This window comes from Pseudomonas sp. AC532 (genome assembly GCF_979258965.1).
In genome coordinates this window covers 2,809,639-2,865,566 of the sequence record NZ_OZ409888.1, presented here as the reverse complement: position 1 = coordinate 2,865,566, position 55,928 = coordinate 2,809,639, and the positions used below count along the sequence as shown (strand labels likewise).

51 protein-coding genes (2 of these 51 only partly in view) are annotated in these 55,928 nt (G+C 64.8%); 25 read left to right on the top strand and 26 right to left on the bottom strand.

Annotation, left to right across the window (positions count from 1 at the left end; translation table 11 throughout):
* Window positions 1–686, bottom strand: partial view of an AraC family transcriptional regulator gene (locus ACZ0AV_RS13515; protein ID WP_499151500.1) — the 5' portion only. It extends 106 nt beyond the left edge of the window; the window shows 686 of its 792 coding nt (coding positions 1–686); it begins with the start codon at window positions 684–686; its stop codon lies beyond the left edge, outside the window.
* 100 nt (window positions 687–786) lie between these two features.
* Here ACZ0AV_RS13515 and ACZ0AV_RS13510 point away from each other — a divergent pair, with 100 nt between their 5' ends.
* Both ACZ0AV_RS13510 and ACZ0AV_RS13505 read left to right on the top strand, forming a co-directional pair.
* Window positions 787–1,788, top strand: coding sequence for a bile acid:sodium symporter family protein (locus ACZ0AV_RS13510; RefSeq protein ID WP_499151499.1), 1,002 nt, complete (start codon window positions 787–789; stop codon window positions 1,786–1,788).
* Window positions 1,789–1,895: 107 nt separating this feature from the next.
* On the top strand, window positions 1,896–2,192 hold the full coding sequence (locus ACZ0AV_RS13505; protein WP_499151498.1) for a DUF2388 domain-containing protein: 297 nt from the start codon (window positions 1,896–1,898) through the stop codon (window positions 2,190–2,192).
* A gap of 46 nt (window positions 2,193–2,238) precedes the next feature.
* Here ACZ0AV_RS13505 and ACZ0AV_RS13500 read toward each other — a convergent pair whose 3' ends face one another.
* From ACZ0AV_RS13500 to ACZ0AV_RS13490, 3 genes are read right to left on the bottom strand one after another with little or no spacing between them, the layout of a single operon-like run.
* Window positions 2,239–5,322: an efflux RND transporter permease subunit gene (locus ACZ0AV_RS13500; protein ID WP_499151497.1), complete on the bottom strand. Its 3,084-nt coding sequence runs from the start codon at window positions 5,320–5,322 to the stop codon at window positions 2,239–2,241.
* Entirely contained in the window at window positions 5,319–6,383 is a 1,065-nt protein-coding gene (locus ACZ0AV_RS13495) for an efflux RND transporter periplasmic adaptor subunit (RefSeq protein WP_499151496.1), read from the bottom strand. Before ACZ0AV_RS13495 ends, ACZ0AV_RS13500 begins: the two co-directional genes overlap by 4 nt.
* Window positions 6,380–7,489 (bottom strand): efflux RND transporter periplasmic adaptor subunit, encoded by a 1,110-nt coding sequence (locus ACZ0AV_RS13490; protein WP_499151495.1) that lies wholly within the window; start codon window positions 7,487–7,489, stop codon window positions 6,380–6,382. The genes ACZ0AV_RS13495 and ACZ0AV_RS13490 overlap by 4 nt, the downstream gene beginning before the upstream one ends.
* A 151-nt stretch (window positions 7,490–7,640) precedes the next feature.
* Between ACZ0AV_RS13490 and ACZ0AV_RS13485 the strand changes: the two genes are divergently transcribed.
* The 15 genes from ACZ0AV_RS13485 to ACZ0AV_RS13415 all read left to right on the top strand — a co-directional run bounded on the left by ACZ0AV_RS13485 (window position 7,641) and on the right by ACZ0AV_RS13415 (window position 25,712).
* Window positions 7,641–8,702: a PA0069 family radical SAM protein gene (locus ACZ0AV_RS13485; RefSeq protein ID WP_499151494.1), complete on the top strand. Its 1,062-nt coding sequence runs from the start codon at window positions 7,641–7,643 to the stop codon at window positions 8,700–8,702.
* Between the two features lie 283 nt (window positions 8,703–8,985).
* Window positions 8,986–9,711, top strand: a complete 726-nt coding sequence (locus ACZ0AV_RS13480; RefSeq protein WP_499151493.1) for a carbonic anhydrase — start codon at window positions 8,986–8,988, stop codon at window positions 9,709–9,711.
* A gap of 342 nt (window positions 9,712–10,053) precedes the next feature.
* The gene (locus ACZ0AV_RS13475; protein ID WP_499151492.1) at window positions 10,054–10,959 is read left to right on the top strand and encodes a helix-turn-helix domain-containing protein; all 906 of its coding nucleotides are present in this window, start codon (window positions 10,054–10,056) and stop codon (window positions 10,957–10,959) included.
* A 224-nt stretch (window positions 10,960–11,183) separates the two neighbouring features.
* Window positions 11,184–12,494, top strand: coding sequence for an ABC transporter substrate-binding protein (locus ACZ0AV_RS13470; RefSeq protein ID WP_499151491.1), 1,311 nt, complete (start codon window positions 11,184–11,186; stop codon window positions 12,492–12,494).
* A gap of 208 nt (window positions 12,495–12,702) precedes the next feature.
* A complete protein-coding gene (locus tag ACZ0AV_RS13465; protein WP_499151490.1) occupies window positions 12,703–13,635 on the top strand; it encodes a carbohydrate ABC transporter permease in 933 nt (310 codons plus the stop codon).
* Between the two features lie 10 nt (window positions 13,636–13,645).
* Complete coding sequence (locus tag ACZ0AV_RS13460) at window positions 13,646–14,479, top strand: carbohydrate ABC transporter permease (protein WP_499151489.1); 834 nt, start codon at window positions 13,646–13,648, stop codon at window positions 14,477–14,479.
* Window positions 14,480–14,494: 15 nt separating this feature from the next.
* Window positions 14,495–15,601 carry an ABC transporter ATP-binding protein gene (locus ACZ0AV_RS13455; RefSeq protein ID WP_499151488.1) on the top strand — a complete coding sequence of 369 codons (1,107 nt, stop codon included), beginning with the start codon at window positions 14,495–14,497 and terminating at the stop codon, window positions 15,599–15,601.
* A gap of 18 nt (window positions 15,602–15,619) precedes the next feature.
* The gene (locus tag ACZ0AV_RS13450; protein ID WP_499151487.1) at window positions 15,620–17,095 is read left to right on the top strand and encodes a mannitol dehydrogenase family protein; all 1,476 of its coding nucleotides are present in this window, start codon (window positions 15,620–15,622) and stop codon (window positions 17,093–17,095) included.
* A gap of 3 nt (window positions 17,096–17,098) precedes the next feature.
* The gene (xylB, locus tag ACZ0AV_RS13445; RefSeq protein ID WP_499151486.1) at window positions 17,099–18,583 is read left to right on the top strand and encodes a xylulokinase; all 1,485 of its coding nucleotides are present in this window, start codon (window positions 17,099–17,101) and stop codon (window positions 18,581–18,583) included.
* A 71-nt stretch (window positions 18,584–18,654) separates the two neighbouring features.
* Window positions 18,655–19,620 carry a carbohydrate kinase family protein gene (locus ACZ0AV_RS13440; protein ID WP_499151485.1) on the top strand — a complete coding sequence of 322 codons (966 nt, stop codon included), beginning with the start codon at window positions 18,655–18,657 and terminating at the stop codon, window positions 19,618–19,620.
* Window positions 19,621–19,715: 95 nt separating this feature from the next.
* Window positions 19,716–21,380: a glucose-6-phosphate isomerase gene (gene pgi, locus ACZ0AV_RS13435; RefSeq protein WP_499151484.1), complete on the top strand. Its 1,665-nt coding sequence runs from the start codon at window positions 19,716–19,718 to the stop codon at window positions 21,378–21,380.
* Between the two features lie 369 nt (window positions 21,381–21,749).
* Entirely contained in the window at window positions 21,750–22,481 is a 732-nt protein-coding gene (locus tag ACZ0AV_RS13430; protein WP_499151483.1) for a carbonic anhydrase, read from the top strand.
* Between the two features lie 150 nt (window positions 22,482–22,631).
* On the top strand, window positions 22,632–24,161 hold the full coding sequence (locus tag ACZ0AV_RS13425; protein ID WP_499151482.1) for a SulP family inorganic anion transporter: 1,530 nt from the start codon (window positions 22,632–22,634) through the stop codon (window positions 24,159–24,161).
* 210 nt (window positions 24,162–24,371) lie between these two features.
* A complete protein-coding gene (locus tag ACZ0AV_RS13420; RefSeq protein WP_499153362.1) occupies window positions 24,372–25,004 on the top strand; it encodes an SCO family protein in 633 nt (210 codons plus the stop codon).
* A gap of 180 nt (window positions 25,005–25,184) precedes the next feature.
* On the top strand, window positions 25,185–25,712 hold the full coding sequence (locus ACZ0AV_RS13415; protein ID WP_499151481.1) for an REP-associated tyrosine transposase: 528 nt from the start codon (window positions 25,185–25,187) through the stop codon (window positions 25,710–25,712).
* A gap of 84 nt (window positions 25,713–25,796) precedes the next feature.
* Here ACZ0AV_RS13415 and ACZ0AV_RS13410 read toward each other — a convergent pair whose 3' ends face one another.
* Entirely contained in the window at window positions 25,797–26,222 is a 426-nt protein-coding gene (locus tag ACZ0AV_RS13410; RefSeq protein WP_499151480.1) for a VOC family protein, read from the bottom strand.
* A 96-nt stretch (window positions 26,223–26,318) separates the two neighbouring features.
* On the opposite strand from ACZ0AV_RS13410, the gene ACZ0AV_RS13405 reads away from it, so the two are divergent.
* Together ACZ0AV_RS13405 and ACZ0AV_RS13400 are read left to right on the top strand one after the other, a co-directional pair.
* Complete coding sequence (locus ACZ0AV_RS13405; RefSeq protein WP_499151479.1) at window positions 26,319–27,185, top strand: LysR family transcriptional regulator; 867 nt, start codon at window positions 26,319–26,321, stop codon at window positions 27,183–27,185.
* A 43-nt stretch (window positions 27,186–27,228) separates the two neighbouring features.
* Complete coding sequence (locus tag ACZ0AV_RS13400; protein WP_499151478.1) at window positions 27,229–27,660, top strand: GFA family protein; 432 nt, start codon at window positions 27,229–27,231, stop codon at window positions 27,658–27,660.
* An 83-nt stretch (window positions 27,661–27,743) separates the two neighbouring features.
* Here the strand turns inward: ACZ0AV_RS13400 and ACZ0AV_RS13395 are convergent, their stop codons facing one another.
* The 7 genes from ACZ0AV_RS13395 to ACZ0AV_RS13365 all read right to left on the bottom strand — a co-directional run bounded on the left by ACZ0AV_RS13395 (window position 27,744) and on the right by ACZ0AV_RS13365 (window position 33,389).
* A complete protein-coding gene (locus ACZ0AV_RS13395) occupies window positions 27,744–28,520 on the bottom strand; it encodes a MetQ/NlpA family ABC transporter substrate-binding protein (RefSeq protein ID WP_499151477.1) in 777 nt (258 codons plus the stop codon).
* A gap of 61 nt (window positions 28,521–28,581) precedes the next feature.
* On the bottom strand, window positions 28,582–29,247 hold the full coding sequence (locus ACZ0AV_RS13390; RefSeq protein WP_499151476.1) for a methionine ABC transporter permease: 666 nt from the start codon (window positions 29,245–29,247) through the stop codon (window positions 28,582–28,584).
* A complete protein-coding gene (locus ACZ0AV_RS13385) occupies window positions 29,247–30,251 on the bottom strand; it encodes a methionine ABC transporter ATP-binding protein (RefSeq protein WP_499151475.1) in 1,005 nt (334 codons plus the stop codon). Before ACZ0AV_RS13385 ends, ACZ0AV_RS13390 begins: the two co-directional genes overlap by 1 nt.
* A gap of 155 nt (window positions 30,252–30,406) precedes the next feature.
* A complete protein-coding gene (locus ACZ0AV_RS13380) occupies window positions 30,407–31,234 on the bottom strand; it encodes a PA5502 family lipoprotein (protein ID WP_499151474.1) in 828 nt (275 codons plus the stop codon).
* Window positions 31,235–31,307: 73 nt separating this feature from the next.
* Window positions 31,308–32,096: a zinc ABC transporter permease subunit ZnuB gene (gene znuB / locus ACZ0AV_RS13375; RefSeq protein ID WP_499151473.1), complete on the bottom strand. Its 789-nt coding sequence runs from the start codon at window positions 32,094–32,096 to the stop codon at window positions 31,308–31,310.
* Entirely contained in the window at window positions 32,089–32,892 is an 804-nt protein-coding gene (gene znuC / locus ACZ0AV_RS13370) for a zinc ABC transporter ATP-binding protein ZnuC (protein WP_499151472.1), read from the bottom strand. Before znuC ends, znuB begins: the two co-directional genes overlap by 8 nt.
* Window positions 32,889–33,389 (bottom strand): Fur family transcriptional regulator, encoded by a 501-nt coding sequence (locus ACZ0AV_RS13365; protein ID WP_499151471.1) that lies wholly within the window; start codon window positions 33,387–33,389, stop codon window positions 32,889–32,891. The genes znuC and ACZ0AV_RS13365 overlap by 4 nt, the downstream gene beginning before the upstream one ends.
* A gap of 177 nt (window positions 33,390–33,566) precedes the next feature.
* Here ACZ0AV_RS13365 and znuA point away from each other — a divergent pair, with 177 nt between their 5' ends.
* Window positions 33,567–34,547 (top strand): zinc ABC transporter substrate-binding protein ZnuA, encoded by a 981-nt coding sequence (gene znuA / locus ACZ0AV_RS13360; protein ID WP_499151470.1) that lies wholly within the window; start codon window positions 33,567–33,569, stop codon window positions 34,545–34,547.
* A gap of 18 nt (window positions 34,548–34,565) precedes the next feature.
* On the opposite strand, the gene ACZ0AV_RS13355 is transcribed toward znuA, so the two are convergent.
* The 3 genes from ACZ0AV_RS13355 to ACZ0AV_RS13345 all read right to left on the bottom strand — a co-directional run bounded on the left by ACZ0AV_RS13355 (window position 34,566) and on the right by ACZ0AV_RS13345 (window position 36,685).
* The gene (locus ACZ0AV_RS13355; RefSeq protein ID WP_499151469.1) at window positions 34,566–35,237 is read right to left on the bottom strand and encodes a TVP38/TMEM64 family protein; all 672 of its coding nucleotides are present in this window, start codon (window positions 35,235–35,237) and stop codon (window positions 34,566–34,568) included.
* A gap of 200 nt (window positions 35,238–35,437) precedes the next feature.
* Window positions 35,438–36,388 (bottom strand): homoserine kinase, encoded by a 951-nt coding sequence (locus ACZ0AV_RS13350; RefSeq protein ID WP_499151468.1) that lies wholly within the window; start codon window positions 36,386–36,388, stop codon window positions 35,438–35,440.
* A 12-nt stretch (window positions 36,389–36,400) separates the two neighbouring features.
* Window positions 36,401–36,685 carry a DUF2782 domain-containing protein gene (locus ACZ0AV_RS13345; protein ID WP_499151467.1) on the bottom strand — a complete coding sequence of 95 codons (285 nt, stop codon included), beginning with the start codon at window positions 36,683–36,685 and terminating at the stop codon, window positions 36,401–36,403.
* 75 nt (window positions 36,686–36,760) lie between these two features.
* On the opposite strand from ACZ0AV_RS13345, the gene polA reads away from it, so the two are divergent.
* Window positions 36,761–39,622 (top strand): DNA polymerase I, encoded by a 2,862-nt coding sequence (gene polA, locus ACZ0AV_RS13340; RefSeq protein WP_499151466.1) that lies wholly within the window; start codon window positions 36,761–36,763, stop codon window positions 39,620–39,622.
* Between the two features lie 391 nt (window positions 39,623–40,013).
* Here polA and yihA read toward each other — a convergent pair whose 3' ends face one another.
* From yihA to ACZ0AV_RS13320, 4 genes are all read right to left on the bottom strand, one after another.
* The gene (gene yihA, locus ACZ0AV_RS13335; RefSeq protein ID WP_499151465.1) at window positions 40,014–40,658 is read right to left on the bottom strand and encodes a ribosome biogenesis GTP-binding protein YihA/YsxC; all 645 of its coding nucleotides are present in this window, start codon (window positions 40,656–40,658) and stop codon (window positions 40,014–40,016) included.
* A gap of 95 nt (window positions 40,659–40,753) precedes the next feature.
* Window positions 40,754–41,650, bottom strand: coding sequence for a D-hexose-6-phosphate mutarotase (locus ACZ0AV_RS13330; RefSeq protein WP_499151464.1), 897 nt, complete (start codon window positions 41,648–41,650; stop codon window positions 40,754–40,756).
* A gap of 153 nt (window positions 41,651–41,803) precedes the next feature.
* Window positions 41,804–43,180, bottom strand: a complete 1,377-nt coding sequence (locus tag ACZ0AV_RS13325; protein ID WP_499151463.1) for a TRAP transporter large permease — start codon at window positions 43,178–43,180, stop codon at window positions 41,804–41,806.
* Window positions 43,173–43,718 (bottom strand): TRAP transporter small permease subunit, encoded by a 546-nt coding sequence (locus ACZ0AV_RS13320; protein WP_499151462.1) that lies wholly within the window; start codon window positions 43,716–43,718, stop codon window positions 43,173–43,175. The genes ACZ0AV_RS13325 and ACZ0AV_RS13320 overlap by 8 nt, the downstream gene beginning before the upstream one ends.
* Before the next feature lie 244 nt (window positions 43,719–43,962).
* Between ACZ0AV_RS13320 and ACZ0AV_RS13315 the strand changes: the two genes are divergently transcribed.
* Window positions 43,963–45,060: a TRAP transporter substrate-binding protein gene (locus ACZ0AV_RS13315; RefSeq protein WP_499151461.1), complete on the top strand. Its 1,098-nt coding sequence runs from the start codon at window positions 43,963–43,965 to the stop codon at window positions 45,058–45,060.
* Between the two features lie 228 nt (window positions 45,061–45,288).
* On the opposite strand, the gene argB is transcribed toward ACZ0AV_RS13315, so the two are convergent.
* The 4 genes from argB to coaBC all read right to left on the bottom strand — a co-directional run bounded on the left by argB (window position 45,289) and on the right by coaBC (window position 50,512).
* The gene (gene argB, locus ACZ0AV_RS13310) at window positions 45,289–46,194 is read right to left on the bottom strand and encodes an acetylglutamate kinase (protein WP_499151460.1); all 906 of its coding nucleotides are present in this window, start codon (window positions 46,192–46,194) and stop codon (window positions 45,289–45,291) included.
* A 24-nt stretch (window positions 46,195–46,218) separates the two neighbouring features.
* Entirely contained in the window at window positions 46,219–47,610 is a 1,392-nt protein-coding gene (gene algC / locus ACZ0AV_RS13305; protein ID WP_499153361.1) for a phosphomannomutase/phosphoglucomutase, read from the bottom strand.
* A 1,209-nt stretch (window positions 47,611–48,819) separates the two neighbouring features.
* Window positions 48,820–49,275 (bottom strand): dUTP diphosphatase, encoded by a 456-nt coding sequence (gene dut / locus ACZ0AV_RS13300; protein ID WP_499151459.1) that lies wholly within the window; start codon window positions 49,273–49,275, stop codon window positions 48,820–48,822.
* A gap of 28 nt (window positions 49,276–49,303) precedes the next feature.
* On the bottom strand, window positions 49,304–50,512 hold the full coding sequence (gene coaBC / locus ACZ0AV_RS13295) for a bifunctional phosphopantothenoylcysteine decarboxylase/phosphopantothenate--cysteine ligase CoaBC (RefSeq protein WP_499151458.1): 1,209 nt from the start codon (window positions 50,510–50,512) through the stop codon (window positions 49,304–49,306).
* Between the two features lie 175 nt (window positions 50,513–50,687).
* On the opposite strand from coaBC, the gene radC reads away from it, so the two are divergent.
* Complete coding sequence (gene radC / locus ACZ0AV_RS13290; protein ID WP_499151457.1) at window positions 50,688–51,362, top strand: RadC family protein; 675 nt, start codon at window positions 50,688–50,690, stop codon at window positions 51,360–51,362.
* Between the two features lie 39 nt (window positions 51,363–51,401).
* Here radC and ACZ0AV_RS13285 read toward each other — a convergent pair whose 3' ends face one another.
* Window positions 51,402–52,766: an esterase-like activity of phytase family protein gene (locus tag ACZ0AV_RS13285; RefSeq protein ID WP_499151456.1), complete on the bottom strand. Its 1,365-nt coding sequence runs from the start codon at window positions 52,764–52,766 to the stop codon at window positions 51,402–51,404.
* Between the two features lie 110 nt (window positions 52,767–52,876).
* Window positions 52,877–54,454 carry an ABC transporter substrate-binding protein gene (locus ACZ0AV_RS13280; RefSeq protein WP_499151455.1) on the bottom strand — a complete coding sequence of 526 codons (1,578 nt, stop codon included), beginning with the start codon at window positions 54,452–54,454 and terminating at the stop codon, window positions 52,877–52,879.
* Between the two features lie 380 nt (window positions 54,455–54,834).
* On the opposite strand from ACZ0AV_RS13280, the gene rpmB reads away from it, so the two are divergent.
* Window positions 54,835–55,071, top strand: coding sequence for a 50S ribosomal protein L28 (gene rpmB, locus ACZ0AV_RS13275; RefSeq protein ID WP_042553582.1), 237 nt, complete (start codon window positions 54,835–54,837; stop codon window positions 55,069–55,071).
* Window positions 55,072–55,081: 10 nt separating this feature from the next.
* A complete protein-coding gene (rpmG, locus tag ACZ0AV_RS13270) occupies window positions 55,082–55,237 on the top strand; it encodes a 50S ribosomal protein L33 (protein WP_013793373.1) in 156 nt (51 codons plus the stop codon).
* 72 nt (window positions 55,238–55,309) lie between these two features.
* On the opposite strand, the gene ACZ0AV_RS13265 is transcribed toward rpmG, so the two are convergent.
* Window positions 55,310–55,928 carry the 3' end of a penicillin acylase family protein gene (locus ACZ0AV_RS13265; protein WP_499151454.1) on the bottom strand. 1,760 nt of this gene lie beyond the right edge of the window, so 619 of the gene's 2,379 nt are visible here — the last part of the coding sequence; its start codon lies beyond the right edge, outside the window — the gene reads right to left on this strand; it ends in the stop codon at window positions 55,310–55,312.

Genomic DNA, 55,928 nt, shown 5'->3' with positions numbered 1-55,928 from the left:
CGCTGGCCGCGTTCCAGCGGCGTCAATGCACCGAGCAGGCGCAGGCGTTGCCGCCAGGCGCGAAAGGTCAGCCCGGTGTCACGCAGGAACAGGCGGCTGAGGGTTCTTTCCGACACCCCCAGGCTTGCCGCCCAGGCCGCCAGTGGGCGGTCATCGTCGGGCGTTTGCTGCAGGCGGTTGCACACCATCTGTAAGCGCGGGTCGCCTGGCAGCGGTAATGACAGGTGCACTTCTGGTGCCGTACGCAGGCGGTCCAGGAGGACCTGGGCCAGGCGCCCGTCCGGCCCCGTCTCGTCGTATTCCACCGGCAGTTCGCAAAAGCTGCGGATCAGCTCGCGAGTCAGCGCATCCACGCCCAACACGCGGCAACTGCCGCTTGGCGAGTCGGCGCAGCTGGCGTCCAGGTAAAGGCTGCGCATCTCGGTATTCGGCGAACTGAGCACCTCATGTTCGAGCCCGCCCGGAATCCAGATGGCCCGCTGCGGCGGTGCGACGAAGCTGCCGGCAGCGGTGCGCACCTGGAGTACGCCCTCAATCGCATAAGTCAGCTGCACCCAGGGATGGCTATGGCGCGGCGTGCCGGTCTGGCGGGGCAACGATTCGTTGCGTGCATACAGGGGCCGGGGCAGGCGCTCCAGCTGGGGGACGCTGCGTTCGGCAATGTTGGCGTGTCCGTTAGGCGACATGTTCTGGCTTTATGGCGTTAGTCGGCAATTGAGCTTCAGGGTAGAGTGGGCGCCTTTCTCTGGCAACCGCCTGCCTCCGTCTGCCCCGGAACCTCTGCTCATGGCCCGCTCCCGTCTGCTGCCCGACAACTTCACCCTGACGCTGATCAGCGTCGTGCTCATCGCCACCTTCCTGCCGGTCAGCGGCGAGGCGGCGGTAGCCTTCGGCTGGATCACCAACCTGGCCATCGCGCTGCTGTTCTTCCTGCACGGCGCCAAGCTGTCGCGTGAGGCCATCGTCGCGGGTGCCGGCCACTGGCGCCTGCACCTGCTGGTGTTCAGTTGCACCTTCATCCTCTTCCCGCTGCTCGGCCTGGCGCTCAAGCCGTTGCTGTCGCCGATGATCGGCACCGAGCTGTACCTGGGCATGCTCTACCTGTGCGCCCTGCCGGCCACCGTGCAATCGGCCATCGCCTTCACCTCCCTGGCGCGCGGCAACATCCCGGCGGCGATCTGCAGCGCGGCGGCCTCCAGCCTGTTCGGGATCTTCCTGACGCCGCTGCTGGTGGCGCTGCTGATGGACGTGCACGGCACCGGCGGTTCGCTGCTCGATGCCATCGGCAAGATCACCTTGCAGTTGCTGGTGCCCTTTATCCTCGGCCAGATCGCCCGCCGGTGGATCGGCGCCTGGGTCGGTCGCAACAAGGGCTGGCTGAAGTACGTGGACCAGAGTTCGATCCTGCTGGTGGTCTACACCGCCTTCAGCGCGGCGGTGGTGCAGGGCCTGTGGAACCAGGTGTCCTGGCCGACCCTGGCGGCCCTGGTGTTCGCCTGCTGCCTGCTGCTGGCGCTGGCGCTGTGCATCACCGCTTTGCTTGGCAAGTGGTGCGGCTTCAGCATGGAAGACCGCATCACCATCCTGTTCTGCGGCTCGAAAAAGAGCCTGGCCACCGGCGTACCGATGGCCCAGGTGCTGTTCGCCGGCAGCAGCATCGGCCTGATGATCCTGCCGATGATGATTTTCCACCAGATCCAGCTGATGGTTTGCGCGGTCATCGCCCAGCGCTATGCGCAGCGGGCCGAGCCCGCAGTACCGGGCGACAACAAGGTTGCCGTGAATTGACTCGCTGCAGGCTCCTCGACGCATGCCTGCTGGCAATCGCTTTGCTCGCGAGCCTGCCGGCTCACGCCTGGGTTCGGGTCACGCCGGAGCTCGATGAGGATCCGCTGATGGGCACCACATACTACGGCGTGCTGACTACCCTGGTACCGATCCTCACCACCACCAAGCCCGGTGAAGGCACCGAATTGGCCGAGGAAATGTCGAAAGAGAGCAGCAGTATCGACCAGAAGCTGAAGCTGGCTCGAGACGATGCTGCGGCCTTTGTCGGTAGTCACGGGCATATTCGTGGCGTGATGCTGGAGGCGGCGCTCGAGGTGCTGAAACAGCGCCCCGCATATGCCCATTACAGCGATCTGCAACTGGCGGAAGCGCTGCTGGTCTACCAATCGAACGGCAGCTTCTGAGTGTTTTTTCGATCTGCGCCTATCCTGCTGGGCAGGCGCATCGCCGCTATTCTTTGACCGTTTGGTTCTGCGGGTCGTCCTCGCGAATGCGGTACCACGCCACGTACAGGGCCGGCAGGAACAGCAGGGTCAGCAGGGTGGCGCTGAAGATGCCGCCGATCATGGCGTAGGCCATTGGCCCCCAGAACACCTCGCGGGCGATGGGGATCATGCCCAGGCTGGCGGCTGCGGCGGTCAGCAGGATCGGCCGGCGACGGTGCCGGGTGGCGTCGATGACCGCCTGCCAGGGCGAGTCGCCGGCGCGTTCGAACTCGTCGATCTGGGTCACCAGGATCACCGAGTTGCGGATGATGATGCCGATCAGCGCGAGGATGCCGAGAATCGCCACGAAACCCATGGGCGTGCCGGTGGGCACCAAGGCCAGCACCACGCCGATCAGCCCCAGCGGCGCTACGCTGAATACCAGGAAGGTCTTGGCCACGCTGTGCAGCTGGATCATCAGGAAGGTGGCCATCAGGAACAGCATCAGCGGCAGCACGCTGGCGATCGGCCCCTGGGCCTTGCCGCTTTCCTCGACGGTGCCGCCGGTGGCGACGCTGTAGCCGTTGGGCAGCTCGCTGGAGAACTGCTGGATATCCGCTGCCAGGTCGGCAACCAGATCGGTCGGCTGGATATCGCTGACCACCGCGGCCTTGAGCGTAATGGTCGGCTTGCGGTCGCGGCGCCACACCAGCGGCTGTTCCAGCTCGTAGCCCACGGTGGCGAAGGCGCGCAGCGGGATCGCCACGCCGCTCGGGGTGACGATCTGCAGGTTTTCCAGGGTCTGCGGCGAGCTGCGTTCGCTGTCTTCGGCACGGCCGATCACGTCGATGAGGTAGATGTCATCTTTCACCTGGGTGACCGTGGTGCCGCTGACGATGCTGTTGAGCAGGTTGGCGACGTCTTCGGAAGAAAGCCCGAACTGGCGCGCCTTGTCCTGGGCGATGTCGATGCGCAGCACTTTTCCTGGCTCGTTCCAGTCGTAGACCATCTCGCCGATGTCCGGGTTCTTGTCCAGCAGGGTGGCCAGCTCCAGGGCATGCTTGCGCACCTGGTCGACGTTCGGGCCGCTGATCCGGTACTGGATTGGCCGGCCCACCGGCGGGCCCATCTCCAGGGGCTGGACGAAGCTGCCGATGCCGACGAAATCCTCGCGCAGGCGTTTCTTCAATTTGCCGACCAGACGATCACGGGCCTCGATGTCCTGGCTGACGATCACCAACTGGGCGTAGAACGGGTTTTGCAGTTGCTGGTCCAGCGGCAGGTAGAAGCGCAGCGCGCCCTGGCCGATATAAGTGCTCCAGCGGGCGATGTCCGGGTCGTCCTTGAGGCTGGCCTCGAGGCGGTCGACCTGGGCGCGGGTTTCGTTGATCGAGGCGTTCTGCGGCAGGTTGAGGTCGACGAGAAGTTCCGGGCGATCCGACGCCGGGAAGAACTGGCTCTGCACCATTGTCATGCCGGCGATCGACGCCGCGAACATCGCCACGGTGATGCCAATCGTCCACCAGCGGTTCCGCATTGACAGCAGCAGACCCTTGTCGAAGGCACGGGCGATGCGGCCCGGACCGCTTTCCTTGGCCTTCATGCGTTTGGGCAGGATGTGCACGGCGATCACCGGCGCGAACACCACGGCCACCAGCCAGGACAGCGACAAAGCCACGGCAATCACCGCGAACAGGGTGAAGGTGTACTCGCCGGCCGAACTGGCATTGAGGCCGATGGGCACGAAGCCTGCCACCGTCACCAGCGTGCCGGTGAGCATCGGGAACGCCGTCGAGGTGTAGGCGAAGGTGCCCGCGTCGTGCAACGAGTCGCCCTTTTCCAGCCGTGTGACCATCACCTCGACAGTGATCATCGCGTCGTCGACCATCAATCCCAGCGCGATGATCAGTGCGCCGAGGGAGATGCGCTGCATGGTGATGCCGCTGTACTCCATGAACATGAACACCATGGCCAGCACCAGCGGAATCGAGCAGGCGACCACCAGCCCGGCGCGAATGCCGAGGCTGACGAAGCTCACCAACATGACGATCAGCACGGCCTCGAACAGCGCGCGGGTGAAGCCGCTGACGGCTTCCTCGACCACCTCGGCCTGGTCGGACACCACGTGCACGCCAACGCCCACCGGCAGCTCGGCGGTCAGCTCGTCCATGCGCGCGTGCAGGGCTTTACCGAAGGTCTGGATATTGCCGCCGTCGCGCATGGCGATGGCCAGGCCGATGGCCGGCGTGCCGTTGTAACGGAATAGCGATTGCGGCGGGTCGACGTAACCGCGGCTGATCTCGGCGATATCGGTCAGCCGATAGAAGCGGTCGTCCAGGCGCAGGTTGACGTTGCGCAGGTCGGCTTCCGAGGCGAACTGGCCGCTGGTGCGCACGGAAATACGCTCCGGCCCGGCCTCGATGACGCCCGAGGGGGTCACTGCGTTCTGCGCCTGCAGGCTCTGGATCACCTGGCTCTGGTCGATGCCCAGGGCGGCCAGTCGGCGCGTCGAGAAGTTGAGGTAGAACACCTCGTTCTGCTGGCCAACCATCTGCACCTTGCCCATGTCGGGCACGCTGCGGATCTCGGCGCGCACCTGCTCCACGTAGTCGCGCAGCTGGCGCATGTTCAGGCCGTCGCCGGTGAAGGCGTAGATGGAGCCGAACACGTCGCCGAATTCGTCGTTGAACGAGGGGCCCTGCAGGCCCTGGGGAAACTCGCCGCGAATGTCGTCGATCTTCTTGCGCACCTGGTACCAGATGCCCTCGATGTCATCGGCCTTGGTGGTGTCGCGCAGGAACACCATGACGGTCGATTCGCCGGGCCGCGTGTAGCTCTTCACGTAGTCCAGCGAGTCCAGTTCTTCGAGCTTCTTCTCGATGCGGTCGGTGACCTGGCTGAGGGTTTCGTCCACCGTGGCGCCCGGCCAGCGGGTCTGGATGACCATGGTCTTGATGGTAAAGGCAGGGTCTTCCTCGCGGCCCAGGTTCATGTACGAGATCACGCCCATGAGCAGCGACACGAACATCAGGTACCAGACGAACGACTGATGGCGCAGCGCCCAGTCGGAGAGGTTGAAGCCGTTCTTGCGCGGCGCCTGTTGATTCATGGTGCCACGCCCTCATCGATACGCACTGCCTGGCCATCCTTGAGCTCGCTCAAGCCGGCGCTGACTACTTTATCGCCCGGCGCGAGGCCTTCGACGCTGATCTGTTGCCCGTCACGGGCTACCACCTGCACGGCACGCGGATGCACGGTCTTCGTGGCGGTGTCGATGACCCACACGCGGGCCTGGCCGTCGACTTCCTGCAGTGCACCGACTGGCAGCAGGCTGCGCGGCGTCTGCGTGCGAGTGAGGCTGACGGCCACGGCGGTGCCGAGGCGCAGGCCCGGCGGCGTGTCGGCCAGGGTCAGACGGGCGCGGCGGGTGCGCGTTGCAGCGTCGGCACGCGGCGCCAGTTCGCGCAGCGTGCCACGGGTAGCGATGCTCGGGTCGAGCTGAGAAACCACGTTGAACTGCACGGCGTCATCAAGCGCATCGGCGACATCCACGGGCAGGTCGAAGACTGCTTCCTTGACGTCCGGGCGGGCGAGGGTAACCACTTCCTGGCCGGCGCCGACCACCTGGCCTGCCTCCACGTGCCAGGCGGTGACCACGGCATCGAATTCACTGCGCAGGGTGCCGTAGGCGACGCGGTCGCGGGCCTGCCGCGTGGCGGCTTCGGCCTGTTCGCGGCTGCTGCGGGCGTTGCTCAATTCGGTTTGCGCCTGTTCGAGCATGGCCTTGGCGCCGACGCCGCGGTCGAACAGCTCCTGCTGGCGGCGGGCGTTGGCCTGGGCGTTGATCCACTGCGCCTCGCTGCGCGCCTGATCACCTTCGCTGGCGCGCAGGGCATTCTGCTGGTCTGTCGGGTCGAGGGTGGCCAGAGTGGTGCCGGCCTGCACCTCGGCACCGGCATCCACCAGGCGCTGGGCCACGCGGCCGCCAACCCGAAAGCCCAGGGTGCTCTGCACGCGCGCCTCGATGGTGCCGGCGAAGCGGCCGAGCACCTGCTGGTCCTGCTGCTGCACCTGGGTGTACAGCACCGGGCGGATCGGTTCGGGCTTCTCCTCCTCGGCGCAGCCTGCCAGCAGGGCGACGAGCAGCACGAATGGGATAGCCCGGTTCATGGCTTCTGCTCCTGCGTGTGCTTCTGCTCACGGGCCTCGGCGATCTCCACTTTCTGGCCCGGATGCAGCAGTTGCCCGCCGGCCACCACCACGCGGTCGCCATCTTCCAGGCCGGCGCGGATGATCACCTTGTCGGTCAGGTAACGGCCCACCTGCACGGGGTGCAACTGGGCGACATCGCCGTCGCCAAGGCGCCACACCGCAGGCTCGTGTTCGGCCTTGGTCAGCGCCGACCACGGCAGCTCGACGCTGGGCACGGCCGGGTTGCTGACCGCGGCGCTGACGGTCGCGCCCAGGGTCATGGCGGCCGGCACCTGCGCGAGGCCGACCTTGATCTGCACCGTGCCGCTTTGCGCCGATACTTGCGGGTTGACCTCGCGCACCGTGCCCGCCGCGCTCACCTCGGGGTTGTCCAGCAGGCTGACGCGCAGTTGCTGGCCCGGCTCGACCAGCAGCGCTTCGAACACGTTGAACACCGCATCGCGTTCTCCCTCGCGGGCCAGGCCGAAGATCGGCGTGGCCGCCTGCACCACCTGGCCCACTTCGGCCTGGCGGGCGGTGATCACGCCATCGCTGTCGGCGCGCAATTGGGTGTAGCCGCTCTGCTCGCGGGCGTCGGCCAGTTGCGCCTCGGCTGCAGCCAGGCTGTTGCGCGCACTGCGCTCGCTGGCCAGCGCGCTGTCGTATTCGCTGCGGCTGGTGTAGCCCTTGGGCAGCAGTTGCTGCTGGCGCCACAGGTTGGCCGCGCTCAGCTTGAGCTGCGCACGTGCAGCTTCGGCGGCGGCCTCGGCGGAGCGCACGGCGTTGCGCTGGTCCTGCGGGTCGAGGCGTGCCAGCACCTGGTCGGCCTTTACGGTGTCGCCGACATCGACCAGGCGCTCGATGATCTTGCCGCCGATGCGAAACGACAGGTCGGTCTGCACCCGCGCCTGGATGTCGCCGGTCAGCGTGGCATCCGCGGCATAGTCGATCTGGCTCACCGTGGCCACCTTGACCCGCGGATGTTGCGGCTCCGGCGGCGCGTCGTCGGCGCAGCCCGCCAGCAGCGCGAATGCCAGCAAGGCCCCGGCACAACGAGGCGAAGCGATGAGGAATACGGGCGGCATGCGGGCTCCGGCATGGCAGGAAGCAGGTGTGTGTGCAGATGCGACCGCGGTGGGCGACGAACGGTTCAGGCAACCTCTTCTGACGAAGGTGGCTTGTGCAGGAACCGATTAAGCGAATACTGTGTTTATATACAGCTATCGAGTCCGTCTCATGAATCCGACCACCGCCCCGCGCGGCCGCGGCACCGCCAGCCAGCCGCATAATCGTTTCGCACCGACCACCACCGAAGCCGAGGATGACGGCTGGTTCCAGGAGCAGACGCCGCAGACCTTCGTCACCGAAGTGCGCCACGAGCGGGCGAAGACGGTGATCAGCCGCAACAGCTCGCCGGATGTCGGCTTCGACCGCTCGGTGAACCCTTATCGGGGCTGCGAGCACGGCTGCATCTACTGTTTCGCCCGGCCCAGCCATGCTTACTGGGACCTGTCGCCAGGCATCGATTTCGAAACCAAGCTGATCGCCAAGACCAACCTCGCCGAGCGCCTCGAGGAGCAGTTGAGCAAGCCGGGTTACGTACCGGCGCCTATCGCTCTGGGTATCAACACCGACGGTTACCAGCCCATCGAGCGTGAGCATCAACTGACCCGCCAGGCCCTGGAAATCCTTCTGCGCTATCGCCATCCGGTAAGCATCATCACCAAGAGTGCGCTGATCCTGCGCGATCTCGACCTGCTCGAAGAACTGGCCAGCCGCAACCTGGTCAGCGTGTCGTTCAGCGTCACCACCCTGGACGACGAGCTCAAGCGCATCATGGAGCCGCGCACCGCTGCGCCCAGGGCGCGTTTGCGGGCGATGAAAACCCTGCACGAGCACGGTGTGCCGGTCGGCCTGATGGCCGCACCGATGATTCCCATGATCAATGACATGGAGCTCGAACGGCTGCTCGAGGCGGGCCGCGATGCCGGGGCGAGCTCGGCGGGCTACGTGCTGTTGCGCCTGCCACTGGAGATCGCCGGGCTGTTCGAGGAGTGGTTGCAAAGCCATTTCCCCGAGCGTGCCGAGCATGTGATGAGCCTGATCCGTCAGTCGCGCGGCGGGCAGAACTACGACAGCCGCTTTGGCGCACGCATGAAAGGTGAGGGCCATTTCGCCGAGTTGCTGGCCCAGCGTTTTCGCCTGGCGCGGCGGCGCTACGGCTACGACGGCAGCAAACGGGCCATCCTCGACTGCTCGCAGTTCGCGCCACCCGGCCAGCAGATGGGGCTGTTCTGACGGCTGCGTCGTTGTTGGAATTCCCGGGTGTCGCTGCGCTCGACCCAGGCTACGGGTATGGCGGAGAGCGGCGCTGGGTAGCCTGGCGTTGAGCGAAGCGATACCCAGGGCGCGATGCCCCGCACTCCATCGTTACACCCCGTGACCGGATATTTGTTGCCCAGACGTGCCTTGAATCGTGCTGGCACAGTCCAAGCCTTCGACCACTTGTCGGTAACCCTGCCGACTGGGAAGCTTCTGCACTGTCTTAGGCTTCGCTCCCATCCGTAAACGAGGTAACACTATGCCTGGTAATCATCGCCCTACTGATGGCAAGTCCGATAAGAATGCCGCTTCTGCCGCCGAAGCGCTGGATCACCTGGTCGATGGCTTCCTGCGCTTTCGTCAGGATGTGTTCCCGCAGCAACAAGCGCTGTTCAAGAAGCTGGCCCATGCCCAGTCGCCGCGTGCGATGTTCATCACCTGCGCCGACTCGCGCATCGTCCCCGAGCTGATCACCCAGAGCGAGCCAGGCGACCTGTTCGTGACCCGCAACGTCGGTAACGTGGTGCCACCTTATGGGCAAATGAACGGTGGCGTCTCCACTGCCATCGAGTACGCCGTGGCGGCCTTGGGTGTGCAGCACATCATCGTTTGCGGCCACTCCGACTGCGGTGCGATGAAGGCGGTGCTCGACCCCGCCACCCTGGAGCGTATGCCGACGGTCAAGGCCTGGCTGCGCCATGCCGAAGTCGCCAAGACCGTGGTCGCCGACAACTGCGGTTGCGCCGACCACACCACCCTGGGTGTGCTCACCGAGGAAAACGTGGTGGCCCAGCTCGATCACCTGCGCACGCACCCGTCTGTCGCATCACGCCTGGCTGCCGGGCAGCTGTTCATCCATGGCTGGGTGTACGACATCGAAAGCTGCCAGATCAAGGCCTACGATGCGGAAAATGGCGGCTTCCGCCAGATCGGCGACGGCCCGCTGCCGATGGCCACGCCTCGCGCGCGTTATCCACAAGGCTGATCCGCCACCGGGGTCACCGTTGGTAGGATGGGTCGGGCCGCGTAGGTGCAACCTATCACCACATTGATGGGTTGCATCCATCCTGGGTTTGAACCGGGTAGTGGGAGCGGGCGGGGACGCCTAGTCCATGCCCGCGATTCGCGCGCATGGCGCGCTCCCGCAAAAGCAGATTTGTAGGATGGGGCGTGCCACGTAGGTGAAACCCCTCCTGCAAATCTACGGACTGCGCTCAACCAGCGAACCCGCTGGACTGTGCTAGGGTCTTTAGTCGGTCGGTTGGCCCGCGTTTGAAGCGCGGCCAACCGGCAATCACCGACAAGAACAAGACGATGCCGCGCAGCCATGTCCCGAACGCAAAGAACGCTCGACCCTTCCTATGAGCTGATGGATGACCACGAAGGTCATTCGCTGATCTATCGCCAGCACGGCTTTCCCAGCCCGCTGGTGCGCTGGCATTTCCACAAGGAATACGAGCTGCACCTGATCGTCGCCAGCTCCGGCAAGGTGTTCATCGGCGACTACATCGGCAACTTCTCACCCGACACCCTGTTTCTTACCGGCCCCAACCTGCCGCATAACTGGATCAGCCAGATGGCGGCGGGCGAGGCAGTGGCCGAGCGCGACATGCTGGTCAACTTCACCGACGACGTGCTGGAAAGCGGCACCGCAGCATTCGCCGAGCTCAAGGACCTGCAGCCGCTGCTCAGCCGCGCCCATTACGGCATCGAGTTTCGCTGCGCACGCACCATCGCCGAGGCGCGCCAACTGCTGCAGCGCATCGCCGACTCCCAGGGCATGACCCGCCTGGGCAATTTCTTCATCCTCATGGAGCTGCTCGCTGCCTGCGACGACTACCAGTTGTTGTCGGACAGAACTGCCGCGCAGTTGGCGGACGAGCATCATGTCGAGCGCATCAACCGCGCCGTCGATTACATCTTCCAGCACTACGCCCAGGAGCTGACCCAGGAAGAAGTCGCCGAGTACCTGGGCATGACGCCGACCTATTTCTCGCGCTTCTTCAAGCAGGCCACCGGGCGCGGTTTCGTCGAGTTCGTCAATCGCATGCGGGTGAGCAAGTCCTGCGAGCTGCTGACCCAGAGTGACAAGCCGGTGACCGAGGTGTGCTTCGAGTCCGGCTTCAACAATATCTCCAATTTCAACCGGCGCTTCCAGCAGCTCAAGGGCATGACGCCCAGCGGCTATCGCCGGTTGGTCACGCAGCGGGTCACCGCGCAAAACCTGTACTGAATCGGTCGCCTCTCATTCGATGCAAAGGCTGCCAAAGGCCCGTTTTTGAGACTCCTGGTAGATTTCATTGCCGCTGAGCTCTGCATTTTCAGTGCAAAAAAGTATCGGTTGCAGTGCAGTCGAGGCGTTGTTCGCCTTTGGCCGTAGGGGTGTAATCCGGGTCGGCCCACAAAAACAATAATGTCTCCTGCGACTGATCCGGTCAGGGAGAGGAGTTCAAGACCATGAACCATTCGATCAAAGTACTTGTTGCCGCTTCCTGCCTGGCGCTCACCGTTGGTGCGCAGGCTGCCGAGACCGTGACCATCGCCACGGTCAACAACAGCGACATGATCCGCATGCAGCGCCTGGCGAAAACCTTCGAAGAACAGCACCCGGACATCAAGCTCAAGTGGGTGGTGCTCGAAGAGAACGTGCTGCGCCAGCGCCTGACCACCGACATCGCCACCCAGGGCGGCCAGTTCGACGTGCTGACCATCGGCATGTACGAAGCGGCGCTGTGGGGCGACAAGGGCTGGCTGGAGCCGATGAAGGACCTGCCCGCCGATTACGCCCTCGATGACGTGTTCCCCTCCGTGCGCGAAGGCCTGTCGGCCAACGGCCAGCTTTACGCCCTGCCGTTCTACGCCGAAGCGTCGATCACCTATTACCGCACCGACCTGTTCGAGCAGGCCGGGTTGAAGATGCCCGAGCAGCCGACCTGGGAGCAGATGGCCGAATTCGCCGGCAAGCTGCACCAGCCGGACAAGGGGCAGTACGGCATCTGCCTGCGCGGCAAGGCCGGCTGGGGCGAGAACATGGCGCTGATCACCACCATCGCCAACGCCCATGGCGCGCGCTGGTTCGATGAGCAGTGGAAACCGGAGTTCACCGGTAGCGAGTGGAAGAACGCGCTGAACTTCTACGTCGACACCATGAACAAGTACGGCCCGCCGGGCGCCTCGAGCAACGGTTTCAACGAAAACCTGGCGCTGTTCAACAGCGGCAAGTGCGCGATGTGGGTCGATGCCAGCGTGGCTGGCTCGTTCGTCACCGACAAATCCCAGAGCAAGGTCGCCGACTCGGTGGGCTTCACCTTCGCGCCGACCCAGGTCACCGACAAGGGTGCCTCCTGGCTGTATTCCTGGTCGCTGGCGATCCCTACCAGTTCCAAGTCCAAGGACGCCGCCAAGACCTTCAGTGCCTGGGCCACGTCCAAGGCCTATGCCGAGCTGGTCGCCGAGAAGGATGGGGTGGCCAACGTGCCGCCAGGCACCCGCGCCTCGACCTACAGCGAGGCCTACATGAAGGCCGCGCCTTTCGCCAAGGTCACCCTCGACTCGCTGAAGAAGGCCGACCCGGCCAACCCCAGCGCCAAGCCGGTGCCGTACGTGGGCATCCAGCTGGTGACCATTCCCGAGTTCCAGGCCGTTGGCACGGCAGTCGGCAAGCTGTTCGCCGCCGCCCTGACCGGGCAGATGAAGCCGGAGCAGGCGCTGCAGGCTGCCCAGCAGAGCACCGAACGGGAAATGAAGCGCGCCGGCTACCCGAAGTAACGGCACCACGAGCGTTCCCACGCTCTGCGTGGGAACGCCTCTTCGCCCCCGAGTCAGCAGACGCGGAGCGTCCTGATATGCATTCCCACGCAGTATGTAGGGTGGACAACGCGAAGCTTGTCCACCGCTCTATGCCGCCAATGGTGGACAAAAAGAGCGTTGTCCACCCTACGTCAGGCGAAGCGCAGCAACGATCAGAGGATTCACCATGGCTATCTCCACCGTAGAAAATCGCACGCAGCCTGCCGTTAATCCGGCCGGCCGCAAGCGTCGTGCGATCAAGCCCGGCTGGTTCCTGGTCAGCCCTTCGGTCATTCTGCTGCTGGTCTGGATGATCGTGCCGCTGGGCATGACCATCTATTTTTCGCTGATCCGCTACAACCTGCTGTACCCCGGCGAGAACGATTTCGTCGGCCTGGAAAACTTCGAATATTTCGTCACCGACGCCGCCTTCCTGTCCGGCGCCGGCAATACCCTGCTGCTGGTCGGCAGCGTGCTGTTGATCAGCGTGGTGTTCGGCGTACTGATCTCCGCACTGCTGGAGGCCAGCGAGTTCTTTGGCCGGGGCATCGTGCGGGTGCTGCTGATCTCGCCGTTCTTCATCATGCCCACGGTCAGCGCGCTGCTGTGGAAGAACCTGATCTTCCATCCGGTGTCGGGGATCCTCGCCGCGGTGTGGCAGTTCTTCGGCGCCCAGCCGGTGGACTGGCTGGCGCACCACCCGCTGTTCTCGATCATCCTCATCGTGTCGTGGCAGTGGCTGCCGTTCGCCATCCTGATTCTGATGACCGCCATGCAGTCGCTCGACCAGGAGCAGAAGGAAGCCGCGCGCCTCGACGGCGCCGGTCCGCTGGCGATCTTCTGGCACCTGACCCTGCCGCACCTGGCGCGGCCGATCGCCGTGGTGGTGATGATCGAAACCATCTTCCTGCTCTCGGTATTCGCCGAGATCTACACCACCACCAGCGGCGGTCCCGGTTATGAATCCACCAACCTGGCCTACCTGATCTACACCCAGGCGCTGCTGCAGTTCGACGTGGGCATGGCCTCCGCCGGCGGGCTGATTGCCGTGGTCATCGCCAACATCGCCGCCATCGTGCTGATCCGCATGATCGGCAAGAACCTGACCGACAAACAGTGAGGGCGCCGAGATGCTGACACTCAAACAGTCCCGTCGCCTGCAAAGTGTGCTGGTCGGCACGCTGGCCTGGGCCGTGGCCGCGCTGATCTTCTTCCCGATCTTCTGGATGGTGCTGACCAGCCTGAAGACCGAGCTGGATGCCTTCGCCACGCCGCCGCAATTCATCTTCACGCCGACCTTCGAGAACTACCTGCACATCAACGATCGCAGCGACTACTTCTCGTATGCCTGGAACTCGGTGCTGATCTCCTTTTCGGCCACCCTGCTGTGCATGCTGATCGCGGTGCCGGCGGCTTACTCGATGGCGTTCTTCGAGACCAAGCGCACCAAGGGCACGTTGCTGTGGATGCTGTCCACCAAGATGCTGCCGCCGGTTGGCGTGCTGGTGCCCATCTACCTGTTGGCCAAGCAGTTCGGCATGCTCGACTCGCGTATCGCGTTGATCGTCATCTATACCCTGATCAACCTGCCGATCGTGGTGTGGATGGTGTACACCTATTTCAAGGACATCCCTGGCGAGATCCTCGAAGCGGCGCGCCTGGACGGCGCCACCACCTGGCAGGAAATCGTTCGCGTGCTGCTGCCCATCGCCCGTGGCGGCCTGGCCTCGACCATGCTGCTGTCGCTGATCCTGTGCTGGAACGAGGCGTTCTGGTCGCTCAACCTGACCAGCTCCGCCGCTGCGCCGCTGACCGCCCTGGTGGCGTCCTATTCAAGTCCCGAAGGCCTGTTCTGGGCCAAGCTTTCCGCCGTTTCGACCCTCGCCTGCGCGCCCATCCTGATCTTTGGCTGGATCAGCCAGAAGCAGCTGGTGCGTGGCCTGTCGTTCGGCGCCGTCAAATAATAAGGGGTTGATTCCATGGCTGATTTGAAAATCCGCAACCTGAAGAAAGGCTTCGACGGCACGGCGATCATCAAGGGCATCGACCTGGATATCGAGAACCGTGAGTTCGTGGTGTTCGTCGGCCCGTCCGGCTGTGGCAAGTCCACGCTGCTGCGCCTGATCGCCGGGCTGGAGGAAGTCTCCAGCGGCACCATCACCCTCGATGGCACCGACATCACCGACACCGCCCCGGCCAGGCGTGACCTGGCGATGGTGTTCCAGACCTACGCCCTGTACCCGCACATGACGGTACGCAAGAACCTCTCCTTCGCCCTCGATCTCGCTCGGGTCGGCAAGCAGGAGGTGCAGGAAAAGGTCGCCAACGCGGCGCGCATACTCGAGCTGGACGCCCTGCTCGAGCGCAAGCCCAAGCAGCTCTCCGGCGGCCAGCGCCAGCGCGTGGCCATCGGGCGCGCCATCGTGCGCAACCCGAAGATCTTCCTGTTCGACGAGCCACTGTCCAACCTCGATGCTGCCCTGCGCGTGCAGACCCGCCTGGAACTGGCACGCCTGCACAAGGAGCTCAAGGCGACGATGATCTACGTGACCCACGACCAGGTCGAAGCCATGACCCTGGCCGACAAGGTGGTGGTGCTCAATGGCGGCCGCGTGGAGCAGGTCGGCTCGCCGCTGGAACTCTACAACCACCCGGTGAACCTGTTCGTCGCCGGCTTTCTCGGCACGCCGAAGATGGGTTTCCTGCGTGGCCAGGTGGAGGGCGTCGACAGTGCTCGCTGTCAGCTGCGCCTGAGCTGCGGCGCCGCGCTGGATCTGCCCCTGGCCGGCACCGGCCTGCGCAACGGCGACCAGATCACCCTGGGCATTCGCCCCGAGCACCTCAACGTGGTGCCGGCCGGGCAGGGCCGCTTGCAGGCCACCGCCGACGTCAGCGAGCGCCTGGGCAGCGACACCTTCTGCCATGTGCGCGTTGGCGAGGAAGAGCTCACCGTGCGGGTGCGCGGCGACTTCTCGCCGGCCTACGGCGAAGCCCTGGCGCTGGATTTCGACCCGGCCCACTGCCACGTTTTCAACGCCGATGGCCTGGCCCTCGACAAACGCATCCAGGCCGGCCAGGCCGCCTGACGCGCAGGAATGGTCATCATGAAACTGAACCGCAAGAATCTCGCTTCACTGGCCGCCGAGGTCGACGTACCGGCTTACGACCCGACGGTCGTGCGCCAGGGCATCGCCCATATCGGCGTGGGTGGCTTCCACCGCGCACACCAGGCGATCTACACCGAAGCCCTGCTCAACCGCGGCGAAGCGCTGGACTGGGGCATCTGTGGCGTTGGCCTGCGCCCCGATGACCGTGCCATGCAGCAGGCCCTGGCCGCGCAGGATCACCTCTACACCATGCTGGTGCTGGGCGACGAGCCGGGCCTGGAAGTGCGTGTGGTGGGCGCCATCAACGGCATGCTGCTGGCCGAGGATTCGCCCGCCGCGCTGATCGACAAGCTGGCCGACCCGGCGATCCGCATCGTCTCGCTGACCATCACCGAAGGCGGCTACTGCATCGACGACAGCACGGGCGAGTTCATGGCCCACCTGCCGGACATCCAGCACGACCTGGCGCACCCGGAATCGCCGCGCAGCGTCTTCGGTTTTCTCTGCGTGGCCCTGGCCAGGCGCCGCGCCGCCGGCACCCCGGCGTTCACGCTGATGTCCTGCGATAACCTGCCGCACAACGGTGCGGTGACCCGCAAGGCGCTGCTGGCCTTTGCCCACCTGGCCGACCACGAACTGGCGACCTGGATCGACAGCCACGTGAGCTTTCCCAATGCCATGGTTGATCGCATCACGCCGATGACCAGTGACGCTCACCGTCAGCAACTGACCGAGCGCCATGGCATCGAAGACGCCTGGCCGGTGGTCTGCGAGCCGTTCCTGCAATGGGTGCTGGAAGACAAGTTCGTCAATGGCCGCCCGGCCTGGGAGAAGGTCGGCGTGCAGTTCACCGATGACGTGACGCCCTACGAGGAGATGAAGATCAAGCTGCTCAACGGCAGCCACCTGGCGTTGACCTACCTGGGCTTCCTCAAGGGCTATCGCTTCGTTCATGAAGCCATGAATGATCCGCTGTTGCAGCGCTATATCCGCACCTTCATGGACCTCGACGTGACCCCGCAACTGGCGGCGGTGCCGGGTATCGATCTGGAGGCCTACAAGGACACCCTGATCGAGCGCTTCTCCAATCAGGCCATCGCCGACCAGCTCGAGCGTGTCTGCTCGGACGGCTCGTCGAAGTTTCCCAAGTTCATCGTGCCGACCCTCAACCGCTTGATCGAAGACGGCCGGCCGCTGGAGCGCGTCGCGCTGGTGGTCGCCGCATGGGCGTTGTACCTCAAGGGCATCGACGAAAACGGCACGCGCTACCGGATTCCCGATCCGCGCGCCGAGTTCTGCCAGGCGCTGGTGGCCGATGACGACAGGGTGCGCGAGCGGTTGCTGGGCGTCGAGGTGATCTTCGGCACCGCCATCGCGCAATCGGCGGCGTTCGTCACCGCGTTCGAGCTGTGCTACGACAGCCTGCGCAAGCTGGGCGTGACGCGCACCCTGCAGACCCTGCTGAGTGACTGAGCCATGTACCTCGGCATCGATTGCGGCACCCAGGGCACCAAGGCGCTGGTACTGGATATCCACAGCGGCAGGGTGCTCGGTGAGGGCAGCGCCGCGCACCGGTTGATCAGCGCTGCCAACGGCCGCCGTGAGCAGGAGCCCGCCGACTGGCTGCAGGCGTTCGAGCGGGCCACCGCGCAGGCCCTGCATCAGGCTGGCGTATCAGGGCGCGAGATTCTCGGCATCGGCGTTTCCGGCCAGCAGCATGGCCTGGTGCTGCTCGATGCCAAGGGCGAAGTGCTGCGCCCTGCCAAGCTGTGGTGCGACACCGAATCCGCCGCCGAGAATGCCCATCTGCTGGATTTTCTCGGCGGCGACAGCGGTTCGCTGGAGCGCCTGGGCGTGGCCATCGCCCCGGGTTACACGGTGTCGAAACTGCTGTGGACGCGCGATCATCACCCCGACGTGTTCGCGCGCATTGCCCATGTCCTGCTGCCCCACGACTATCTCAACTACTGGCTGACCGGGCGTTTTTGCGCCGAGTACGGTGACGCCTCGGGCACCGGCTATTTCAATGTGCGTACGCGCACCTGGGACAGCGAACTGCTGGCGCTGATCGACCCGCAGGGCGCACTGGTGGGGGCGCTGCCCGAGTTGATCGAGTCGCATCGTTGCGTCGGCCCGATCCGCCAGCAGGTCGCCGAACGCCTGGGCCTCAACCCCAGGGCGTTGGTTGCCAGCGGCGGTGGCGACAACATGCTGGGCGCCATCGGCACCGGCAATATCGCGCCGGGCGCGATCACCATGAGCCTGGGCACCTCGGGCACCGTGTATGCCTACAGCGATCAGCCGCAGGTCAGCGCGCATCCGCAGGTGGCGACTTTCTGTTCGTCATCCGGCGGCTGGCTGCCGCTGATCTGCACCATGAACCTGACCAACGCCAGTGGCGCGGTTCGCGAGCTGCTCGGGTTGGATATCGACACCTTTGGCGCACTGGTCGGCGAAGCGCCCGTGGCGGCCGGCGGTGTGCTGATGCTGCCGTTCCTCAATGGCGAGCGGGTACCGGCGCTGCCGCATGCCACGGCCAGCCTGCACGGCCTGACCAGCGACAACCTGACCCGCGCCAACCTGTGCCGCGCCGTGGTGGAGGGCACCACCTTCGGCTTGCGCTATGGCCTCGACCTGCTGCGCGACAGCGGCATCCGCAGCGATGCCATCCGCCTGATTGGTGGCGGCGCGAAGAGCGCGGCGTGGCGGCAGATCGTCGCCGATATCATGGGCGCTCCGGTGGCTTGCCCGCAGCACACCGAAGCGGCTGCGCTGGGGGCGGCGATCCAGGCGGCCTGGTGCGCGAGCCATGAACACGACGAGGCGCTGAGCCTGGATGACCTGTGCGAACGCTGCGTGACCCTGGATGATACCCGCGGCGCGCAACCCGATGCGCTGCGCAGTCGGGCTTACGAGGGCGTCTATCAACGCTACCGTGAGCAGGTGCAACAACTGCAATGAATTCATTCCGGCGGCCTTTTTGCCGTCGGCTCTTCCCTGCGCGAGCGCGCCTTCCGTGATGCGGAGACTCCATGTACCTGGTATGCGGTGAAGCCCTGTTCGATTTCTTCTGCAACCCCGGCGAGCGCAGCAGCGAGCTGAATTTCAAGGCGTTGGCCGGCGGCTCGCCGTTCAACGTGGCGGTCGGCCTGCGCCGTCTCGGCGTGCAGTCGGCGCTGTTCGCCGGGATTTCCAGTGACTACCTCGGCCAGCGCCTGCGCCAGGTACTGGCCGAGGAAGGCGTCAGCGATCGCTACCTGATCGCCAGCGAGGCGCCGACCACCATGGCGATGGTCGCCCTCGATGCCCAGGGCTCGCCGCAGTACATGTTCCGGGGTGCAGGCTGCGCCGACCGGCAGCTGTTGCCCGAGCACCTGCCGATGCTCGACGAGCAGGTCAGCGGCCTGCATGTGGGCTCCTATTCGCTGGTCGTGCCGCCGGTTGGCGACACCCTGCTGGCGCTGGTGGCGCGCGAAAGCGAGCGGCGGCTGATCAGCCTGGACCCCAACGTGCGGCTCAACCCTGCACCGGATATCGAGCACTGGCGCCAGCGAATTGAATCTTTTGCCGCCCATGCGCATCTGATCAAGGTCAGCGAGGAAGACCTGGAGTCGCTCTACCCGGGTGTCGAGCCGCTGGCGAGCATCGAACGCTGGCTGGCCCAGCGCTGCCAGGTGGTGTTTTTGACCCGTGGCAGCGAGGGGGCGAGCGTGTTCAGCCGGCAGCACGGGCACTGGTCCGTGCCGGCGTGCCAGGTGGTCACGCAGGACACGGTGGGGGCGGGGGATACCTTCCAGGCGGCTATCCTCGCCTACCTGGTGCAGCATGGGCTGGACAGCCCCGCCGCACTCGCCACGTTGTCTCGCGAGGCGCTCGGTGCGATGCTCGATTTCGCCGTGCAGGCCGCGGCGCTGACCTGTTCGCGGGTTGGCCCGCAGCTGCCGTATCGGCATGAACTTGAGCAGTACCAGGCCGTTGAAGGGCGCGGGGCGCATTAGGCAATTTTCAGCGCAGTATTTGCCACCGCCCGGCGTTCAACGGCATGCAATCGAATTCGCGAGGCCAGGAGGCTGGCCCGAACCAAGGAGTCTTCATGCCGTACCTTTCTTCATCCATGGATGTTACCCAACTGCCGAGCTGGCAGGCCCTGGTTGCCCATCGTGAGCGCCTGGCCGGCTTCAGCATGCGCCAGGCCTTCGCCGCCGATGCGCAGCGTTTCGAAACCTTCAGCCTCAGCGGCTGCGGGCTGTTCCTGGATTATTCGAAGAACCTGATCAACACCGAGACCCGCGAGTTGCTGGTCAACCTGGCGCGCGAAGTCGGCCTGGAACGTGGCATTCGCGCGCTGTTCGACGGCGAGCTGCTCAACAACACCGAACAGCGCCCGGCGCTGCACACCGCGCTGCGCCGCCCACTGAGCGACAAGGTGCAGGTCGACGGCGTGGACATCATTCCCGAGGTGCAGCGCGTACTGCAGCAGATGACCGAACTGGTCGGGCGCATCCACGATGGCCTGTGGCGCGGTTACACCGAGAAGCCGATCACCGACGTGGTGAACATCGGCATCGGCGGTTCCTTCCTTGGCCCGCAGCTGGTTTCCGAAGCGCTGCTGCCGTTCGCCCAGCGCGGCGTGCGTTGCCATTACCTGGCCAATATCGATGGCAGTGAATTCCACGAGCTGTCGGCCAAGTTGCGCGCCGAGACCACGCTGTTCATCGTCTCGTCGAAGTCCTTCGGTACCCTGGAAACCCTCAAGAACGCCCAGGCCGCACGTGGCTGGTACCTCGCCCAGGGCGGCTCCGAAGCCGAGCTGTACCGGCACTTCATCGCGGTTTCGAGCAACCGTGAAGCCGCCGTCGGCTTCGGTATTCGTGAAGAGAACATCTTCCCGATGTGGGACTGGGTGGGGGGGCGTTACTCGCTGTGGTCGGCCATCGGCCTGCCGATCGCACTGTCCATCGGCATGTCCAACTTCAAGGAGCTGCTGTCCGGCGCCTACCGCATGGACGAGCACTTCCAGACCGCGCCATTCGAAGAGAACATGCCGGTGCTGCTGGCCCTGCTCGGCGTGTGGTACGGCAACTTCTGGAATGCCCAGAGCCACGCCATCCTGCCGTACGACCACTACCTGCGCAACATCACCAAGCACCTCCAGCAACTGGATATGGAGTCCAATGGCAAGAGCGTGCGTGGCGATGGCCAGCCGGTCAGCACGGCAACCGGGCCGGTGATCTGGGGCGGCGTTGGCTGTAACGGCCAGCATGCCTATCACCAGTTACTGCACCAGGGCACCCAGCTGATTCCGGCCGACTTCATCGTGCCGGTGAGCAGCTACAACCCGGTGGCCGATCACCACCAGTGGCTGTACGCCAACTGCCTGTCGCAGAGCCAGGCGCTGATGCTCGGCAAATCCCGCGAGGAAGCCGAGGATGAGCTGCGCGCCAAGGGCCTGAGTGAAGACGACGTGCAGCGCCTGGCGCCGCACAAGGTGATTCCCGGCAACCGCCCGAGCAACACCCTGGTGATGGAGCGGGTGAGCCCGCGCCGGCTCGGCGCGCTGATCGCCATGTACGAGCACAAGGTATTCGTGCAGAGCGTCATCTGGGGCAACAACGCCTTCGATCAGTGGGGCGTGGAGCTCGGCAAGGATCTGGGCAAGGGCGTTTACTCGCGCATGGTCGGCAGCGACGAAGCGCCTGCCGAAGACGGCTCGACCCAAGGCCTGATCAACTTCTTCCGCGGTCGTCATCGCGGTTGATCAGCTGCCGCGCAGCCGTCGCCCGACGGCTGCGGGGATCCAGGCGAGCACCGTTCTCGCCTGCGCCGGGTCCGTAGCGGCCCGGTGGTCGATCCGGAAACATCTGTAACGCCAGCGTCATCTGCAGGGTTTTAGGATGGTGTGCGGCGCGCGGTAAGGCAGCGCGCTGTTGACCATCCTACCCGCCAGACCCTGCAGCTTGGTGGCATTCGCCATCGCCAACATCGCAATTCCATCCCCTGCAAAGCTGCGATTAAGTTTCAGTTAAGTCTTAAAGGGTAGCTTGGTTTCAAAGGTGACCAAATAGTCACGTTGCAAACTGCCATCAGATGGCAAGTCAATATCACTACTGAAACCAGGAGGCACACCATGAACGATCGCGTTCGTTCCATCCGATCCGCCACACCCCCCGTAGCCGGCAAGCAGACCGCAGAAGATGCCCTGCAGACCCTGCTTGATGGCTTCCAGCGTTTTCGTACCGAGGTATTCCCCGAGCAGCGCGAGCTGTTCAGCAAGCTGGCGCGTCAGCAGAGCCCACGCGCCATGTTCATCACCTGCGCGGATTCGCGCATCGTTCCCGAGCTGATCACCCAGAGCGACCCCGGCTCGCTGTTCGTGACCCGCAACGTCGGCAACGTGGTGCCGCCCTACGGGCAGATGAACGGCGGCGTATCGACTGCCATCGAATACGCGGTGATGGGCCTGGGCGTGCAGCACATCATCATCTGCGGGCACTCCGACTGCGGCGCCATGAAGGCCGTGCTGGCCCCTGAGACCATCGAGCGCATGCCCACCGTCAAGGCCTGGCTGCGCCATGCCGAAGTCGCCAAGACCGTGGTGGCCGACAACTGCGGCTGCGCCGACCACACCACCCTGGGTGTGCTCACCGAAGAAAACGTGGTGGCCCAGCTCGATCACCTGCGTACCCACCCCTCTGTCGCGGCCCGCCTGGCCAGCGGCCAGCTGTTCATCCACGGCTGGGTCTACGACATCGAGAACTGCACCATCCAGGCCTACGACGCCGAGCGCGGCGAGTTCCTGCCCCTCGACGGCGAGACCGCGCCAAACGCCAGCCCGCGTGCGCGCTACCTGGCTTCCTAGCCAACCTGACAGGACGTCACCTTGTGGCTATGAATCGATTTCAACACTCGACAGCCTGTTTCAGGGTTTTGACTGCCTTTAGCCTGCCAGACGACAAGCCCGTCTTGTCGTCATGACTTTTTGTGCGCCGTACCTGCAGGAGACCGCACCATGACCCTCGCTTCATTCAAATCCGCGCTACCACGCGATGCCCTGGCATCCATCGTGGTTTTTCTCGTCGCCCTGCCACTGTGCATGGGTATCGCCATCGCCTCCGGTATGCCCCCGGCCAAGGGCCTGATCACCGGCATCATCGGCGGCCTGGTGGTCGGCTGGCTGGCCGGCTCGCCGCTGCAGGTCAGCGGCCCTGCCGCCGGCCTGGCCGTGCTGGTGTTCGAACTGGTACGCACCCATGGCCTGGCTATGCTCGGGCCGATTCTGCTGCTCGCCGGCCTGCTGCAACTGGTGGCCGGGCGCCTGCGCCTGGGCTGCTGGTTTCGCGTTACCGCGCCGGCCGTGGTGTACGGCATGCTGGCCGGTATCGGCGTGCTGATCGTGCTCTCGCAATTTCACGTGATGTTCGACATGAAGCCCCAGGCGTCCGGCCTGGATAACCTGCTGGCCTTTCCCGATACCCTGCGCCAGGCGATCCCCGGGCTCGGCGGTGGCAGCGCCATAGATGCCGCCAGCCTGGGCTTCGGGACCATCGCCTGCATGTTCCTGTGGGACAAGCTGCGCCCCAACAGCCTGCGCTTCCTGCCAGGCGCCCTGCTGGGCGTGGCGTCCATGACCCTGATCAGCCTGTGGATGAACCTTGGCGTGGCGCGGGTCGAAGTGCCGGCCACGCTGAGCGACGCCATCGACTGGGTACAGCCGGGCGACCTGCTCAACCTGACCAACCCGCACATCCTGCTGGCGGCGGTCGTGGTGGCCTTCATCGCCAGTGCGGAAACCCTGCTGTCGGCCGCGGCGGTGGATCGCATGCACAATGGCGCGCGCTCCAACCTCGACCGCGAGCTGTCCGCCCAGGGCATCGGCAACATGCTCTGCGGTGCGCTTGGCGCGCTGCCGATGACCGGGGTCATCGTGCGCAGCTCGGCCAACGTACAGGCCGGTGCCCGTACCCGTATGTCGGCGATCCTCCATGGTGCCTGGCTGCTGGCCTTCGTGATGCTGCTGCCGGGTGTGCTGCAGAGCATTCCCGTGGCCTGCCTGGGCGGCGTCCTGGTGTACACCGGCTTCAAGCTGGTCGACATCAAGGCCATCCGCAACCTCGGCCGCTACGGGCGTGCGCCGGTGTTCATCTACGCGGCCACGGCCATCGGTATCGTCGCCGTCGACCTGCTGACCGGCGTGCTGGTCGGTTTCGCCCTGACCCTGATCAAGCTGGCCGGCAAAGCGTCGCGCCTCAAGGTCACGCTCAACCACACCGGCCCCGACGAAGCGGAACTGCGGCTGATCGGCTCGGCCACCTTCCTCAAGGTGCCACGCCTGGCCAGCGTGCTGGAAAGCATCGCGCCGACCACCCGGCTGCACGTGCCGCTCGACAAACTCGGTTACGTCGACCATGCCTGCATGGAACTGCTGGACGACTGGGGCCGCGCCGCCGAGCAGCAGGGCGGGGCACTGCTGATCGAGCGCCACGGCCTCAATCGGCGCCTCGAGGGGCGCGCCTGGAGCACGCGTCGCGCGCTTGCGTGAGTACTCGCAGCACCTGCGGCCAGCCGTCAGCGTGACAGCTGGCCGCAGGTGCAAGTGGCTACCCTGGCGGTCAGGGTCTGGTATCGTTTCCCGATGCGCATCGCCGACCGGCCGATTCGGCAGCCTGCCTCCGGCGCGACGTGTTCGCGTCCGGGGCAGGCTCGTCAGGTCACCTGGGCGATCATCTTCACTCAGACCATCGTGGCCGCCATGACCCGCAAGCAAATCACCGTATTCGTCCTCATTGCCGTCGCCGCCCTGGTGCTCGGCCTGGTCGGCAATCAGGTACTCAACGGCAACGCGCAGCGCAACCCCGCCGCGCTGCTGGATGCAGGCATCGTCATGCTGCCTCAGCAACGCCAGGTGCCGGCACTGGATTTCGTCGATCAGGACGGCCAGCCGTTCTCCACCAGCCAGCTCAAGGGGCAGTGGAGCCTGCTGTTCTTCGGCTATACCTTCTGCCCGGACATCTGCCCGGCGACCCTCGCTCAACTGCGCCAACTGCGCACGCAGATCCCCGAGGAGGCCTGGAACAATCTGCGCATCGTCCTGGTGACCGTCGACCCGCATCGCGATACGCCTGAGCAGATGAAGAAGTACCTGGGCTATTTCAATGCCGGCTACATGGGGCTGATCGGTGAGCCGGACACCATCCAGCAACTGGCCAACGCGGTGAGCATCCCGTACATACCCGCCGATACCAGCAAGGAAAACTACCTGGTCGACCACAGCGGCAACCTCGCGGTGATCGGCCCGGATGGCACCCAGCGCGGCTTCATCCGAGCGCCAATCAATGTCGACAAGCTGGCGGGGCAGTTGCCGGGCCTGATCGGCAAGGAATAAAAAAACGGGACCCATCGCAGGCCGCATGACCGAGCGCAGTAGTTTTCACACAGCCTGATCGGGGTCCCGTGTTTTCATGTGCTCTGCGCAGCATGGGGCAGCGCGCGTAGGTGTAACCTAAGTCGCGTAGGATGGGTGAAACCCATCACCTCTAAAAAACGCCCAAGGAAAGGAGCGTTGATGACCGACTACCGTCGTCAATACCGCACAGGCGGCACCTATTTCTTCACTCTGGTTCTCGCGGATCGTCGCCAGCACTGGCTCGTTTCCCATATCGCCGCCCTGCGCCAGAGCATTCGCGAGGAACAGCGCCGCGCGCCCTTTGCCTTGCAGGCCTGGGTTGTGCTGCCAGAGCACTGTCATCTGCTGATGCGGCTACCCGAGGAAGACAGTGACTTCTCCAATCGGCTGCGGCGTATCAAGGGTGAATTCTCCCGGCAGATGCCGCTTCCAACGAGCCGCAGCCAAAGCCACGTAGTCAAGGGCGAACGTGGCGTCTGGCAGCGTCGCTTCTGGGAGCACGCCATTCGTGACGAAGATGATTGGCGGCGGCATATGGATTACATCCATTACAATCCGGTCAAGCATGGGCTTGTGGATCGTGTCTGCGACTGGCCGCATTCTTCGTATCACGCTTATGTGCAGCGTGGCGTGTATCCACCGGATTGGACGTGGGCAGCAGAGGTGGATATGCAGGTTGGTGAGTAGGCGGTGGATGTGATGGGTTGCACCCATCCTACGGGCTGTAGGATGGGTCGGGCCGCGTAGGTGTAACCCATCAAGCCCCACAGCCTACTTGGCGAACAGCTGGCCCATGTCCTTGAACGCCTTGAACTCGAGGGCATTGCCACACGGGTCGAGGAGGAACATGGTCGCCTGCTCGCCGACCTGCCCCTTGAAGCGCACATACGGTTCGATCACGAACGCCGTTGCGCGCGCCTGCAGGCGCTCGGCCAGGGCTTCCCACACCGGCCACTCGAGGATCACCCCGAAGTGCGGTACCGGTACATCATGGCCGTCAACCGGGTTGCTGACGGCAGACTCCTGGTAGGCCATCTTTGGCGCTTCATGGATGACCAACTGGTGGCCGAAGAAATCGAAGTCCACCCAGTGGTCGCTGCTACGGCCCTCGGCGCAGCCGAAAACCTCGCCATAGAAATGCCGGGCGGCGGCCAGGTCGTAGACGGGGATGGCCAGGTGAAACGGGGACAATGCCATGGTCAGGCTCCTCAGGTCGGTACCGGTCGATTCTAGATGCAGGAATATTGATTAAAAGCGAATATTCTTGCCGTCCAGCTCAAAAGAAATCGATCAATGATCCGTGAATTGAAGACCTTCGTGGCCGTGGCCAGGCACGGTACCTTCGCCGCAGCCGGCCTGCGCGTGGGCCTCACCCAGTCTGCCGTCAGCGCGCAGATGCGGGTGCTGGAACAGAACCTCGGTGTGCGCCTGTTCGACCGCAGTGGGCGCAGCGCGGTGCTCAGTGCCGGTGGCCGGCATGCCTTGCCGCTGGCCGAGCAGGTGCTGGGGCTGTATGCGCAGATGGCTCTGCCGACCGCCCTGGCGGAGTGGCAGGGCGAATTGCGCATCGGCGCCATCGCCAGCGTGCAGACCGGGCTGTTGCCTGAAGCCCTGGTGCGTTTTCGTACCCAGGCCGCGCGGGTCGAGTTGAAGCTGGTGCCGGGGGTTTCCCTCGACCTGCTCGGCCAGGTGGATGCCGGCGAGCTGGACCTGGCCGTGCTGATCCGCCCGCCATTCGAGCTGCCCAAGGAGTTGCTGCAGATCGAACTGGCGCGCGAGCCCTTTGTACTGATCGCGCCTCCCGGTCTGCCTGGCGACGATCCGCTGCAGCTGCTGTGTGAGCAGCCCTTCGTGCGCTACGACCGGCGCTCGTTTGGCGGTCGCCAGGTCGAGCGCTTTCTCCGTGAGCAGCGCCTGAGCCCGCAGGAGGCGCTGGAACTGGACGAGCTGGAAGCCATCGTGCGGATGGTCGAGTGCGGCCTGGGTGTGTCGCTGATCCCGCGCGCCGGCCTGTGGTGCCAGCGGCCACAGACGCTACGCGTGCTGGAGCTGGGCGAGCTGACCTTCCACCGCGAGCTGGTGGCGATTCTGCGCAGAGCCCAGCGCCAACCCGCGCTGGACTGGCTGCTGCAGTGCCTGAGCGCGCGCGCCGTCGGCTGATGCGGCCTATGATTTCAGTCCTGGCCTGGAGGAGGCATGAGAGATGAACAGCGACATCGAGGCGATCAACGGCGCCTGCCACTGTGGCGGGGTGCGTTTCCACGTGCGGTTAAGCAACGGCCTGCATACGGCGCGGCGTTGCAACTGCTCCTACTGCCGCATGCGCGGTGCGGTGGCCGTGTCGGCTGAACTGGCGGATTTTCATCTGCTGGAGGGTGAGCAGCTGCTGACGGTGTATCGCTTCAACACCGGCACCGCCCAGCACTTCTTCTGCTCCCGCTGCGGCATCTACACCCACCATCAGCGCCGCTCCAATCCGCATCAGTACGGCGTCAATGCCGCCTGCCTGGAAGGCGTCAGCCCGTTCGATTTCGCCGAGGTGCCGGTCAGCGACGGTATCGCCCATCCCAAGGACAATCCCGGCGGCTCGGGCTCCAGGCTGGTCGGCGTGCTGCGCTTCGTTGCGACCGAATGACGACACCTGGTCGCGGACATGAAAATGCCGCGTAGCTTTGGGGCTACGCGGCATCGGGTACTGCAGGGGTGGTATTACGGCGATCAGAACGCCGGAACCACAGCGCCTTTGTATTTTTCCAGGATGAAGGCTTTCACCTCGTCGCTGTGCAGGGCCTTGACCAGCTTCTGTACGGCCGGGCTGTCCTTGTTGTCTTCGCGGGTCACCAGAATGTTGACGTACGGCGAGTCGCTGCCTTCGATGGCCAGGGCATCCTGGGTCGGGTTCAGCTTGGCTTCCAGCGCGTAGTTGGTGTTGATCAGCGCCAGGTCGACCTGGGTCAGCACCCGCGGCAGGGTCGCAGCTTCCAGCTCACGCACCTTGATGGCCTTGGGGTTCTCGGCGATGTCTCTCGGCGTGGCGAGGATGTTGCTGGCGTCCTTGAGGGTGATCACGCCGGCTTTCTGCAGCAGCAGCAGGGCGCGCCCGCCGTTGGTGGCGTCGTTGGGGATCACCACGTTGGCGCCTCGCGGCAGGTCTTTCAGGTCCTTGATCTTGCTGGAGTAGGCACCGAAGGGTTCGACGTGCACGCCACCGACGCTGACCAGCGAGGTGCCGCGGCTTTTGTTGAACTCGTCCAGGTACGGCTGGTGCTGGAAGAAGTTGGCGTCCAGGCGCTTCTCGGCGACCTGTACGTTGGGCTGCACGTAGTCGGTGAAGACTTTCACGTCCAGCTCCACGCCCTCTTTGGCCAGGGCCGGTTTGACGAACTCGAGGATCTCGGCGTGCGGTACGGCGGACGCGGCGATACGCAGGGTTTCAGCCTGGGCCGCGCTGGAGAAGGCTGCGACGACAGCCAGGGCAGTGAGCAGTTTTTTCATGGTGTGACTCCTTGAAATGAGGCGGCATGGCGGCAGGCTGCCGCCGGCCCTTCCAGCTGTTTTATTTACGGGAAAAGTGCACCACCAGCCGGTCGCCGATGGTTTGCAGAATCTGTACGAGCACCACCAGCAGCGCCACGGTCACGAACATCACGTCCGGCTGGTAGCGCTGGTAGCCATAGCGCACCGCCAGGTCGCCGAGGCCGCCGCCGCCGATCAGGCCGCTCATCGCAGTGTACGAGACCAGGGTAATGGCGGTGACCGTGACAGCCGCCAGGATACCGGGCAGGGCTTCGGGCAACAGGGCGTTGAAAATGATCTGCCGGGTGCTGGCGCCCATTGCCTGGGTCGCCTCGATGATGCCGCGATCCACCTCACGCAGGGCGGTTTCCACCAGCCGCGCGAAGAACGGTGTAGCACCCACCACCAGTGGCGGAATGGCACCGGCGACGCCCAGCGAGGTGCCGGTGATCAGCACCGTGACCGGGATCAGCAGGATCAGCAGGATCACGAAGGGCACCGAGCGCACGACGTTCACCAGCAACGAGACCACCGCATAAAGGCCCTTCTGTTCGAACATCTGCCGTGGGCCGGTGAGAAACAGCAGCACACCCAGGGGCAGGCCGAACAGTACGGTGAACAACATGGAGCCGCCGAGCATGTTCAGGGTATCGAGGCTGGCCTGCCAGATTTCCAGCCAGTCGACGTTGGGCAATAGGGTTTCCATCAGCGCAGGACCTCCAGGTGCACGTCGGCTGCTTCGAAGCGGGCCAGGGCGGCGTCGATGTCGCCGCCGGTCAGCGCCAGGGTCAACTGGCCGTAGGGTGTGTCCTTGATGCGGTCGATGCGCCCGGCGAGGATGCTGTAGTCGATGCCGGTTTCCCGGGCGACCTGACCCAGAACGGGTGAATAGGTGGACTCGCCGATGAAGGTCAGGCGCAGGATGCGGCCCTGCACATGGGCGAAGTCATCGCGCTGGTCGTTCTCGTCGACATGCTCGGCTTCCTGCACGAAACGCCTGGTGGTGGCGTGCTGCGGATGCAGGAACACCTCGGCGACCGGCCCCAGCTCGACGATCACCCCGGCGTCCATGACCGCCACGCGGTCGCAGACCCGGCGAATCACGTCCATCTCGTGGGTGATCAGCACGATGGTCAGGCCCAGCTCGCGGTTGATCTCGGCCAGCAGTTGCAGCACCGAGGCGGTGGTCTGCGGGTCGAGGGCGCTGGTGGCTTCGTCGCAAAGCAGGATCTTCGGCCGGGTGGCCAGGGCACGGGCAATGCCGACACGCTGCTTCTGGCCGCCGGAGAGCTGCGCCGGGTACTTGTTGGCGTGCTCCTGGAGGCCGACGCGCTCGAGCAGGGCGGTGACGCGCTGGTCGATTTCCCGGGCCGCTACGCCTGCCAGCTTGAGCGGCATGCCGACGTTGGCGGCGACGGTCTTGGAGGACAGCAGGTTGAAGTGCTGGAAGATCATGCCCACTTGCTGGCGGAACTTGCGCAAGCCGTCGGCGCCCAGGGCGGTAACGTCCACGCCGTCAATGTCGATGCGCCCGCCGCTGGGTTCCTCCAGGCGATTGATCAGGCGCAGCAGGGTACTTTTACCGGCGCCGGAATGGCCGATGATGCCGAATACTTCGCCACGCTCGATGTGCAGGTCACTGGGTTGCAGGGCGGGAATGTCGCGTCCACTGACGCGATACGCCTTGTGGACCTGATGAAAGTCGATCACGCATTAAACCTTTTGGGTTTCGTCGTTGTGCCGGGTAGGCCTGTGCTGGCGGAAGTTTACCCGGCGCGGGTTAGACCTCAAAAATCTTTGTAGGCCTATGGTTATATCTAAAAGTTGGAAGCTTCACCTGTATTCAGACGGCGCACCTGCGTCGCTCAGTGCCCGCGTACGCGCAGGATCAGGCGCGGTACCTGTACCGGCTTCACCGCGTGGCTGAGTGTCAGCTTGAACGTCGGATCACGTTTCATGACCCGGGCCTCCAACAGGCTGGTCACACGGCGCAGATCTTCGGCGCTGCGCACCTGGATATGCACGCTGCGGTCGAAGGTGACCACGTCCGCCGCCACGGCATCGAGGCGCTCGAACAACGCGGCTTCGTCGCGGCTGTCGAGCATCGGCAGGCTGACCTCGCTACGCTTGGAGGCTGGGTCGATCAGCTCGGCCGGCGTTGCCGGCGGTGTCGCCTCGGTGACACGGGTGGCCGCGGCCTGGGTTTCGGCAGCCTGGCGCAGCAGGCGCAGTTGCTCCTGCCGGGCGGCCTGGGCCTGCTCGCCGGCCTGGCGGGCCTGCTCTACGGCGCTCAATTCGGCTTCGCGCGCCTTGCCGATGGCACCGTCCAGGCCGGTGGTCAGGGCCGGGGCCTTGGGCATCAGGTTGCGCGCATGGCCGAGTGACTTGGCGGCCTTGTCGAGGTCGCCGCTTTCCAGGGCCTTCTGGCCTTCCTGTAAATAGGCTTCGGACAGCCGACGTTGCGCCTGCAGCACCATGGCGGTGTCACCGCTCTGCTGCAACGCATCGAACTGCGCCTCGGCGTCGGCCAGCCGACCCTCGGCAAGGCTCGCCTCGAACTGCTCGTGGACGCTGGGCGTGGCCACCACGGCAGCCGGGACCGGCGCCGGTTCGGCGTGCTGGCGGCTCTGGCAACCGACCATCAGCACCGCCAGTGCGGCCAGGGCGGCACTGCGTAGAGGAAACGATTTCATGGCTGCGAGTCTCGATTTGCGCAAAAAACACGCAATTCTACACGGCGCCGCGCGGCCTACCAAATGCCGGCGATCAGGCTGTGCGGCGCGGCAGAACAAAGCTCAGCAGGAACAGGCTGGCAGCCGCGACGACGATCGACGGGCCGGCGGGCGTGTCCTTGAACCAGGACAGGCTAAGGCCGCAGCACACCGCGACGACGCCCAGCAGGCTGGCGCCAAATGCCATCTGTTCCGGCGTGCGCGCATGCCGTTGCGCGGCAGCGGCGGGGATGATCAGCAGCGAGGTGATCAGCAGCACGCCGACGATCTTCATCGCCACGGCAATGACGATGGCGATCAGCAGCATCAAGCCGAGGCGGATCGCTGCAACCGGCAGGCCTTCGACCCTGGCCAGCTCCTCATGCACGGTGATCGCCAGTAGCGGGCGCCACATCAGCATCAGCAGCACCAGAACCAAGGCGCTGCCGGCGAGGATCCAGACCAGGTCGGTGGTACTGACCGCGAGCAGGTCGCCGAACAGGTAGCCCATCAGGTCGATGCGCATGTCGCGCATGAAACTCAGCACCACCAGGCCCAGCGACAGCGTGCTGTGCGCGAGGATACCGAGCAGGGTATCGCTGGCCAGCGGCTGGCGGGTCTGCAGGGTGACCAGCAGCACTGCCAGCAGCACGCAGCCGACGGTTACCGCGAAGGTCGGGCTGACATCGAGCATTAGCCCCAGGGCCACGCCCAGCAGCGCGGCATGCGACAGGGTGTCACCAAAGTAGGCCATGCGCCGCCAGACCACGAAGGAGCCAAGCGGGCCGGCGACCAGCGCCAGGGCGAGGCCGGCGAGCAGGGCGTTGAGCAGAAAATCAGCCATGCTTGCAGCCATCTCCGTGTACGTGCGGGCGCAGCGGGCCGTTGATGGTCAGGCCCGGGGCGTCGTTGACCACGCCGCCATGCAGGTCGTGTTCATGGTCGTGGTGGTGGTGATAGATGGCCAGGCTCTGGGCATCGCGGCCAAACAGTTCGACAAAGGCCGGGTCGAAGCTGACCTGTTCCGGGTGGCCGGAACAGCACACGTGGCGGTTGAGGCAAACCACCTGATCGGTGGTGCTCATCACCAGGTGCAGGTCATGGGACACCATCAGCACACCGCAGCCGTGGCGATCACGCAGGCGGGTGATCAGCCGGTACAGCTCGGCCTGGCCGGCGACGTCGACGCCCTGAACGGGTTCGTCGAGCACCAGCAACTGCGGTTCACGCAGCAGCGCGCGGGCCAGCAGTACGCGCTGCAACTCGCCACCGGAGATGCCCTGCAGGGGGCTGTCGAGCACCTGGCTGGCGCCAACCTCGGCCAGCGCCGCCTGGGCGCGCGCACGATCGACACCAGGTACCAGTCGCAAAAAACGCAGCACGCTGAGCGGCAGGGTCGGGTCGACATGCAGCTTTTGCGGCATGTAGCCAATGCGCAGTTTCGGTTTGCGCCACACGCTGCCGCTGTCCGGCTTGAGCAGGCCCAGCACGGCGCGCACCAGCGTGGTCTTGCCGGCGCCATTGGGGCCGATCAGGGTGACGATTTCGCCGGCATTGATGGTCAGTTCGACATGGTCGAGTACGGTCTGCCCGGCGAAGCCGACGCTCACGCCGCCGAGGCGAATCAGTGCGTCGCTCATTTGCTGCCTTGGCAGCCTGCGCACAGGCCGACGACTTCGACGGTCTGGCTTTCCACCGTGAAGCCGACCCCCTTGGCGCCCCGTACGATGGCATCGCTGATGGCGGTCTGCTCCAGCTCCACGGCGGCGGCGCAGCTGCGGCAGATCAGGAACTGGCTCTGGTGCGCGTGGGCCGGATGGCTGCAGCCGACAAAGGCGTTGAGCGAGGCGATGCGGTGTACCAGGCCGTTTTCCAGCAGGAAATCCAGGGCACGGTAAACGGTTGGCGGCGCGGCGCGGCGGCCGTCTTCTTCACTGAGCACGGCGAGGATGTCGTAGGCTCCCAACGGCTTGTGACTCGCCCAGACCAGTTCCAGGACGCGCTTGCGCAATGCGGTCAGGCGCAGGCCCTGGCGGGCGCAGATCGCCTCGGCTTCGGCCAGCGCGTGGCTGACGCAATGGGAGTGGTCATGGGGGCGCGATGCCAGGGGTGGCACGACGCTGGCGGGTTTGTACATGGCGAGGGCCTCGAAGCGTAGGACGTTATTCTATTACGCATTGGTCTTTCGATGCCACGCATGCGCGGATCAGCGGCCAGCCTTGGACGCGCGAAGCGGCTGTTCGGCGCACGGCGGCCCATGGAGGTCAGGGAGATGTTATTGTATTACTCCGTTTTGCTTACGAATGATTTTGCCATGTCATTGTGCTCCCGATTTCTCTCGTCCCTTACGCTGCCACTGTTGCTGATGCTCTGCACAGCGGGTGCGCAGGCCGAGGTGCGCGTGCTCACCAGCATCAAGCCCCTGCAACTGATTGCCGCCGCCGTCCAGGATGGCGTTGGCGAGCCTGAAGTGCTGTTGCCGCCGGGCGCATCGCCTCATCACTACGCATTGCGGCCTTCCGACATGCGCCGGGTGCAGGAGGTCGACCTGCTGTACTGGATCGGCCCGGACATGGAAAGCTTCATGCCTCGGGTGCTGGGCACCCGTGAAAAGCCCAGCGTGGCGGTGCAGAGCCTGCCGGGCATGACCCTGCGCCATTTTGGTGACGAGCATGGCCACGATCACGATCACGATCACGATCACGATCACGATCACGATCACGGCAGCGAGCAGGCCGACGAGGCTGGCGCGCATGACCACGACCATCGTCCGGGCAGCCTCGACGCCCACCTGTGGCTGTTGCCTGCCAATGCCCGGGTAATAGCCGCACGCATGGCCGCCGACCTCGGCAAGGCCGACCCGGCCAACGCCGACCGCTATGCCGCCAACCTGCGCGCCTTTGGCGAGCGCCTCGATGCCCTGGAGCCGCGGCTGCAGGCGCAGCTCACGCCATTGGCGGCCAAGCCGTTCTTCGTCTTCCACGAGGCGTTCGACTACTTCGAGGCCGCGTATGGCCTCAAACACGTGGGCGTGTTCAGCGTGGCCAGTGAAGTGCAGCCGGGAGCGCGGCATGTGGCGGCGATGCGCGAGCAGTTGCAGCGCGTCGGGCCGAGCTGCGTGTTCAGCGAGCCGCCATTGCGCCCGCGCCTTGCGGAAACACTGACGGCCGGTCTGCCGGCGACCCTCGCCGAGCTCGATGCTATGGGCGCGGCTGCGCCGCTGGATGCGAAAGGTTACGAGGTATTGCTGCAGGGCCTGGCTGACGGCTTTAGTCGCTGCCTGGGCCCGCTCTGAACGACACACCCGGGGTGCTCAGCCGGCGTCCTGCTGGCGGGTGGCGCGGCGGCGCCACAGGTAGATAGCCAGCGCGATCAGCGCCAGCACGGCGATTGCCGCCGCACTGGCGCCCACGTCGTGATCGAGCAGTGACTCGCCCAGTACCACGAAGGCGCCGCCATACAGGCCGGTGATCACCGCCGACACCGCGAAGTAGATGGCGAACGGCACGCCTGCCATGCCCAGCAGATAGTGCTTGATGAACACCGGTACCCCGGGCGCCAACTTGACCAGCAGCGTGAAACGCAGCGCGCCGTCGCCTTTTTCGAAGTCGGGGATGCGGTAGCGAGTGCGCGCCAACAGGCGAGCAAGCCAGGGGCGCAGGCCGCTGCGGGCTATCCAGTAGCACAGCAGCAGGTTGGTGGAGAGCGCCGCGGCGCTGCCCGCCAGGCCGATATGCACGCCAAATGTGGCCCCGGCAACAATGAAGAAGGGTGTGATCGGCACGCCCAGGGCGGGCAACAGCGCCATGGCGAGAAAGAACGGCAGTACGTCTGCCTCCTCGCGCCAGGCGATGAACGCCTGATAATCCCAGGCATTCCAGAGCAGTACGGCGAGTACCAGCACGGTGCCGGCGGCGAGTGCCCGCAGCGCCCAGGCAAGGGGCGACGTCGCGGAGCGTCGAGGGTCGGGCGTCGGTGAGCGCATGGGCGGCCTTTGCGAGGTGTACGGCTGTCTCGCGTTCAGCGAGCCGGTGCCTGTCCGGCTGGACGACAGCGCTGTAGCGCCTGCGCCGCTAGCGGTTGAGAGCCGCAGCATAGGGGCAAGCGCCAGAGCAGCACAAGCACCAGGCCCGCACTGGGCCGGGCGTGCGCAGGCTGCACGCCGCGTTGGTTGGCTGACCGTGTCTACAGCGCGAACGGCAATGCCACCTCGACCCGCTGGCGGGCTGCCAGGCGGCGCTGGAATTCGGCCGGGTCGTGAATCAGCACATCCTGGCCGGCAAACGCCTCGGCAGCGATCAGCCGCGACAGCCAGAAGCGTACGCAGCCAATGCGCAGCAGCGCTGGCCACAGCTGCGCCTCGGCCGCGGTGAAGGGGCGCAGCGCGGCGTAGGCACCGAGCAGCGCGCGCGCGCGGCCCTCATCCAGATGACCGTCATCGTCCGAGCACCAGTCGTTCACTGTAATCGCCAGGTCGTAGAGCATCGGGCCGGAGCAGGCGTTGTAGAAATCGATCACGCCGCTGAGGTGAGTGCCTTCGAACAGGCAATTGTCACGAAATAGGTCAGCATGCAGGTTGGCGCCCGGCAACTTGCGCACGCGCTCCAGCAGCGTGTCGATCTCTTCCAGCGCGGCATTCAGCAGGCTGGCCTGGTCGGCCGGCAGGCGTTGGGCCAGCGCCGCGCCCTCCTGCAGCATCCACTCCATGCCGCGATCGCTCTTGCGCGGCAGGGGCTGTTCGCGGGTAGCCAGGTGGAGGCGTGCCAGCAGCCCGCCGATCTCCTGACAGTGGTGAGCGTTGACCGCGCTGATGTGCTTGCCGCTCAGGCGCGGTTGCAGCAGCGCAGGCTTGCCCGCCAGGCTGCGCAGGGCTTCGCCGTCTTCGGTGCGCAGCGCGTAGGGCACCGGCAGACCCGCCGCGTGGAGCACATCCAGCAGTTCGATGAAGAACGGCAGGTCGGCACTCGGTCCGCGCTCGATCAGGGTCAGTACGAACTCACCCTGTTCCAGGCTGACGAAGAAATTGCTGTTTTCGCTCCCGGCCTCGATGCCCTGGAAATCGAGCAGGCGACCGAGCCCGTAGGGCGCGAGAAACGTGTCCAGTTGCGGACGTTGCAGCGGAGTGAACACCGACATGAGTTGACTGCCTTACCAGCTGAAGATTTCCCAGGCCGGGATGAGCATGTCCGGCGAATCGGAGCGCACGAAGCTACCGTCACTGCCGTCAGCGCGAACCAGGAAATAGGGTTTGCCACCTTTGGGGGTGACCTTGATGGCGTAGAGGAAGCCGTTGACGCGGTACTCCTCCACGGTACGGTCGCCGTCCTGGCGAATGGTGACATCGGGCTCCGCGGAGGGCGCGTCACCGGCCTGCGCAGCCATCGGCACTGCAGCCAGCACGGCAAGCAGGATCAGGCGATTGAATGGTCCCATGGTAACCTTGTCCCTTTGACATCAACGGTGCTGCGTATTCTAGCGCCACGCCCGCCGAAAAGGTTGATCACCCTCATGAGCCAAGCCCCTCTCGTTCTGGTCGACGGTTCCTCGTACCTGTACCGCGCCTTCCACGCCCTGCCGCCACTGACCAACTCCAAGGGCCTGCCTACCGGTGCGGTCAAGGGCGTACTGAACATGCTGCGCAGCCTGCGCCGGCAGTACCCGGACAGCCCTTTCGCGGTGGTGTTCGACGCCAAGGGCGGCACCTTCCGCGATGAGCTGTTCGCCGACTACAAGGCCAACCGCCCGCCGATGCCCGACGAATTGCGCCTGCAGGTCGAGCCGTTGCACGCCAGCGTTCGTGGTCTGGGGCTGCCCCTGTTGTGCGTGGAGGGTGTTGAAGCCGACGACGTGATCGGCACCCTGGCCAGGCAGAGCGCCGCGGAGGGCCGCGACGTGGTGATTTCCACCGGCGACAAGGACATGGCGCAACTGGTGTGCAAGCACGTCACGCTGGTCAACACGATGACCGGCAGCGTGTATGACATTGAAGGCGTGAGGCAGAAGTTCGGTGTCGGCCCCGAATTGATCATCGACTATCTGGCGCTGATGGGCGACAAGATCGACAACATTCCCGGGGTGCCCGGCGTGGGCGAGAAGACCGCCCTGGGCCTGCTGGTCGGTGTCGGCGGCGGCCTCGACGTGATCTATGCCAACCTCGACAAAGTGCCCGGCCTGCCGATTCGCGGCGCCAAGACCCTGCCGGCCAAGCTCGAAGAGCACCGCGAGATGGCGTACCTGTCCTACCAGTTGGCGACCATCAAGCTGGATGTGCCGCTGGACCTGAACTGCTCGCAACTGATGCCGGGCGAGCCCGATATCGAGGTGCTGCGCCCGCTTTACGAAGACCTTGAGTTCAAGGGCTGGCTCGACGAGTTGCAGCGCCAGAACAAGAGTGCTGCACCCAGGGCCAAGGTGGCGGCCAGACCCGAACTCGCACCGCCTGCCGGTGACCTGTTCGCCGTGATGCCCGGCGAGGCGCAGGGAGAGGTGCCGGCGATCGAGGCTGCCGCCGATGTGGCGCAGGCAACTGCCGATGACCAGCCGCCAGTGGTTGCCGGCGAGTACCGCACGATTCTCGAGCAGGGTGATTTCGAGACCTTGCTGGAAGACCTTAAGCAGGCCGAGCTGATCGCCTTCGATACCGAGACCACCGGTCTGGATGCCCAGCAGGCGCAACTGGTCGGCCTGTCCTTTGCGGTCAAGGCCGGCGAAGCCGTCTACGTGCCCGTCGCGCACAGCTACATGGGCGTGCCCGCGCAGCTGGATCGCGATGCCGTGCTGCGCGCGCTCAAGCCGATACTCGAAGACCCCGGCAAGGCCAAGGTCGGCCAGCACGCCAAGTACGATATCAACATCCTGGCCAACGCCTCCACACCGATCGAGGTGCAGGGCGTCGCCTTCGACACCATGCTCGAGTCCTATGTGCTGGACTCCACCGCGACCCGCCATGACATGGACAGCCTGTCGCTCAAGTACCTGGGCCACAGCACCATCCGCTTCGAGGACATCGCCGGCAAGGGTGCCAAGCAGCTGACCTTCGACCAGATCGCCCTGGAGCAGGCGGGCCCCTATGCCGCCGAAGACGCCGACGTGACCCTGCGCCTGCACCAGAACCTGTGGGCGCGCCTGGAGCAGCAACCGAGCGTGGCCAGCGTGCTGCGTGATATCGAGATTCCCCTGGTGCCCGTGCTGGCGCGCATCGAGCGCAACGGTGCACTGGTCGACGCCAAGCTGCTTGGCGAGCACAGCCAGGAGCTGGGTGAAAAACTGGTGGCGCTGGAGCGTCAGGCCTTCGCCGTGGCCGGTGAGGAATTCAACCTCGGTTCGCCGAAGCAGCTCGGCACCATTCTTTATGAAAAGCTCGGCCTGCCAATCATCAGCAAGACCGCCAAAGGGCAGGCCTCGACCGCCGAAGCGGTGCTCGCCGAACTGGCCGAACAGGACTACGAGCTGCCCAAGGTGCTGATGCAGTACCGCAGCCTGAGCAAGCTCAAGAGCACCTATACGGACCGCCTGCCGGAGCAGATCAATCCGCGCACCGGGCGCATCCATACCAGTTACCAACAGGCGGTGGCGTCGACCGGCCGGCTGTCGTCCAGCGATCCGAACCTGCAGAACATCCCCATCCGTAGTGCCGAAGGCCGGCGGATTCGCCAGGCTTTCGTGGCGCCAAAGGGGTACAAGCTGCTGGCCGCCGACTACTCGCAGATCGAGCTGCGCATCATGGCGCACCTGTCCCGTGACGAAGGGCTGATGAACGCCTTTCGCGACAACCTCGACGTGCACACCGCCACCGCGGCAGAAGTCTTCCGGGTCGAGCTCGATCAGGTCAGCAATGACCAGCGGCGCAGCGCCAAGGCGATCAACTTCGGGCTGATCTACGGCATGGGTGCGCAGAAACTCGCCAAGGACATCGGCGTCGACGGCAAGACCGCCAAGGCTTATATCGAAACCTATTTCGCCCGTTACCCGGGCGTGCGCGAGTACATGGATCGCACCCGTCGCCAGGCGGCGGAGCAGGGGTTCGTGGAAACCCTGTTCGGGCGTCGCCTGTACCTGCCGCAGATCAAGTCCAGCCGCCCCCAGGAGCGTGCTGGTGCCGAGCGGACGGCCATCAACGCGCCGATGCAGGGCACCGCGGCCGACATCATCAAGAAAGCCATGGTCGCCGTGGACAGCTGGCTGAGCGAGTCGGGCGTGGACGCCCGGGTGATTCTGCAGGTGCACGATGAGCTGGTACTGGAAGTGCGCGAGGATCTGGTCGAGCAGGTCGGCGAGCGAATTCGTCAGCTGATGGGGCAGGCTACCCAGCTGGACGTGCCGCTGCTGGTGGAGGTCGGCGTGGGCAATAACTGGGACGAAGCCCATTGAGGGGATGCGTCACGTTATCACTTAGAGCTGAGGGGTCTTAGCGGTTATATCGATCAAACAAAGGATTCTAAGCATCGCTGAACTTTACTTCTGTCCGCCCGGTCAGAGTTTGGGAATGGCCCATAAAGCCCTTCGATGCTCCTTTGTTGTGTTAAGTGTTGGCAGACATCTGAGCCCCGCCCTAGCGGTTCAGACCCTTAAACCCCGATCTTCTCCCTCCCCATATGAAGTTCGGGGTTTTTTTTGCCTGCAGGAAAGTACCGGTCCTGTTTCTTCTCGCCCTGGTTGCAGCCTAGACCCTTATCGCCCAAGCGCAACGTCAATGCAAAACGCCCCGCGCGAGGCGGGGCGTTTCAGTTCCAGTCTGGCGTGGCGCATTGGCCGTACAGCGTTACGCTTCCGACGGCTCGTCTTCTTCGCCGATCAGCCCCAGCCAGTGGCCGAGCACGGTCTGCGCGTCTTCCACGCCGATGCGCTTGGGCGCCGAGAACAGCTGGATACTGACGTGGTCGCCCCAACCCTTGCGGATTTCTTGCTGGACCTTGAGCAGGGTGGTTTTCGCGGCACCGAAGGCCAGCTTGTCGGCCTTGGTCAGCAGGATGTGCATGGGCATGCCGCTGGCACCGGACCAGTCGAGCATCATGCGGTCGAACTCGGTCAGCGGGTGGCGGATGTCCATCATCAGCATCAAACCGCGCAGGCTTTCGCGGCTGCCCAGGTAGGCTTCCAGATGCTTCTGCCAGTGCAGCTTGAGCGGGATCGGCACCTTGGCATAGCCGTAACCCGGCAGGTCGACCAGGCGGCGTTCTTCATCCAGGCGGAAGAAGTTGAGCAGCTGGGTGCGCCCCGGGGTCTTCGAGGTGCGTGCCAGGCTGGCGTGGGTCAGGGTGTTCAGGGCGCTGGACTTGCCGGCGTTGGAGCGCCCGGCAAAGGCGACTTCATAGCCCTGATCGTCCGGGCACTGGTCGACCTTGGCTGCGCTGATCAGAAAGGTGGCTTGCTGACACAAGCCGATTGCAGGGTTCTTTGCGTGCATCGGGGTATCCGGTGGAGGGGCGTGCATCGCGGCAGTCTATCAGGCTGGCGACCCGCTGACCCGTACGGGCTGACTGCTGCGACGCACAACAGGTGTCAGAGCGGCTGCGACCACAGCGTCACGTCCAGCTGGTATTCGGCGCCCGGCGCGAGAATCAGCGCGTCGTCCAGCACGTTGGCGTGCTCGATGCAGAGCATGCCCTGCCAGGCGTCGTCGGCGAATTGCGACAGGCGCCGGGCCTTGTCGATCCAGGGGTTCCACACCACTGCCGAGCCCGAGCCCTGGCTGCGCATCATGATGCGGCGTTTCCACAACGGGTCGACGATGCTCAACTGCGCTGGCGTGTCGAGGTAGATGCGGTCGGTCTCGCCGTTGAAGGTCACCGCGCCTTTCTGGCGGACTTTCTTCCAGCCGTCGAGGGTGTCGACGTAGCGGCAGGCGTCGAGGCCTTCGACCTTCACCTGACGGATGTCGCTGACTGCGAAATAGCTGTGCAGCGCCTGGCTGATCGGCAATTCGTTGTCGCCAAGATTGCGCGTGGTCAGGCTCAGCTTGAGACGCTCACCCAGATGGATGTCGAGCTGCAACTCGGCGGCGAACGGCCATTCGGCGATCGGCTGCGCGGCGGTGTCGAAGGCGAAGGACAGGGTCACGCCGTCTTCCTCGGTATTCAGGCCGATCAGTTGCCAGTCGAGGCTGCGTACCAGGCCATGGGCCGGGGCGTTTTCCGGACGTGTGTAGGCGGCGCGGATCGCCTCGGGGTTACGCTGCAGGTCGCCAAACCAGGGCCAGCATACCGGCACGCCGCCGCGCACGCTCTGCCCGGTTTCATAGGTCGCCTCATCGCTCAGCCAGATCAGCGGCTGCCCGCCTGCCGGCTGGTAGCGCAGTATCTGCGCGCCCTGCTCGCTCACCAGCAGCTCGGCGCCGGCGTGATGGATGCGCCAGCAGACCAGCTCGCCGAGCTGGATGCGTTCGTTGGTGGTGCTCATGGATGCTGCTCCTGTAGACGGTGTCTGTTGGGCCACGGCGCGGCCTCGGGGTTCGTTCGCTGCCATGAAAAACGCCCGTCGAGACGGGCGTTGAGAAGGCCGAAACCTGCTCGGCGCTCGGCCTGGTGCCGAGCAGGTGCCGAACCGGTGGTATCAGGAACCGTAGACCTGCTCCGGCAGCCAGGTGATCAGGCCCGGGAAGATGTAGGCGATCACCAGCAACAACAGCTGGATGAGGATGAACGGCACCACACCCTTGTAGATCGTACTGGTCGGTATGCTGGGCGGTGTCACACCGCGCAGGTAGAACAGCGCGAAGCCGAAGGGTGGCGTCAGGAACGAGGTCTGCAGGTTGAGGGCGATCATCACGCCCAGCCAGACCGGGTCCAGACCCATGGCCAGCAGCACCGGGCCGACGATCGGCACCACCACGAAGGTGATTTCGATGAAGTCGAGGATGAACCCGAGCAGAAAGATCACCAGCATGACCAGGAAGAACGCGCCGAGCACGCCGCCTGGCAACTGGGCGAACACGTCCTCGATCAGTGCCTCGCCGCCGAAGCCGCGGAACACCAGGGAGAACAGCGAGGCGCCGATCAGGATCATGAACACCATGGCGCTGATTTCGGTGGTGCCGTAGGCCACCTCACGCAGTTGTCCGAAATTCAGCTTGCCCTTGAACAGCGCCAGCAGCATGGCGCCGACCGCACCGAGCGCGGCGGCTTCAGTTGGGGTCGCATAGCCGGCGAGGATCGAGCCGAGTACTGCCCCGATCAGCACCAGAGGCGGCACCAGGGCTTTCAGCAGCTTGCCCCATTCGACGTCACCGAGTTCTTCCTTGGACAGCGCAGGCAGCTTCTTCGGCTGCACGATCGCCACCCCGATGATGTAGACGATATATAGGCCGACCAGCAGCAGGCCGGGCAGCAGCGCGCCGACGAACAGGTCGCCCACCGAGACCGTCTTGGGCGAGAAGATGCCCATTTTCAGCTGCGCCTGCTGGTAGGCGCTGGACATCACGTCGCCGAGCAGGACCAGCACGATCGACGGCGGAATGATCTGCCCCAGCGTGCCGGTGGCTGCCAGTGTGCCGGTGGAGATCGCCGGGTCGTAGCCGCGACGCAACATCGTCGGCAGCGCCAGCAGCCCCATGGTTACCACGGTAGCGCCGACGATACCGGTGCTGGCTGCGAGCAGAGCGCCCACCACGCAGACCGAAATCGCCAGGCCGCCACGCAGGGTGCCGAACAGGCGCGACATCGACTCGAGCAGGTCCTCGGCCACCCGTGAGCGCTCCAGCATCACGCCCATGAACACGAAGAGCGGCACTGCCAGCATGGTCTGGTTGTTCATGATGCCGAACAGGCGGTTCGGCAGCGCGCTCAGGTAGCCGGGGTCGAAGGTGCCGGTGGCGATGCCGATACCCGCGAACAGCAGCGACACGCCGCCGAGGGTAAAGGCCACCGGGTAGCCGGCCATCAGCGCCACGCAGATGCTGGCGAACAGCAGAATTGCCATTAATTCAGCCATGTTTCACCTCCGCGGCAGGCAGGCGGCCGGTGATGACATAGATTGCCTTGATCAGGTTGGAAACGCCTTGCAGCGTCAGGCTGAAGACCAGCAACAAAATGATGCTTTTCTGCAAATAAACGTATTTCAGCCCTCCCGATTCACTCGAGCCTTCATGGGTCGCCCACGCATTGCCGACGTAATCCCAGCTCGCCCAGCCGAGGAACAGGCAGACCGGCAGCAGAAACAGTATGTTGCCCATGATCTCCACGAGCGCCTGGCGCCGACCACTGAATTGCTGGTAGAAAATATCCACGCGCACATGCGCGTTGCGCTGCATGGCCCAGGCAGCGGCACCCATGAACACCAGGGCATGGCCATAGAGCACGGCCTCCTGCAGGGCGGTCGCCCCGATGCCGAACCCATAACGCAGCACCACGACGATGGTGGTGCCGAGCACCAGAAACAGTGTTAGCCAGGAGCAGGCTCTGCCAAGACCTTGATTGACGGTATCAATGAGATGGGCAATGCCGAGGGGAAGTGAAGGCGTGCTGGACATAGGGCGTCCTTATAGTTATCAAATAGAGAAGGCAAAAAGCGGCTGATTCTAGGCACCTACCTGCTAAAACAGCAATGGCGATACGACTTTAGTCATGTTTGCTATACCTGATGGCGGATTGCTTCTAATGTAGCCATATTTGAGTGTAGTGCGGTGGCGCCGATCCGGATCGGCCGCCAGCTGGGCAAAGGCCTGTGCCTAGGGGCTGGGCAAGAATTATTACAACAACAAAAAGGAGCTACTTATGAAACGTCGCCAAATACTGGCTGCTGCTGGTGTCGGCATTGCCGCGGGTGCGCTGGTCGGGTGCAAGGAAGAAGCCGGCGCTGCCGACTCGTCCCAGCCCGCTGCCGAAGCCAAGACCTTCAACTGGAAAATGGTCACCTCCTGGCCGAAGAACTTTCCCGGCGTGGGCGTCGGTGCCGAGCGCTTCGCCAGGCTGGTCGACCAGATGAGCAGCGGCCGGCTGAAGGTCAAGGTCTATGCCGCCGGTGAGCTGGTGCCAGCCCTCGAAGTGTTCGATGCGGTGTCACGCGGCACCGCCGAGATGGGCCACGGCGCGCCTTACTACTGGAAGGGCAAGGTACCTGCGGCGCAGTTCTTCTGCGCACTGCCGTTCGGCCCCAATGCCCAGGAAATGAACGCCTGGTTGCATTACGGCGGCGGCATGAAGCTCTGGGAAGAGGTCTACAAACCCTACGGCGTGCTGCCGATGGCCTGCGGGGCGACCGGCGTGCAGACCGCTGGCTGGTTCAACAAGGAAATCAACTCGGTCGACGACCTCAAAGGCCTGAAGATGCGCACCCCGGGTCTCGGCGGTGAGGTGCTGACCAAGGTCGGCGGCACCGTGGTCAACATGCCGGCCGGTGAAATCTTCACCGCGTTGCAGACCGGTGCCATCGATGCGACCGAGTGGATCGGCCCTTACAACGACCAGGCGCTGGGCCTGCACAAGGCCGCCAAGTACTACTATACGCCGGGCTGGCAGGAGCCGAACGTCACCTTCGAACTCGACATTAACATCAAGGCCTGGGAGACCCTGCCGGCCGACCTGCAAGCCATCGTTCGCGCCGCTGCCCGCGACGTCAACGCCGACATGCTCGACGACTACAACGCCAAGAACATGGAAGCCATGGAGCAGTTGAAGAAGGAGGGCGTCGACGTACGCCGCCTGCCGGACGACGTGCTCGCCAAGCTCAAGGAAGTGTCCGCTGGCGTGGTAGATGCTACCGCGGCTGCCGATCCCGCTGCGCAGAAGGTCTGGGAACAGCAGAAAGCGTACCTGGCGCGCCTCTACGAATACGCCGAAGCCAACGAGAAGGACATCTACGCGATTCGGTAATGGGGTGATTGAAGGCGCCAGCGGACGTAGGGTGGATGACGCTCTTTTCATCCACCATCGCGACCGCAGGGCGGTGGACGGATCGGGCCGCGCAGGCAAGCGTCGTCCACCCTGCACCGCCTGCTTGCGCCACTTGGCAGTCAGAGCCGGTAAAGCCGCTGCAAAGCGAATGCTGTAGATATGAAAACGCCGGCTGCGAAGCCGGCGTTTTGTGTGTTCAGGCAGCTATCAGACGCGTTTGCGGTTGCTGATCATGGTGCCGTTGCCGATATCGGTGAAAATCTCCAGCAGCACCGCGTTCGGCACCCGGCCGTCGATGATGTGCGAACTGTTCACGCCACCCTGCACCGCCTCCAGCGCGCACTTGATCTTTGGCAGCATGCCGCCATAAATGGTGCCGTCGGCGATCAGCTCATTGACCTGCTCGGTGCTCAGCCCGGTGAGTACTACGCCCTGCTTGTCCATCAGGCCGGCGATGTTGGTCAGCAGCATCAGCTTCTCGGCTTTCAGCGCTTCGGCCACCTTGCCGGCAACCAGGTCGGCGTTGATGTTGTAGGACTCACCCTTGGGGCCCACGCCAATCGGCGCGATCACCGGAATGAAGTCGCCCTTGACCAACATGTTCAGCAGGTCGGTATTGACCCCGGTGACTTCACCAACGTGGCCGATATCGATGATTTCCGGCTGGGTCATCTCTGGCGTCTGGCGGCTGACGGTGAGCTTCCTGGCGCGGATCAGCTCGGCATCCTTACCCGTCAGGCCGATGGCGCTGCCGCCATGGCTGTTGATCAGGTTGACGATGTCCTTGTTGACCTTGCCGCCAAGCACCATCTCCACCACATCCATGGTCTGTGCGTCGGTGACGCGCATACCATCGATGAAGTGGCTTTCGATCGACAGGCGCTTGAGCAGATCACCGATCTGCGGGCCGCCACCGTGCACCACCACCGGGTTGATGCCGACGGCCTTCATCAGCACGATGTCACGGGCGAAGCCGGTCTTCAGCTCGTCGCTTTCCATGGCGTTGCCGCCGTATTTGATCACCAGGGTCTTGCCAACGAAGCGACGGATGTACGGCAGTGCTTCGGACAGTACCTTGGCGACGTTGGTGGCGGCATCACGCTCTAGGGTCATGCGGGGGCTCCAGTGCTGGGCGGATCAGAACGGTAGTTTGACATCGGGCGCGACGAGGTGCATCTGGGCGCGGAACAGCTCCTGGATGCGCTCCAGTTCCGCCTGGTTCTCCGCTTCGAAGCGCAGCACCAGAACCGGGGTGGTGTTGGACGCACGCACCAGGCCCCAGCCTTTCGGGTAGTCGACGCGCACACCGTCGAGGTTGGTGACGCTGCCTTCGCCCCACTGGCCTTCACGCTGCAGGCGCTCGACGATCGGGAACTTGGTCTGCTCGGTCACCTGGATGTTGATTTCCGGGGTCGACACGTCGTCCGGGAAGGCGGCGAATACCTGTTCGGCGGTGCGCTTGTCCTGGCTGAGAATCTCCAGCAGGCGGGCAGCGGCGTAGATGCCGTCGTCGAAACCGAACCAGCGTTCCTTGAAGAACACGTGCCCGCTCATTTCGCCGGCCAGCAGGGCACCGGTTTCCTTCATTTTCTTCTTGATCAGCGAGTGACCGGTCTTCCACATCACCGGGCGGCCGCCGTAGCCGCTGATCAGCGGGGTCAGGCGGCGGGTGCATTTGACGTCGAAGATGATGTCCGCGCCAGGGTTGCGCGAGACCACGTCCTTGGCGAACAGCATCAGCAGGCGGTCCGGGTAGACGATGGCGCCGGTGTTGGTGACCACGCCGACGCGGTCGCCATCGCCGTCGAACGCCAGGCCGATGTCGGCCTTGTGTTCCTTGACCTTGGCGATCAGGTCGACCAGGTTTTCGGGCTTGCCCGGGTCCGGATGGTGGTTGGGGAAGTTGCCGTCCACGTCGCAGAACAGCGGGATGACCGTGCAGCCCAGTGCTTCGATCAGCTGCGGGGCGATCACGCCTGCCGCGCCGTTGCCACAGTCGACCACCACGCGCAGCGGCTTGGCCATGGCGATGTCGCTGCGGATCTGTTCCAGGTAGCGCGGCAGCAGGTCGACGGCCTCGACGCTGCCTTCACCGCTGGCCAGGTCATTGTTGTCGATACGGTTCTTGAGGGCCTGGATCTGTTCGTTGGCCAGGGTGTCGCCGGCGATGACGATCTTGAAGCCGTTGTAGTCCGGCGGGTTGTGGCTGCCGGTGAGCATCACCGCGGATTTGCCGGTCAGCACGTGGGCGGCGTAGTACACCACCGGGGTCGGTACCATACCGACATCACTGACCTGGCAACCGCTGTCGACCAGGCCATTGATCAGTTGCTGCACCAGCGTCGGGCCGGACAGGCGACCGTCACGGCCGACCGATACGTTGGGTTCGCCTTCGGCCAGGCTCTGCGAGCCGATGGCGCGGCCGATCCAGTACGCGGTTTCCGGGGTCAGGCCTGCGCCCACCACGCCGCGAATGTCATAGGCACGGAAAATGTCTGCTGGAAGTTTCGGGGCTTGCGGCGCGGTCATGGTCGGGGTCTGCTCCAGTCCCAGGAGATCCTGGTCATCATCGAGAATGTCGATATCGAGGATATCGGTGTCTTGAAACAGCGGATTCACGAAATCCGCAGGCTTGGCCGCGGTGCCGCCAACGGGGTGCGGGTTGCGCTCCGGTTCCGGGCGAACGGCCACGGTTTCCGAGGCGCGACGTGGCAGTCTGCTCAGGTGCTGCGCCAGGTCATGCAGGGCGGGCAGGCTCAAGCTGAAGGCTTTGACGGCTTTGCCCGCAGAGAGTTCTTTGACCAGTTGGGTCAATTGCGATGCGTCGCTTTCGAGGCGCTGGTGCAGGCGCCGGTTGACCAGGTAGAGCCCGGCCAGCGCACCGATCAGCGCCACCAGCAGGGCGAGCGCCAAGAGCGCGAGCGACAGCCCTCCCGCCCCGAGGCTGGCGGCTGGCGTGAAGTTCAGGGTCCAGTGCGGGTTGCCGGTCGCGAACGCCTGGGCATCGCCCGTGGCCTGGCCGCGCTGGGTCAGCACCTGGGCCGCGCCAGCATCGAAACGCTGCACCAGTTGCACCTGGCCGACGTCTGCTGGCAGCGGTGGCAGGCTGGCGAGCACGCGGTTGAGATCGACTGCCAGCAGCAGCGTGCCGAGCATCGGCTGGGTATCGTCCTGGCGCACCGGGGCGACACTGTAGGCCAGCCAGCGCTCGCCCACGCGGTATGCCTCGACGGCGGGAGCCTGGCCGCTTTCCAGGCGGCGCAGCATGTCCAGCGCGGCGAAGTTCATCGGCGCCGCGCGGCTGCTGTCCGGCACCGCCTGGCCAGTGAGGTTGAGTTGGGCATCGACCACGCCGTTCCAGTAACGCAAGTCGTTCTCGGCGGTGCGCAGCTGCGTTTCGTCGCCGCTTTGCAGGGCTTGCGACAGCGCAGGGTTGCGGGCCGCTGCGAGGGTGTCGGCGCTCAGCTGCTGGAGTGCTTGCTGCACGCTGGCGGCCTGGCTGGCGCCCCAGGCCTGGGTAAGTTGCTGCTGCTGCAACTGTTGGGCCGGGCTGATGGCCATGACCCACAGCAGGGCGCCGGCCAGGGCCACGCCGAGTGCCGCGACGCAGGCGCCCGGCAGCAGGTCGGCGCTGGCCGCGGCGCTTGGCCGGGAGGCGTTCTGCGAGTCGCCGGGGCGTTCTTCCTTGGGGGCGCGTTTGAAGCCTTTCATCAGACGTCTCCTGGCGATGGGTATGCGTCAGTGGCTACCGGAATGGCCGAAACCACCCGCGCCGCGCTCGCTGTCGTCGAATTCCTCGACCACCTCGAAACGCGCCTGGACGACCGGTACCAGCACCAACTGGGCGATGCGTTCGCCGATGGCCATCTTGAAGGCGCTGCTGCCGCGGTTCCAGCACGACACCATCAGCTCGCCCTGGTAGTCGGAGTCGATCAGGCCGACCAGGTTGCCGAGCACGATGCCGTGCTTGTGGCCCAGCCCCGAGCGCGGCAGGATCAGTGCCGCGAGGCCCGGGTCGGCGATATGAATCGCCAGGCCGGTCGGGATCAGCACGGTCTGGCCCGGTTCGAGGGTCAGGTCTTCCTTGAGCATGGCACGCAGGTCGAGGCCTGCCGAACCTGGCGTGGCATAGGCCGGCATGGGGAAGTCGTTACCGAGGCGCGGGTCGAGAATCTTGGCTTGTAGGGCATGCATGGGGGGATCGGGTATCCGTGCTGTGAGGTCAGGGGGTCGGCTGGTGCGCGGCGATGAAACTCACCAGCTGCCGGGCTATCTTGCCCTTGCTGGTCTGCGCGAAGCTGCTCTGCTGCAGGCCGCGATCGATGATGGTGATCGCGTTGTCTTCGCTGTTGAAACCGATGCTGGGATTGGCGACGTCGTTGGCGACGATCAGGTCGAGGTTCTTGTCCTTGAGTTTGCGCGAGGCGTACTCAAGGAGATTCTCGGTCTCGGCCGCGAAGCCGACGCTGAAGGGCCGGTCGTCGCGGTGGGCGAGCGTGGCGAGAATGTCCGGGTTGCGCACCATCTGCAACAGCAGGCCATCGCCGCTGTTGGGGTCTTTCTTCAATTTGTGCTGGGCGACGACTTCCGGGCGATAGTCGGCGACGGCTGCCGCCGCGATGAGAATGTCGCAGGGCATGGCCGCTTCGCAGGCGGCGAGCATGTCGCGGGCGCTGACCACATCGATGCGGTTGACCCGGTCTGGCGTCGGCAGGTGCACCGGGCCGCTGATCAGGGTGACTTTGGCACCGGCTTCCACGGCGGCTTCGGCGAGGGCGAAGCCCATCTTGCCGGAGCTGTGGTTGGTGATGTAACGCACCGGATCGATGTTTTCCTGGGTCGGGCCGGCAGTGATCAGCACGTGCTTGCCGGTCAGTGCCCGGTGCTCGAAGCAGTCGGCGGCCAGCTGCGCCAGGTCATCGGCCTCGAGCATGCGGCCGACGCCGACGTCACCGCAGGCCTGGCTGCCGGATGCCGGGCCGAACAGGCGCAGGCCACGTGCGCGCAGCGTGTCGGCGTTGGCCTGGGTGGCCGGGTCGCGCCACATCGCCTGGTTCATCGCCGGGGCGAGGGCGACGGGCGCATCGGTGGCCAGCACCAGGGTGGTCAGCAGGTCATCGGCCACGCCTTGCGCCAGGCGCGCCATCAGGTCGGCGGTGGCCGGCGCGATCAGCACCAGGTCGGCCCAGCGCGCCAGCTCGATATGGCCCATGGCGGCTTCGGCCGCAGGGTCGAGCAGATCCTGATGCACCGGGTGACCGGACAGCGCCTGCAGGGTCAGCGGGGTGATGAACTCGCGACCGCCCTGGGTCATGACCACGCGCACTTCGGCGCCCTGGTCCTTGAGTCGGCGAACCAGTTCGGCGCTCTTGTACGCCGCGATTCCACCACCCACGCCGAGGATGATGCGTTTGCGATACAGCCGCTGCATAAGGTTGCCTTTGTCGTGTGTAGTTACAGACGCAGATGCCCGAGACCTCCCCAGGCCCGGTACCCTGCGAAAAACCGGGCTACGATAGCACAGCGGCAGCAGGCGAGCAGTGGCGCGCCGCGGCAGGCCTTTGCGGCTGGTGCAGGTGGCTGAACTGGAGCGACAGGGAGCGTCTATGAGCATTCGTGAATGGCCTGCGGCAGAGCGTCCGCGGGAGAAACTACTGGCCCAGGGGGCCGCCAGCCTGACCGACGCGGAACTGCTGGCGATCTTCCTGCGTACCGGCGTGGTGGGGCAGAGCGCCGTCGACCTGGCGCGCCATCTGCTCGCCGACTTCGGCAGCCTGCGCGCCCTGCTGCAGGCCGACCTGCCGTCATTCAGCCAGCGCCTGGGCCTGGGGCCGGCCAAGTTCGCCCAGCTGCAGGCGGTGCTGGAAATGGGGCGCCGACACCTTGCCGAACAACTGCGCCGTGATTCCGCGCTGGAGAGTCCCCAGGCGGTACGCGACTACCTCAAGGCCCTGCTGCGCCACGAGCCCCACGAGGTGTTCGGCTGCCTTTTCCTCGATGCCAAACACCGCGTGCTGGCGTTCGAGGCGCTGTTCCAGGGTTCCATCGACAGCGCCAGCGTGTACCCGCGGCAGGTGGTCAAACGCGCCCTGGCGCACAATGCCGCGGCCTTGATCCTGACCCATAACCACCCCTCCGGCGTTGCCGAGCCGAGCCAGGCCGACCGGGTGCTGACCCAGCGCCTTAAGGATGCGCTGGCGCTGGTCGAGGTGCGCATCCTCGATCACTTCATCGTCGGTGATGGCGAGCCGCTGTCGATGGCCGAGCACGGCTGGCTGTAGCCCGTCCGAGCTGTAGCTGCGCTTGGCCATGGCCGACCGCTAGCGAGCCTTGAGCAGCTCGGCGGCCTCGAGCAAGACCATTTCACTGTCGTCGGCCCGGTTTGGCTCGCGGCTGCTGGAGAACGGCAGGTTGTTGTCGTTGCCGACCACGATGTGCCGGTCATCGACGATGTCGACGTTCTCGATGGTGAAGAACGGAAAGCTCAATACGCCGTCGTTCAGCGGCTTGCGGGCCAGGCCTTGCGGGTCCTGGATGGCGAGCAGGTCGATGTAACCGACCTTGCGTACCGGCTGGCCCACGTTACTGTCGTCGAACACCACCTTGTAGACACGTTTGAAGCGCGCGAGATCGGCAAAGCAGGTACTGCCCTTTTCGCCGGCCGGACAGGCCTTGTCGGCCGTGCCTTCGCCGTTGTCTCGCTCGATGACCAGGCCGCTGTCGACATCGATCATGTTGAAGTCGCCGATGGCGTGGCCTGGCTGCTCCAGGGGATAGAGCCAGTGGCGCCCCGTCCAGGCCTCTTGCTTCACGTCGAATTCGACCATGCGCAACACGCTCTTTCCATCCTGTTGTTCTGCACCGTTGCTGGTTGCGTCCCACAAGGGGCCTTCGAGTAGTGCATAGAGCTTGCTGCCGTCGCTGGAGGCCGCCATGCCTTCCAGACCCTTGGAACGACGCACTTCGAAATTCATCGGCTCGGCAGGCCAGCCAGGCAGCTTGACCGCGGGGTTGTCGGGCGAGCGTACCGGTTTGCCCGCTATCTCCGCGTCGAACACCTTCTGCACCCGGCCCCGCAGGTCGGTTTTGATCACATAGGGGCCGAACTCGTCGCCGATCCAGATTGCATCACCCGCGAACTGGAAACTCTCGGGGTCGAAATCAGCGCCCGCCAGGTAGCGCGCTTGGGTGCCTTCGTGAACGATTCGAAATGGCACCTTCTTGTCCGGGTCGCTGAGAAATACCGTTGCCAGCCGCTTGAATTCGCCTGACTGGAAGTCCACGTCGTAGTGGTTGAGGTAGAGCATCGAGTCGGCGGAATTGGCCTTGCTGCCAAAGCCGTTGTCGGTGAGCACCCAGAAACTGCCGTCCGGCATGTGCTTGATCCCCGAGTGGCCCTGCAGCGGCTGGCCTTCGAAGGGCAGGAACATCCCCGTGGGGCGGTTGGCTGATAATCCTTCGACGCTACCGATTTTCTCGGTGCGTTGGCCGTTGGGAAATTTGCCGCTGACCGCGAAATCGGCTGGTGCATCTGCCGGCGGGTTCACGAAACTGGCGGCCGGCAGCACCGCGTGCCCGGCCAGTGTCGCCGGATAGGCGGGGCCGGCGGCCTGCCCGTGGGAGGCGAGCGGAACGCAGCAAAGGGTGGTGACTAGCAGCTTGAGAACACTGGTATTGAAACGCATGGCCTGACGATCCCCGTCGGTAAACAGCGGACAGGGTGCGGCAGGCGTATGTCAGCGCTATGACATGCGCCTGCTGCGCGCGGGCGTGGAGCGCAGGTGTGTGGCCGTGTTCAAGGCTGCAGGCTGACGTTGGAAAAATCCTGGCGGCCAAACGGGCTCACGCTATAGCCCTCTACACCTTTGCGAATCAGCGCATAAGCCGTTGGGTGGGCCAGCGGCAGCCACAGTGCCTGTTCCTGGATGATCGCCTGGGCATCCTTATAAAGTGCGCTGCGCTTGTCCTGGTCGCTGACTGTCTTGCCGTCGGCGATCAGCGTGTCGAGCTTGGCGTCGCAGTAACGGGCGAAATTAAGGCCAGATTCCACCGAGGCGCAGGAAAACTGCGGGGTCAGGAAGTTATCGGGGTCGCCGTTGTCGCCCGCCCAGCCCATGAATAGCAGGTCGTGTTCGCCTGCCTTGGCGCGACGAATCAATTCACCCCATTCGATCACGCGGATCTGCGCCTTGATGCCGATTTCGGCGAGGTCGGCCTGCAGCAGCTGGGCGCCCAGGCTCGGGTTGGGGTTGAGCACGCTGCCTGAAGGGCGAGTCCAGATGGTCGTGCTGAAGCCGTCGCCCAGGCCGGCTTGCTTCAGCAGGTCGCGGGCTTTCTGCGGGTCATGGGCGTAGCCCGGCAGGCCGCTCGCGTAGCTCCAGGTGTTCGGCGGATATGGGCCGCTGGCCGGCTCGGCGCTGTCCTCGAATACCGCCTTGAGGTAGCTGGCCTTGTCGAACGCCAGGTTGATGGCCTGGCGTACGGCCGGCTTGTCGAGCGGCGGGTGCTGGCTGTTGATGGCGACGAAAGCGGTCATGAAGGCTGCGGTCTTCACGGTGGCGAGGTTGGCGTCCTGGGCGGCGGCATGGACGTCCATCGGTTTCGGCGACAGGGCGATGTGGCACTCGCCGCGGCGCAGTTTCTGCAGGCGCACGTTGGCATCCGGGGTGATGGCAAACACCATGGCATCGACCTTCGGCTTGCCGGCGAAGTAGTTGGCGTTGGCCTCGTAACGCACGGCGGCGTCCTTCTGGAAGCGCTTGAGCACGAACGGCCCGGTGCCGATCGGCTGGCTGTTGAGCTTTTCCCGAGTGCCGGCCTTGAGCAGCTTATCTGCGTATTCGGCGGAATAGATGGAGGCGAAGCCCATGCTCAGGGTGGCGAGGAAGGTCGCGTCCGGCTTGTTGAGGGTGATGCGCACGCCGTGGGCGCCGACTTTCTCGACCGACTTGACCAACTCTGGCCACTGCATGGATTGGGCGTGGGGATAGCCGCTGGTGGCGCTGTCGTGCCAGGCGTGATCGGCGTCGAGCATGCGGTGGAAACTGAACAGTACGTCGTCGGCCTCCAGCGGGCGGCTGGGTTGGAAGTAGTCGGTACGGTGGAACTGCACGTCGGGGCGCAGGGTGAAGCTATAGACGAGGCCATCGTCCGACACCGTCCACTCGCTGGCCAGGCTCGGCACCAGCTTGCCGCTGGCAGCGTCGAAATCCACCAGGCGGTTCATCAGCACGTCGGCCGAAGCGTTGGTGGTGGTCAGGGCGTTGTACTGCACCACGTCGAAGCCGTCTGGGCTGGCTTCCGTGCAGACGCTGAGGGTGGCAGCCTGGGCAAACAGCGGGGCGATGAGCAGCGGCAAGAGGGCGAGGCGCATGGGAGACTCCTGAGCGGGGCGGCGCGCATCCGGCGGGCCGTCGAATGGAAAACGCGGACTTGGGGGGCGCGTTGACGCGTGACTGGAGACACTAAGCGATAAGTCGCGGGTGAACAATGTATCGTGGCGACGAGTGGTGGGTGCCGGGCATGCCCGCGACGCAGGGCTGGTGTGCCCCGAGGCGGCATTTAAAGTGCACTCGCGCTTGTTGCTCTCTGGGCTTTCTGGTATAAAGCAGCGCTCTTTTCTAGGGGCCCGGTTGCTTGATTGCGATCTATCGCCGGTAAGACCCTGAAGAAACGCGGCGCCCAGCGCCGAAAAACAGAGATTAAGCGGCCAACCCATGCCGGGTTGGGCATGTGGTTTTAGAGGGCTGAGGTATGTCGAGAGTCTGTCAAGTTACCGGTAAGGGTCCGGTAACCGGGAATAACATTTCCCATGCAAACAACAAAACCCGTCGTCGTTTCCTGCCGAACCTGCAGCATCACCGCTTCTGGGTCGAGTCTGAAAACCGCTTCGTGCGTCTGCGTCTTACCGCTAAAGGTATGCGCATCATCGACAAGCGTGGTATTGACGTAGTTCTGGCCGAGCTTCGTGCTCGCGGCGAAAAGGTCTAAGGAGACTGTCATGCGTGAACTGATCCGTTTGGTGTCCAGTGCCGGTACCGGCCACTTCTACACCACCGACAAGAACAAGCGCACCACCCCGGACAAGATCGAGATCAAGAAATATGATCCGGTCGTCCGTAAGCACGTTGCCTACAAGGAAGCCAAGATCAAGTAATTGATCGGCGACCCTGTTGAAAAAGCCCGCCCATGGCGGGCTTTTTCATGCCCGGGATTTGCCGGGGCAGCATCAGGGAGCCGGCTGCAGGCGAAGTGTGCTGCGCGTGTGTGCGCTGACGTCCTCGGCACTCAGGTGCTGGGGCACGTAGCCACCTTCAATGAAGCGCTGGGCCTGGTCGCGGTAGTGGCGGTCGAAGGGGACGCCGCTCTGGCCAAGCGGGTTGATGCCCAGGCTGCGGCTGGCGTCGGCCAGGTCGACCAGGCGGCGCGTCGAAGGGCCGTGCCCCACCGGCCAGGGCGCGCTGGATAGGCGATGCGAGAGGTTGTTGGGGGTTTCGTGGCCGCCCGGCGCCACCATCGGTCCCACGTTGAGCAGCGCATCCAGCGGCCATTGCACGCCAAGCGGGTGCGGGTGGGTGAGGGTGTGCGCCAGGCCCCATTGCCAGTGCTCGCGGTTCTCGCCCAGGGTCGTGCGCAGGTGCTGCAGGGTCGCCTGCCAGGCTTGAGCCACGGCCTCGGCGCGGCTGCGCGGCTGGCCGTCTGCTGTCGCCCACCAGGGTGATTGCGGGTCGGCGGCAAGGCGCGGCAAGGCGCTGTCGATCATCCGCGTCGCCAGCAACTGTTCGAAGGCAGCCTGGCCAAGCCGCTCGGCCATCGCCACGCGGCTCAGTTCGTAGGCCAACTGGTTG

Coding starts and splice junctions, on each gene's coding strand:
- ACZ0AV_RS13365 (WP_499151471.1), bottom strand. CDS start 33,389: ATGTACAAACCCGCCAGCGTCGTGCCACCCCTGGCATCGCGCCCCCAT.
- yihA (WP_499151465.1), bottom strand. CDS start 40,658: ATGCACGCAAAGAACCCTGCAATCGGCTTGTGTCAGCAAGCCACCTTT.
- ACZ0AV_RS13380 (WP_499151474.1), bottom strand. CDS start 31,234: ATGAAATCGTTTCCTCTACGCAGTGCCGCCCTGGCCGCACTGGCGGTG.
- coaBC (WP_499151458.1), bottom strand. CDS start 50,512: ATGCAGCGGCTGTATCGCAAACGCATCATCCTCGGCGTGGGTGGTGGA.
- ACZ0AV_RS13505 (WP_499151498.1), top strand. CDS start 1,896: ATGGGCACCACATACTACGGCGTGCTGACTACCCTGGTACCGATCCTC.
- znuC (WP_499151472.1), bottom strand. CDS start 32,892: ATGAGCGACGCACTGATTCGCCTCGGCGGCGTGAGCGTCGGCTTCGCC.
- ACZ0AV_RS13350 (WP_499151468.1), bottom strand. CDS start 36,388: ATGTCGGTGTTCACTCCGCTGCAACGTCCGCAACTGGACACGTTTCTC.
- ACZ0AV_RS13500 (WP_499151497.1), bottom strand. CDS start 5,322: ATGAATCAACAGGCGCCGCGCAAGAACGGCTTCAACCTCTCCGACTGG.
- ACZ0AV_RS13480 (WP_499151493.1), top strand. CDS start 8,986: ATGCCTGGTAATCATCGCCCTACTGATGGCAAGTCCGATAAGAATGCC.
- ACZ0AV_RS13345 (WP_499151467.1), bottom strand. CDS start 36,685: ATGGGACCATTCAATCGCCTGATCCTGCTTGCCGTGCTGGCTGCAGTG.
- ACZ0AV_RS13425 (WP_499151482.1), top strand. CDS start 22,632: ATGACCCTCGCTTCATTCAAATCCGCGCTACCACGCGATGCCCTGGCA.
- ACZ0AV_RS13410 (WP_499151480.1), bottom strand. CDS start 26,222: ATGGCATTGTCCCCGTTTCACCTGGCCATCCCCGTCTACGACCTGGCC.
- znuB (WP_499151473.1), bottom strand. CDS start 32,096: ATGGCTGATTTTCTGCTCAACGCCCTGCTCGCCGGCCTCGCCCTGGCG.
- dut (WP_499151459.1), bottom strand. CDS start 49,275: ATGCATGCCCTACAAGCCAAGATTCTCGACCCGCGCCTCGGTAACGAC.
- ACZ0AV_RS13455 (WP_499151488.1), top strand. CDS start 14,495: ATGGCTGATTTGAAAATCCGCAACCTGAAGAAAGGCTTCGACGGCACG.
- ACZ0AV_RS13485 (WP_499151494.1), top strand. CDS start 7,641: ATGAATCCGACCACCGCCCCGCGCGGCCGCGGCACCGCCAGCCAGCCG.
- ACZ0AV_RS13470 (WP_499151491.1), top strand. CDS start 11,184: ATGAACCATTCGATCAAAGTACTTGTTGCCGCTTCCTGCCTGGCGCTC.
- argB (WP_499151460.1), bottom strand. CDS start 46,194: ATGACCCTAGAGCGTGATGCCGCCACCAACGTCGCCAAGGTACTGTCC.
- ACZ0AV_RS13475 (WP_499151492.1), top strand. CDS start 10,054: ATGTCCCGAACGCAAAGAACGCTCGACCCTTCCTATGAGCTGATGGAT.
- ACZ0AV_RS13315 (WP_499151461.1), top strand. CDS start 43,963: ATGAAACGTCGCCAAATACTGGCTGCTGCTGGTGTCGGCATTGCCGCG.
- ACZ0AV_RS13440 (WP_499151485.1), top strand. CDS start 18,655: ATGTACCTGGTATGCGGTGAAGCCCTGTTCGATTTCTTCTGCAACCCC.
- polA (WP_499151466.1), top strand. CDS start 36,761: ATGAGCCAAGCCCCTCTCGTTCTGGTCGACGGTTCCTCGTACCTGTAC.
- ACZ0AV_RS13430 (WP_499151483.1), top strand. CDS start 21,750: ATGAACGATCGCGTTCGTTCCATCCGATCCGCCACACCCCCCGTAGCC.
- ACZ0AV_RS13420 (WP_499153362.1), top strand. CDS start 24,372: ATGACCCGCAAGCAAATCACCGTATTCGTCCTCATTGCCGTCGCCGCC.
- ACZ0AV_RS13330 (WP_499151464.1), bottom strand. CDS start 41,650: ATGAGCACCACCAACGAACGCATCCAGCTCGGCGAGCTGGTCTGCTGG.
- ACZ0AV_RS13460 (WP_499151489.1), top strand. CDS start 13,646: ATGCTGACACTCAAACAGTCCCGTCGCCTGCAAAGTGTGCTGGTCGGC.
- pgi (WP_499151484.1), top strand. CDS start 19,716: ATGCCGTACCTTTCTTCATCCATGGATGTTACCCAACTGCCGAGCTGG.
- ACZ0AV_RS13510 (WP_499151499.1), top strand. CDS start 787: ATGGCCCGCTCCCGTCTGCTGCCCGACAACTTCACCCTGACGCTGATC.
- rpmB (WP_042553582.1), top strand. CDS start 54,835: ATGTCGAGAGTCTGTCAAGTTACCGGTAAGGGTCCGGTAACCGGGAAT.
- ACZ0AV_RS13415 (WP_499151481.1), top strand. CDS start 25,185: ATGACCGACTACCGTCGTCAATACCGCACAGGCGGCACCTATTTCTTC.
- xylB (WP_499151486.1), top strand. CDS start 17,099: ATGTACCTCGGCATCGATTGCGGCACCCAGGGCACCAAGGCGCTGGTA.
- ACZ0AV_RS13320 (WP_499151462.1), bottom strand. CDS start 43,718: ATGTCCAGCACGCCTTCACTTCCCCTCGGCATTGCCCATCTCATTGAT.
- ACZ0AV_RS13280 (WP_499151455.1), bottom strand. CDS start 54,454: ATGCGCCTCGCCCTCTTGCCGCTGCTCATCGCCCCGCTGTTTGCCCAG.
- ACZ0AV_RS13395 (WP_499151477.1), bottom strand. CDS start 28,520: ATGAAAAAACTGCTCACTGCCCTGGCTGTCGTCGCAGCCTTCTCCAGC.
- ACZ0AV_RS13405 (WP_499151479.1), top strand. CDS start 26,319: ATGATCCGTGAATTGAAGACCTTCGTGGCCGTGGCCAGGCACGGTACC.
- algC (WP_499153361.1), bottom strand. CDS start 47,610: ATGACCGCGCCGCAAGCCCCGAAACTTCCAGCAGACATTTTCCGTGCC.
- ACZ0AV_RS13355 (WP_499151469.1), bottom strand. CDS start 35,237: ATGCGCTCACCGACGCCCGACCCTCGACGCTCCGCGACGTCGCCCCTT.
- znuA (WP_499151470.1), top strand. CDS start 33,567: ATGTCATTGTGCTCCCGATTTCTCTCGTCCCTTACGCTGCCACTGTTG.
- rpmG (WP_013793373.1), top strand. CDS start 55,082: ATGCGTGAACTGATCCGTTTGGTGTCCAGTGCCGGTACCGGCCACTTC.
- ACZ0AV_RS13495 (WP_499151496.1), bottom strand. CDS start 6,383: ATGAACCGGGCTATCCCATTCGTGCTGCTCGTCGCCCTGCTGGCAGGC.
- ACZ0AV_RS13450 (WP_499151487.1), top strand. CDS start 15,620: ATGAAACTGAACCGCAAGAATCTCGCTTCACTGGCCGCCGAGGTCGAC.
- ACZ0AV_RS13465 (WP_499151490.1), top strand. CDS start 12,703: ATGGCTATCTCCACCGTAGAAAATCGCACGCAGCCTGCCGTTAATCCG.
- radC (WP_499151457.1), top strand. CDS start 50,688: ATGAGCATTCGTGAATGGCCTGCGGCAGAGCGTCCGCGGGAGAAACTA.
- ACZ0AV_RS13390 (WP_499151476.1), bottom strand. CDS start 29,247: ATGGAAACCCTATTGCCCAACGTCGACTGGCTGGAAATCTGGCAGGCC.
- ACZ0AV_RS13285 (WP_499151456.1), bottom strand. CDS start 52,766: ATGCGTTTCAATACCAGTGTTCTCAAGCTGCTAGTCACCACCCTTTGC.
- ACZ0AV_RS13400 (WP_499151478.1), top strand. CDS start 27,229: ATGAACAGCGACATCGAGGCGATCAACGGCGCCTGCCACTGTGGCGGG.
- ACZ0AV_RS13490 (WP_499151495.1), bottom strand. CDS start 7,489: ATGCCGCCCGTATTCCTCATCGCTTCGCCTCGTTGTGCCGGGGCCTTG.
- ACZ0AV_RS13325 (WP_499151463.1), bottom strand. CDS start 43,180: ATGGCTGAATTAATGGCAATTCTGCTGTTCGCCAGCATCTGCGTGGCG.